The organism is Mariniflexile sp. TRM1-10 (assembly GCF_003425985.1).
GTDB lineage: Bacteria > Bacteroidota > Bacteroidia > Flavobacteriales > Flavobacteriaceae > Mariniflexile.
In genome coordinates this window covers 1,306,269-1,363,939 of the sequence record NZ_CP022985.1, presented here as the reverse complement: position 1 = coordinate 1,363,939, position 57,671 = coordinate 1,306,269, and the positions used below count along the sequence as shown (strand labels likewise).

Here is a 57,671-nt window from a genome sequence, read left to right as displayed (position 1 = left end):
ACCAAGACCTATTGCTTTTGCGAGTACTGTTGATGTTGATGGACGTGCCAATTTATCGCCATTTAGCTTTTTTAATGTGTTTAGTGCGAATCCGCCCATATTGATTTTTTCGCCATCACGTCGTGTAAGAGATAATACTGTTAAGCATACGCTTAAAAACGTATTGGTGACAAGGGAAGTGGTTATTAATGTGGTGAGTTTTGATATGGTTCATCAAACATCGTTAAGTAGCACCGAGTATCCCGAAGGGGTTAACGAGTTTGAAAAGGCAGGTTTTACCATGTTGAAATCTGATATAGTAAAACCATTTCGTGTCGCAGAATCGCCCGTACAGATAGAGTGTAAGGTGAACGATATCATAGAATTGGGAATTGAAGGTGGGGCAGGAAATTTAGTTATTTGTGAAGTGGTAAAGCTTCATATTGATGAAGATGTTTTGAATGAAGACGGCTCCATAAACCAAGAAAAATTAGATTTGGTAGCTAGAGCAGGAGGTAGTTACTACAGTCGCGCAAAGAAGGGCTTTTTTGAAATACCAAAACCCTTAACCACATTAGGTATTGGGATTGATAATTTTCCTGAAGACGTTAAAAATAGCATGGTGCTAACAGGAAACGATTTAGGGATGTTGGGCAACGTAGAAAGCTTGCCAACCGAAGCCGAAGTTGATGATTTTATTAAAGATATCAGTGAAAGATATCCAAAGATAAAAACCAAAACATACAGACAAAAACATAAACTGGCACGTAACTATTTAAGTTTTGGGGATGTTGAAAGTGCTTGGAAAATATTGTTATCTTAAATTTTAGGCAACAAATTAGTAGAGAATAAATAATAAGAATAAATACAGATTAAATGGAAGTTCAAGGAAGAATTAAAATGGTAGGAGAAACTCAAACTTTTGGAGGTAATGGGTTTAGAAAACGAGAAATTGTAGTTACTACGGAAGAGCAGTATCCACAACACATTATGGTGGAGTTTGTGCAAGATAAATGCGATTTACTTAACAGTTATAAAGAAGGACAACAAGTAAAAATAAGCATCAATTTACGTGGAAGGGAATGGGTAAACCCACAAGGTGAAACCAAATATTTCAACTCCATTCAAGGTTGGAGAATTGAAGCGTTACAAGCAGCAAGTTCTGATGGTAGTTTGCCACCGGTACCGCCTACGGATGCTTTTGAGCCAGCAGGCAATTTAAACGAAGACGATCACGACGATTTACCGTTTTAATCAATTCCTGCGAAGGCAGGAATCTCATAAAATCAACCTCTTTGTTAAATAAAACTAAGAGGTTTTTTACTTTTACAGAATAGCGATCCATGCACTACCTAACCCAAGACATAAAATTCCCCGATGTTACCGAAGCCTCCCCAGATGGTTTGTTGGCTATTGGAGGCGATTTATCGGAAGCACGTTTAATACAAGCCTATAAACAGGGTATATTTCCATGGTTTAATGAAGGAGAACCCCTTTTATGGTGGTCTCCCAACCCACGTTTTGTGCTGTTTCCCGAAAAGTTGAAAGTTTCAAAAAGCATGAAACAAGTATTAAAAAATAAAGGCTATGTGGTTACGGTAAATAAAGATTTTAGAGCGGTAATAACCGCATGTTCCAAAGCCAAGCGAGACGGACAAGCAGGCACTTGGATTACTAACGACATGATTGAGGCTTACGTAAAACTGCACGATTTAGGTTATGCAAAATCGGTTGAGGTTTGGGATAAAGACAAGCTAATTGGTGGTTTCTACGGAATCGATTTAAACAACGGCGTGTTTTGTGGCGAGAGCATGTTTGCCAAAATAAGTAATGCTAGTAAAGTAGCGTTTATTACATTCATTCAAAACACCCATTATAAACTGATTGATTGCCAAGTCTACACCAACCACCTGGAGAGTTTGGGAGCTGAAAATATTTCTAGAGACTTATTTTTGGAGTATTTAAGCCTTTAAATAGTATAGGTTTTGTGTTTGATTTCAGCTATCTTCGTTTGTTTGTGTTGAATTTATTTCAGTAATAGCCGATATAATCAATTAAAACAAACGATATCTTAAACGTTGGTAAAAATTAAATCCAGATGAACCAGATATATAAACTTATCATATTTACTTTTTTATCTTCTGTTGTTTACGGACAAAGTTCGTTAGTTTGGGATTTCCCAACAGAAGGTGGCGTTTATTCATCACCTGCAGTTGATGATAATACACTATACATTGGAAGCAATGATTCATGTTTATATGCTTTGGATAAGGAAAACGGCAGATTGAAATGGAAATTCAGAACAGGAGGGGAAATTAAATCTCAACCCTTACTGTACAATGGTTCTGTGATTTTTAACAGTACCGATGGATTCGTGTATTCTATTGACAAAAGAAATGCACAAGAGCAATGGAAATTTAAAACAAATGGAGAAAAAAGATTGGACATGTGGGATTATTATCTTTCATCGCCAGTATACTCAGATAATAAAGTGTTTGTTGGGAGTGGTGACGGAAATATTTATGCCATTGAACCGAGTAGTGGAACACTAATCTGGAAGTTTAAAACGGATGATATTGTGCACGCAACCCCATTGGTTTATAAGGACAAGGTTTATGTAGGTAGTTTTGATGGGCACTTTTATGCATTAAGTGCTAATAATGGCGATTTGGTTTGGAAATTTAGAACAGTTGGTGATGTTTATTTTCCTAAAGGAGAAATTCAAAAAGGAGCTGCTATTTATGAAAATGCCTTAATTTTTGGGAGTAGGGATTATAATATGTATGCTTTAAATATTGAGACAGGACGAGGACTATGGAATATGAAAGAAAAGGGAAGCTGGATTATTGCTACGCCTCTTATAGTTGATGATGTTGTTTATTTTGGAACCTCGGATTCCCACAGATTTTGTGGGTTATCTGCAAAAAATGGCTACGAAGCATATTCCTATCCTATAAATATGCGTGTGTATGGCAAAGCGGTATTGTTTGAAAATGATATCTATTTCGGGTGTTTCAATGGCAAATTGTATAGGCTTAATAAGTTAAAAGGAGCATTAGAACAAGTTTTTCAGACTCATGGCAGTAAAAGAAATTATCATACGGTTTACAATGAGAAAGATGAATTTAAAACCGGTTTTGAATTATACGGTAAGGATTCAGAAGCTTCAGAAAAGAAAATCCTTGATTTAGGAGCAATCCTATCAACCCCGATAGTGGATAAAGGGATTATGTATTTTGGCGATGCAAATGGATATGTTTATGCATGTAAACTTCAATAGAATAACTTTTGGCAACAAGTCGATGTAGTCAATTGAAGTTGATCATATCGTAAACGTTGACATGAATCCTCCATACTCCGAAGCATTGACTTCTAGGGCTAACGCCAAGGAGAAGGATCAGGCGAATGGGAGGAAAATAAAACTGCTGTAATGCCTATTTTTTAAAATGCCGTTTGTTTTTTGTAGGTGGATTTTTGTTATATTCGTAAACATACAAAGAATATAACTTTAATTTTATTACTATCTATTGTGGTTATATGGTTGTTGGCAACAACCTAAAAATACAGACAAATTACAAGGCACATGAAGAAAGGAATTATAATTCTTGGGAGCTCAAATAGCGACGGAGAAACAAGGAAAATAGTTTCTTATGTTAGTAAAAAAACGTATTATCCTATCATTGATTTAAAAACTAAGAACATATCGGAATTTGATTATGAATTCAAAAATATAGAGGATGATTTTCATCCATTAATAAAAGAAATCGTAAATAACTATGAGATTATAGTATTTGCAACACCTGTATATTGGTATTCAATGAGTGGAATTATGAAAACATTTTTTGATAGAATTTCAGATTGTTTGAAAATACAAAAGGAAACAGGCAGAAAATTGAGAGGTATGGAAATGGCAATTATAAGTTGCGGCTCAGATAAAAAATTAAAGAATGGATTTCATATGCCTTTTATTGAAACCGCTAAATACCTTGGAATGAATTATATATCAGATGTACATTGTTGGATTGAAAGCGAAACTATACCTATTTCTGTAAAAAATGAGTTGAATACATTCATCATTTCAATACAATAGCATAATGGAATTACAGGCTTATTTAAGTAGAATAAATTTTCACGACACACTTAGTCCCAATAAAGATGTTCTTTACAAACTTCAAAAACACCATCTGCTTAATATCCCTTTTGAAAACTTGGACATCCATTATGGCACAAAAATAAGCCTGTCAATAAACGACATTTATAGAAAAGTAGTCATCCGAAAACGAGGAGGATTCTGCTATGAACTAAATGGATTATTTCATCAACTTCTTATGGAAATCGGTTTTAATGCCAAACTAATTTCCGCACAAGTTCACACAAAAAACGGCGAATATAGTCCCGAATATGACCATATGGCGATTATTGTCAATTTGGAAAATCAAGATTTTTTAGTTGATGTAGGGTTTGGGAAATTTTCTTTAGAGCCTCTGAAATTGGAATTAAACCGAAAGATTATAGATAGTTATGGAGAATTTCAATTTGACAAATACAGCGTTGATTATTATTGCATAAATGAGCTAAAAAATAATGACTTAATTCCTCAATATATTTTTCAAAATGAAGAGCGAGAGCTATATGAATTCCAAGAAAGATGCGAATTTCATCAAACTAATGAAGATTCTCATTTTACCAAAAAGAAATTAATCTCAATTGCAAAACCTAATGGCAGACTTACGCTCAATAATTCACTATTAAAGATTACTCGATTTGGAATTGAGGAAGAAATAGAATTTAATGAAAGTGAGTTTGAGGAGAAATTGGGACAGTATTTTGACATAAAGTTATAAAAGGCAGTTGCCAACCGTATCCTAATTCACGCTTAAATTTAAACTAATATAAACTGGCAAGCATTCAATAATAATATTGCTACATCGGAAAAATCTCTGATTTTTACGTCGCACAAACCGTATATAACCCCGTTAGCGGTAATCCTCCATACTCCGAAGCATTGACTTCTTGGGTTAACGCAAAGGTGAAGGATCAGCCGAATGGGAGGAAAATAAAACCGCTGTAAGGCCTACATTTTTAAAATGTCATTTGTTTTTTGTAGGTGGTTTTTTATTATATTCGTAAACATATAAAGGATATAACTATAATTGTATTGCTATTTATTGTGGTTATATGGTTGTTGGCAAATATTTAGAAATTTTCGATAATTAATGAGCAACGAAACTTTAAAAGAAAAATTAGACGAGTTTATAAAGCTATTCGAATCTGAATCTGAGGAAATAAAAGGAAACGTAAATTACAATTCTACTCTGAATATTACTAATCAACTTCTTAAATTTCATCATAACAAGGAATCGGAAAAATATAAAACTCTGATTGCGGAATATATTGACGAATTAAAAACAACTGACTTACCAACTGGAACTAAAACTCAATTGGAATTATATAATAAATATATTCTGAAAACTGGACAATATTTAATCCACGAAAGAGACTTTAGACATAAAGGAACAAACAAAATAAAATATATCACATTCGGAATTGTATTGGACTTTTTGGCTTACTATTTTTTCAAATCAAAACTTCCATTCTATTTGCCGATTTTCACTCTGATTTTCACATTTTTGGGAATTAGGAGAACGAAAAAAATGGTAACAGACGGAAAAGCTTTTGGACGTGGATATTAAAAACGATTTGCCAACACCGCTGTAGCAACGAGATATTGTGTTTAATACTGCAACCAAACTTAGATTTTCCATAGGAAAATCCTCGTGGAAATACGTAGCTTTACAAACAAACACCGTTAATTTAATGAAATGATAGAAAAACCTAAAAATATTGATCCGAAATTATATTTTAGTCCGTTTCTTTTAATCGCAAAAGGTAATGATTTAATTGAATCGCTAACAATTTCAAAAAATGAGATCATTGATTTAATAAACGGAATTGATAATTCCATGTCCAATTATAAATACGAGGAAAATAAATGGACTATCAAACAAGCACTGAAACATATATGCGATTCCGAAAGAGTTCATTCATATAGAGCGCTTAGATTTAGCAAAAATGATAAAACGGATTTACCTGGTTTTGACGAAAATGAATATGCTAAAATTGACAACTCGGAAAACTTAAATCTTGAGCAAATAAAAAATGAATTTATTGCTGTACGAAATTCTACAATTGAACTTTTTAAATCTTTAAATTTAGATTCCCTTGATTATATAGGAACTGGGAACAAGCAAGAATTGACTCCGAGAATTGTGGGATGGAAAATCTCTGGACATTCAACCCACCATTGTAAAATAATTAAGGAAAGATATTTACAGTCAAAATAAAAATAAATGTCCGAAATAATCAAACTTGAATTATTTGAAGAAAAAGATTTCGATAGACTTATTAAATGGGCTTATGATGAGGAAACCTTAATTCAATTTGCGGGTCCTATTTTTATTTTTCCATTAACAAATGAGCAACTATATGGTTATATAGGCAACAAAGAAAGATTGCCTTTTAAGGTTATTGACTCGGTTACTAATATAGTCATTGGACATGCAGAAATTTCTTCATCGGAAGAGACAAATCCAATTAAAATTTGTAGAATTTTAATTGGAGACAAAACTAAAAGAGGAAAAGGCTACGGAGAGAAAATAATAAAATCGCTTTTAGAAATAGCATTTAATGAATTGAATAAAGAAAAAGCTGAATTGAATGTGTTTGATTGGAATACAGGTGCTATAAAATGCTATGAAAAAGTTGGATTTAAAATAAATAAAAATAAAACATCAACCTCAGTTGTCAAAGGAGCGCATTGGAAAGCTATAAATATGATTATTAATAGAAGTGACTGGGTATAACATTTATATAAAACCCGCTTTAAACCATTTCTAGAGACTTATTTTTGGAGTGTTTTTTGGTTTCGTCAACAAAAAATCAGCTATTTTTGTTGCTATAAAATGACATTCCTGAATAATATAAAAAATAGTTTGTGAGATTCAAACTTTTAGATTCCAAAAATGATTAAAAAAATAATTTTTCAACTTTTCTTATTATTATCTATACACCAATTAGGTGCGCAAAATTATCAACATCAAAGTAATGTATTATGGGTAACGACTCCTAGCAATACAGATTGGTTGTATAAGCTTAATGAAGAAGCCAAGGTAACGGTATCAGTTTACGAATATGGTGTTTTACAAGACAATGTAGATGTCAGTTATAGTATTGGTCCTGAAATGATGCCAGTTGATACTGAAGGAACGTTAACCATAAAAAACGGAAAAGCAGTTATTCCCATAGGCACGATGTCTCAGCCTGGTTTTAGAGATTGTAATCTTACAATAGAACTTCATGGTGTAGCATATAAACACCACATCAAAGTAGGTTTTGAACCTGAAAAGTTAGAGCCTTATACAAGATTTCCTGATGATTTTGTTAATTTTTGGAATAAAGCCAAAGAAGAAGCTGCAAAATGCCCTATGAAGATAGAAAGAAAATTTGTCCCAGAGTATTCAAGTGACAAAGTAGATTGCTATCTTGTTAAACTGCAGGTATATGAAAAAGGACAATATGTGTATGGATACTTAACATTACCAAAAAAGCAAGGTAAATATCCAGTAGTTTTTTCTCCCCCAGGCGCGGGTATTAAACCAATGAATCCTTCAAAAGATATTTTTTATGCAGAGAATGGCTGTATTCGTTTTGATATGGAAATACATGGCATACGGCCAGATTTAGATGCTGAAACATATCAGGAAGTAAGTAGGGCATTTGGTAGGGGTGATAACAGTTATTTAGTTAATGGATTGGATGATAGAGACTCTTATTATATGAAGAAAGTGTATCTAGCATGTGTAAGGGCATTAGATTATTTAACTTCTTTGCCTGAATGGGATGAAAAAAATTTAATAGCACAAGGTGGAAGTCAAGGTGGTGCGTTGGCATTAATGACTGCGGGGTTAGATTCTAGAATTACAGCATGTGCTGCCAATCATCCCGCATTAAGTGATATGGCAGGCTATAAAGCAAACAGAGCAGGCGGCTATCCACATTTATTTAAAAATTATTCGGGAATGGACACCCCTGAAAAACTAAAAACATTAGAATATTACGATGTGGTTAATTTTGCTAAATTGATCAAAGTTCCCGTTTTTATGACTTGGGGCTATAATGATAACGTGTGTCCACCTACAACAAGCTATATTGTTTACAACATTTTGAAAAGCAAAAAAGAAGCATTAATTACACCTGTAAATGAACATTGGATTAGTCTTGAAACACGTCATTCTATACTGGATTGGATAAAGAAAAATCTTAACTAAGCCACTGCCTAAAAAGGCTTATTAAACCTCTCTATACCTAAAACACCCAACCTCATGGTCGTTCACCATACCAGTTGCCTGCATGTGCGCATACATAACGGTACTGCCTACAAACTTAAAACCTCGTTTTTTTAAGTCTTTGCTTAAGGCATCGCTAATGGCAGTGGTAGGTGGCGCTTCTTTATAATTTTTCAGCTTGTTTTTTATCGGTTTACCATTTACAAAATCCCAAATGTATTTGCTGAAACTTCCAAATTCTTCTTGAATTTTCATAAATAATTGGGCATTGGTAACGGTGGCATTAACCTTTAGCTTGTTTCGTATAATGCCAGCATCTTGTAGGAGTTCATCAATTTTACTTTGATTATAAGTTGCTATTTTTTTGTAATCAAAATTATCAAAAGCAGCTCTAAAATTTTCACGCTTACGCAAAATGGTTATCCAACTCAAGCCTGCTTGAAAGGTTTCTAAAATTAAAAATTCAAAAATGGTGGCATCATCATATACGGGAACACCCCATTCCTGGTCATGGTACGCTTCATATAAAGCATCGCCAACACACCAACCGCATCTGTGTTTTTCAGTCATCATGGTTTTTGTAAATATTAAAGTAAAAGTATGACAATTATCATCTGATTTAAAATAACAAGACGCTAATTTTGTAGTGTTCAAAAATAATCAACATGAAATCCATTATAGCTCAAAGTATAAATCGTGGCATAAGTTATCAAGCTTATAGAGAGTTGGTGAAACAATTAGTGGAACAAAAAACAACAACAGGAAAGGATAAAACACGGGTTTTGGCGCACTATACAAAGCTAAACGATAAGCGCATGAACCGTTGGGATAAAACTTTAAAAATTCCGAAGGTGGCACAACAAAAAATCAGTGGATTTGAGCAACCTATTACTTGGTTGGTTATTGTTGAAAGTTGGTGTGGTGATGGCGCTCATGTACTTCCGGTATTGAATAAAATGACAGAATTAAATAATCTTATTAATTTGAAAATTGTGCTTCGCGATGAAAACCCTGAACTTATGGATTTGTTTTTAACCAATAAAAGCCGCTCGATACCTAAATTAATTATGATTGATACTAAAACAGGCGACGTTTTAAATAGTTATGGACCCAGGCCAAGCGAAGCAACAAGTCTTGTAAGCCGTTACATAGCTAAATACGGGATTTTAACACCAGAATTTAAAGAGGATTTGCAGCATTGGTACAATAATGATAAAGGACAAAATGTTATTGACGATGTGACCAATATGCTTTGCGAATTACGACCTAATGTTTGCCAATAAAACTAAAGGTAATAGAGCCTAACTGTGAGTTTTTGGAAGCATCAGCACTAAATTGTGAGTTTTTGGCGTACTCTAAAGCATGTTCAATTAAACATGCGTTTCTAGAGTTTGAAGCGTTGTTTACGTAGGCATCTATAACACTGCCATGGGCATCAACCTTAATATTAATAACAATTTTTCCGTCTACTTCACATAAATAAACAGGAATAGGGATATATACTTTTTTTCTGTTTATTAAGGAAAAACTAACGGTACTTTTAGTATTAACACCTGGGGTTTGTTGCTGTTTTAACAAATCGTTTACCTTACTATATGATGACAATTCTTCTTTATTAACCGCTGGTTTTAAAGGTTTGTTTTCTCCAAGGCTGTTAGATCCATCGTCTTCCCCATCGTTTTCTTCACTAGATTTTGGCACATAGTCTTCTGGAGGAGCAATTTGTTTGAAAGCTTGAGCAAAATGCTTGTTATTATCTGCTTCGTTAAAAGCTTTGTTGGTTTCGGCTTTACTATTATTTAGTTTATCTAAAGCCTCTATTATTTTTTTGTCCTCTTCGGTGAGTTCTTTTTCGGGTTCTAATTCGTAGTAGCTTTCAGAAATGACTTCGTCTTTGTCTTTTAAATTTAAATTAAAAATAGACAAAACGACCGTTCCTGAAATCAGGAAGGTTAGTAGTAGGGCTTTATGTTGATCTGTGAGGCGCAAATAGTTCTGTTTTATATTGATTGGCATAACTATATACGGCAAAATAACATAAAAAGTTTAAAATAACATCAATTCTAAGAAAATTGATATACTCGATAAACCTTCAAGGGTTCTATAACCAAAGCGTTTTCTGGTGAAATCCAGCCCAAAATGTATGGAATTGTTATTCTCAAGAATGCCTTGTATTCCTATGCCTAGTTTGTACATATTGCCTTTTTCAAACGATTTTCCCATGCCTAAAAGTGTTCCGTAGCCACCACGTACAAACATATTGGTATCATCAACAATAATATTGTGCTGAAGATTTAAATAGGTGGGGAAAAAATGAAGTCCTTGTTGCGAATGGTAATTGTATTCAAAATTAAGTCCTACCATAGTGCGTTTGTCAAATTGATAACCAACGGTATTATTTACAAATAAGGCACTTGGATTGATTAGTGGTCCAGAATCATCGTCTTGGTCTAAAGTATATTCTTTATTTATGGATAGTGTAGTGGCTAAAGAAATTTTATAGAAAACACCATGGGTTTTTTCTTCTTCAATTTGTGAAAATGAAGCAAAAGAGGTTGAAAATATGATGCTGAACAAGAAGTAAAATGGCTTCATATTATAGGTGTTATTTAAGAGACTGTTTAAATTTTGTTTTTGGAATGTTTTATAGGGTATTTTTTTGTCAGACAAAGGTATTTTGAGATTCATAGCATAGCTATGGACCGAAAAATAGCTGAAGTATGGCGAAAAAAGGCACATAAAAGAGCCAAAGGATAAAACTTAAACAGTCTCTAAATAATTGTATCAATAATTATTCCAAGGAAAGCCTATTGATAAAGGTTTCAATGGAAACACTATCATCCACATGGAATTTGCCAATTTTAGTGCGTCTTAAAGCCGATAAATGTCCGCCCGATTGCAATGCTTTTCCAAAATCGTTAGCCAAGGAGCGTATGTAGGTGCCTTTACTACAAACCACTCTAAAATCAATATCTATGGAGCCTGTACCGAGTGCGGTTGAAGTATCCATATTGGTGATTTCAAATTCTGAAATGTTTACGGTTCTTGGTTTAATGTCGACTTCTTCGCCAGCTCGGGCAAATTCATATAATCGTTTTCCGTCTTTTTTTATGGCTGAAAACACTGGTGGAAATTGCTGAATCTCACCAGTAAATTGCTTGGTAGTTTCCTTAATTAGAGCTTCGGTAATATGATGGGTGGGGAAAGTTTCGTTTATCTCAGTTTCTAAATCAAACGAAGGGGTTGTACTTCCTAAAACAATGGTGCCCGTGTATTCTTTTATTTGAGCTTGAAAAGAATCGATTTCTTTGGTCATTTTTCCTGTACAAATTACCAACAAGCCCGTGGCAAGCGGGTCTAAAGTGCCTGCATGACCAACTTTTATTTTCTTTAATTTGAAAGCTTGCCTAATTTCCCAACGTAATTTATTAACCACTTGAAAGGAGGTCCAATGCAGTGGTTTGTCAATTAAAAGTACTTGACCAGAAAGATAATCATCAACATTAAGCATTAAACAACAGTTAGTTTATAGATGAAAAAATGAATGATTAACAACGCAATGCCAAGAACAATGCGGTAGTAACCAAATAGTTTGAAGCCTTTTTTGCTTAAGTAATCTATAAACGACTTTATGGCAATTAATGCCACAATAAAGGCTAAAACATTCCCAATAATAAGATAGTTAATTTGATCACTACTTAACTCGAAACCAGCTTTGTAATAATCGTATAATTTTTTGGCAGTCGCACCAAACATGGTGGGGACGGCTAGAAAAAATGAAAATTCGGCAGCTGTTTTTCGGTTTAATTTTTGGGTCATACCACCAACAATACTGGCGCCACTACGTGAGGTTCCAGGAATCATGGCAAGACATTGGAAAAAGCCAATTTTTAAAGCTGTGGCATAACTTATTTTAGTATGGGCTTCGGGGTTCGCTTCATCGTAAACTTCGTTGGCTTTAAACCAATCGTCTACTTTTATTAATATAAATCCGCCTAAAATTAAAGTAATGGCAACGACTACGGGGCTTTCCAATAACTCATCAATCACATCATTTAAAAGCAATCCTAAAATAACAGCAGGAATAAAAGCAACCAGTAGTTTGTAATAAAAATCCAAGCTTTGAAAAAAGCGTTTCCAGTATAAAACGACTACCGATAAAATAGCACCAAGCTGAATAACGATGGTGAACAGTTTTGTAAAATCGTCTGAAGCTATCTTCATGAACGATGATGCAATAATCATATGACCTGTGGATGATATGGGTAAATATTCGGTAACGCCTTCTATGATGGCTAAAATAATGGCTTCAATATAATTCATGTGGCAAATGTATTAAAATACCTAAATGAAATTGCGAAATATTGTTTGAATTTATTGCAATTATTCATAGTTTAACGGTTGAAGAAGTTTATATCTTAACTAGAGTTTGATGTCATGTAATCTGATATATAAGTGTTTAAATGATTAAATAAAAAAACGATATCATTACAAAACCTAGTTCAGAGTGATAAACTTACTTAGTAACTTCTAACTGTTTAGCTGTTTAACCGTGTAATCGTTGAATTGTATATTAAAAACTTCATCGGCACATCAAACTTTAAACTCTGAACTTCTAATATTGTACTTTTAACATTGTATTTGCTATTTAATAATGAAAATTGTTCTCGCACCCGATAAATTTAAAGGTTCCCTAACAGGATTACAGTTTTGTAATGCAGTAGAAGAAGGCATTAAAGAAATTTTGCCTAAAGCCGACATTATTAAAATGCCATTGGCCGATGGGGGTGATGGTACTATTGATATTTTAGAATACCATTTAAAAGGAAATCATATTCATGCAAGCGTAAACGACCCGCTCTTTAGAGAAATTGAAGCGTCCTACCTTTATATGGATTCTAGTGAAACAGCTTTTATTGAAATGGCTGAAGCTTCCGGAATGCATCTTTTGAAAAAGGAAGAGCAGAATTGTTTTTATACCACCACGTTAGGTACTGGTGAACTGATTTTAGATGCCATCAATAAAGGGGCTAAAACCATTATTTTAGGTATTGGAGGTAGTGCTACAAACGATTGTGGCATGGGTATGGCAACCGCTTTAGGCTATAAATTTGAAGATGAGCACGCGAAAGCGTTACAACCAATCGGGAAGAATTTGTCAAAAGTTAAACAGATTAATACTAATAATGTCATTAACCATCTAAAATCAATAGATTTTAAGGTTGCCTGCGACGTAACAAATCCGTTATATGGAAAAGATGGTGCTGCGTATGTCTATGGATCACAAAAAGGCGCATCGGATGATGACATTAAACAGTTGGATGAAGGTTTAAAAAATATAGCAACTGTTTTTAAAAAGCAATTTAATATAGATGTTCAAAATGTAAAAGGTGCTGGTGCAGCAGGCGGTATGGGAGCGGGAACATTTGTGTTTTTAAATGCCGAATTAAAATCGGGAATTGATTTGGTTAAGGATTTAGTGGACTTTGATACTAAAATTAAAGATGCTGATTGGATCATTACAGGTGAAGGTAAATTGGATTCTCAAACCCTTTCAGGTAAAACCATTAATGGGGTGATAAAATCTGCTAAAAAACAACATATTGCTGTGGCAGCCTTATGTGGTAGTATATCACTATCTAATTATGAAGCTGAAAAATTTGGTATTCTTTATACCGATTCTATTATGGAGAAAGCAAAATCGTTAGATGACGCGATACAGAATGGATATGATTATGTAAAACAGATGGCTGTAAATTTCGCTAAAACGATGGTCTAGGACTTTTTATCTGGATTTAAAAGTATGGCATATATCTGTATTCCAAATCCAATAAGAACTAGCGTAGGAGCTAAGCGAATGCGTCTCCAACTAAAAATTTCTGGGTTAAAAACATTGGGATCGTCACTTCCGCCACCAGACATTAAAATAAAGCCCAAAGCAATAAAAGCCAAACCTATAAGCATGAATTTGTAGTTTTTCTTACCGAATACAAATACGGGTTTTGAGTCTTCTTTTTGTTTTTTTTCTCCCATGATTATCTTTCTCAGAATATTTTAGTGCAAAATAACAGTTTTATTTAAAACTATTGTGTTAATGAAAATCAAATTTTCAAACCCAGAGCCCACAACCCAACAACCATCACCCATCACCCATCAACCAACAACTAATAATACAACGCATCCGTTTTTAAATTCAAGAAACGTTGTGTAGCGATGTGTGTACTAACCCAAGTGATTATAACCCCTAAGGCGAATATAATTGTAAAAAGCAGCACAATTAAAATAGGTGTGTTAAGCAAGCCTAATTCCGGGAATGTTTTGTTGATGTAATACAATACAATGGCCATACCTATTAGCGCTAATACAGCACCAATAATGCCCAATCGCACACTTTTCCAAACAAACGGGCGACGTATAAATTGTTTGGTTGCACCCACCATTTGCATGGTTTTTATGGTAAATCGTTTGGAATAAACGGCCAATCGTATAGAACTGTTAATTAACAAAACGGCAATGAGCGTGAAAATACCACTGATAACCAATACCCAGAAACTTATTTTTTTAACGTTTTCGTTCATGAGGTTCACCAAATCATTATCGTAGGTTACTTCGTCAACAAAGTTTTTTGAAGTCGCTTCTTCCGATATTTTTTCAAGGTGTTCAGAGGTTACAAAATCGGCTTTTAAATGGACATCAATCGAGTTTTGTAATGGGTTGTAGCCTACAAAATCCATAAAATCCTCGCCATTTTCAGCTTTTAAAAATTCGGCAGCCTGTTCTTTTGATACGTATTCAATACTCTTTACGTAATCTGCCATAGCCAAACTTTTTTCGAGTTGTTTGATTTCAACTTCTTTGGCGGTTTCTTTTAAGTAGATGGTAACAACCACTTGTTCTTTAAAATGATCGGATACTTTTTTGGCATTTAAAACCAACATGCCCAACAAGCCCAATAAAAATAATACCAGAGCAATACTCAACACGACTGAAAAGTATGAGGAAATTAGTCGACGTTTTTGGTCTTTTCAAAAGAGGAACTCATAATTATAGGATTAACAGTGTAAAAATAGTAAAGTATTCTATTCCACTAAGTATTACAACGCTTAAAGTTTTAAGATTGTTTTATAAATGGTGATTATAAACTTATTTTTTTTGTGGTTTACTTATTATATACACGCCGACTGCCACAAGTATGCAACTTAATATTTTAACGATATTGATGTCTTGCGCATATTGGTCTTGTATAAAAACATAGGCCAATATGCTGACTAATAGAAAACTAACCACAGGTTGTAAATATATATAACTACTTGTGACAGAAGGCGTCAAGTGATTAAGCGCATAAATATTAAATAAGTAGGCAAAAAAGGTGGTAAATAAAACCACATAGCCAATGGTTAAATAGGTGCTGGTAGTAAAGGCTTCAAAATCGGTATTCAAAAATTCTGAAACCCCAAACGGAAACACATAGATAAACCCAAACAAAAACACCCAACTAATGACGGTAACCGCATGGTATTTTTTCATTAAAGTTTTTGCTAAAACCAGGTAGAGTCCGTAGCTACAGGCATTTAATAAAACAAATAAATTGCCTAGAAACGAACTCGTGCCAACCGCTTTACTGCCATATATAATTAAAAAGATGGCGCCAATAGCTCCCAATGTGATGCCTAGTACTTTATTTTGGGTAATGCGTTCTTTTAAAATAAGAGCACTAAAGATTAAAACTAAAACGGGTGTCGCCGTTTGAATGATTGAAGCGTCAATAGGTGAGGTTAAATTAATGCCATGAAAAAATAACAGTTGGTTAGCGGCGGCACCAAACAGACCACAAAGCGCTAGTATCAATAAATCTTTTTTTTCAATCTTTTCTTTAATAAATAAAAATTTTATGGCCCAAAAAAGGAGGACACAGCAAGAAAGCCTAATAAAAACAAAAGCGGTAGGACCAATTTTATTTGGCATAATGCCCTTAGCAATGATGTAGTTTGCGCCATATATGACATTAGCACCCAATAAGGCCAAATGGGCTTTGGTAGTATCTTTTATCAAACCAAAATGATGTTTAAGCGGCGAAATTACAAATTGCATTTTAAACAAAACCTTAAATCTAAAGAATTCCTCGGGGCTGGCCCCGGGGTTTCCGCTTCTACCTCTCCTTGAGGAGAGGTCAAAACTGTCTGACAGTTTTGGGTGAGGTGTAATAAACAAATTTCGTTTTTTGTGCCTTTAAGACAAATGAAACAAGCAAAATGCTCCTATGGCTCTGCCTCATGGATTGTTCGTTTCAAGAAATTTGTTTATTTAGTTGTTATATTTAGACAGTCACTAATGATATAAAAAGCTAAATGCTTTTAGTTTTCTGTAGAAAGCGTAAATTTGTGCTTTCAAAAAGCAGAAATACAAGAACATGACGTACGATTTCAATAAAATCGAGAAAAAGTGGCAAGACTATTGGGCAAAAAACCAAACGTTTAAAGCTGAAAATAAATCGGATAAACCTAAATTTTATGTACTGGATATGTTTCCATACCCCAGTGGTGCGGGTTTGCACGTTGGGCATCCATTAGGATACATCGCTTCCGATATTTATGCACGTTATAAACGCCATCAAGGGTTTAATGTATTGCATCCGCAAGGATACGATAGTTTTGGTTTGCCTGCGGAACAGTATGCCATCCAAACGGGGCAACATCCTGCGATTACAACTGCTGAAAACATTAAAACCTACCGCCGTCAGTTAGATCAAATTGGTTTTTCATTCGATTGGTCTCGTGAAGTTAGAACGTCCGATCCAAGCTATTACAAATGGACGCAGTGGATTTTCATTCAACTGTTCAACTCTTGGTATAATAAGGATAGCGATAAAGCTGAAGACATTTCAGAACTCATAAAGATTTTTGCTTCGGAAGGCAATTCAAAAGTAAATGCTGTTTGCGATGATACTGTTGAAGCCTTTTCTGCGGAAGATTGGAATGCTTTTGATGCCGTGAAGCAACAACAAATTTTATTACAATACCGATTAACATATTTAGCTGAAATCGAAGTCAACTGGTGTCCTGCATTGGGAACGGTGTTGGCAAATGATGAGATTGTAAATGGTGTTTCCGAACGTGGTGGCCATCCAGTAATAAGAAAAAAAATGACACAATGGAGTATGCGAATTTCTGCTTATGCGGAACGTTTGCTTCAAGGATTGGATAAAATAGATTGGACCGATTCACTTAAAGAAAGTCAGCGTAACTGGATTGGGAAATCGGTTGGTGCGAGTGTGTTTTTCCCCATCCTATCCTTCCCCGAAGGGGAAGAGAAAGCAGGGTTGCTTACTCGTGCAGGGTATATGACAGGTGGAAATAATTCGCATTTACTACTTAAACATGCTAAAGACATGCGCGCTAATCCTACTCTGGCTGAAGCTGCATTATGGGAACAACTTAGGAATAAAAATTTGGGCGCCAAATTTAGACAACAACATCTAATAGGAGATTACATTGTTGACTTTGTTTGCTTAGATAAAAAATTGATTATCGAAGTAGATGGTGAAATTCATGATTCTCAAATTGAAGAAGATGCTGAACGAACCGAAATCCTAGAAAATAATTACTTTAAAGTTATTCGATTTAAAAATGAAGAAGTTTTAGGTAATATTGAAGGTGTTTTAAAAACAATCAAAGAAGAATTATCACAAAGAGAATCAGTTAAAAGTGATTCACATATAAGTGAGCAAATTCCCCCTTCGGGGGTTAGGGGGATTGAAGTCTTCACGACCCGTCCCGACACCATTTTCGGCGTTTCTTTTATGACGCTGGCTCCAGAACACGAACTGGTTTCACAAATCACAACACCAGAGCAAAAAGCGGAGGTTGAGGCTTATATTTTAGCCACAGCCAAACGTAGTGAGCGCGATCGCATGGCGGATGTAAAAACCATTTCTGGTGTGTTTACAGGTGCGTATGCAGAACACCCATTTACCAAAGAACCGATTCCCGTGTGGATTGGTGATTATGTGCTTGCAGGTTATGGAACAGGTGCAGTGATGTCGGTGCCATGTGGCGACCAACGTGATTATGATTTCGCAAAACACTTTAATATCCCTATTCCTAATATTTTTGAAGGTGTCGATATTTCTGAAGAAGCGTTTGCAGATAAGGATAAAACTATTATTGCGAATTCCGATTTCTTAAACGGTTTAGGTTATAAAGAAGCGACCAAAAAAGTTGTTGATGAATTAGAAAAACTAGGTCAAGGTCAAGGAAAAACCAATTACCGCTTGCGTGATGCGGTGTTTAGTCGCCAACGGTATTGGGGCGAACCCTTCCCGGTGTATTATGTTGATGGCATGCCACAAATGATTGATGCCAAACATTTACCGATTAAATTACCCGAAGTTGAAAAATATTTACCAACCGAAACCGGCGAACCACCTTTAGGAAATGCCACCGTTTGGGCGTGGGACACTAAGAACAACAAGGTGGTGCCTAATGAGATGCTGAAACAAGTTCAGCATGACGAAACGAAGGAAGGTGTCACCCTGAGCGCAGTCGAAGGATCCCACAATGGCATATATCCTCTCGAACTCAACACCATGCCAGGTTGGGCAGGCAGTTCTTGGTATTTTAACCGCTATATGGATGCGCATAACGAAAACGAATTTGCCAGTAAAGAAGCTCTTAATTACTGGAAAGATGTCGATTTGTACATTGGTGGCAGCGAACACGCCACAGGGCATTTATTGTACTCCCGTTTTTGGCAAAAATTCTTGTTTGACAAAGGCTTGGTGCCTGTGGATGAATATGCCAAAAAGCTGATTAACCAAGGGATGATTTTGGGAATGAGTGCTTTTGTTTATAAAGTTTTAGGGACTATTGGGATTCCTCCTGTTTTTATTTCATATAATTTTTATCAGTCAAAGGATTTAAATGCAATTTATTCGTTTTTAGATATTATTCATAGAAAATATAATGTTAAAGAATGGAATGATCAGATGACAATTGATTTTGCGCCTATTCATGTAGATTTGTCAGTTATTAACGACGTATCTAATGAGTTAGATATTGAAAAATTCAAAAATCATACATTAAATCAAGATTATATAAATGCTGAATTCTTGTTAATGGATGGAAGTATTTATGATATTAATGAACCTCTTTCTGGTAAACAAGGGAGGGCATATTTAGTAGGCCGCGAAGTCGAAAAAATGTCCAAATCCAAATACAACGTCGTCAATCCAGACCAAATTTGTGAGGAGTATGGTGCCGACAGCTTACGTCTTTACGAAATGTTTTTAGGCCCCTTGGAGCAATACAAACCTTGGAACACGGCTGGTATTACAGGTGTTCATGGTTTCCTAAAAAAACTTTGGAGATTATATCATCAAGGAGAAGATATTAATCTTAGAGACAATCCTAATTATTATCTTCATGACCCAAAAACAGAAGGTCTTTATGGAGGAGGTAAAGTTGTTGTAAGAGGCTTTGGTGTAACTGATACTGAACCAACAAAAGATAACCTAAAAACATTGCATAAAACCATTAAAAAAGTTCAGGAAGACATCGAGAATTTCTCGTTTAATACTTCGGTATCAACCTTTATGATTGCGGTAAATGAATTGACGGCTCAAAAATGCACTTCAAAAGAGATACTGGAACCGTTATTGATTCTATTATCGCCTTATGCACCGCATATCGCTGAAGAATTATGGGGTCAGTTAGGGCATGCCGAATCGATTTCAACAGCTCCATTCCCAAAATTTGATGCCAGTTATTTGGTAGAAAGCAGTAAAAACTACCCGATTTCATTCAATGGAAAAACGCGTTTTACTTTAGAATTGCCAATGGACTTTAATGCACAACAAATTGAAGAAGTGGTGATGGCGCACGAAAAAACCCAAGAACAATTACAGGGGCGTACTCCTAAAAAAGTAATTATTGTACCTGGTAAAATTGTCAATATTGTAGGTTAAAGCTAAAGCCATTGCTTTGCCATGTTGACGCTAGGAGACATCACATAACAAGAACCGTTTTTAGTCTGTATGTGATGTCTCAATCATACCTGCTTAAAATCGGGACTTCGACAGGATGTTGACGGTGAAGCCTATAGGTAGCATTTTGTCAAGCTGAGACTTTTGTTAAAGTTTTTAACTAGCGAATGCGATGACGTATTTTGTGCAAGTTTAACAAAAAGTCACAATATTTCCGAGGCACAGCGTAGTGTTTATATACCTGTGGTTGAGTATGGTTTTCAGAAAATAGGGGTAGCGATTATGGTGCTTATTTATAATAATGCCCGAATGGTAGTCTAGCAAGCATAAAAATTTTCTGGGTGTGATTTTAAAAAATAATGTAGGATGAAAAAAATCAGGAAAAACGCAGGAGGGATCGATATCGGAGCCAAAAAAATCTTCATAGGTCTTGAAGATAAGGAGGTTCGCAGTTTTGATACCTTCACATCAGATCTGGAACAGGCGGTATCTTACTTAGAGGAAAACAATGTAACCTCAGTGGCCATGGAAGCCACGGGAGTGTATTGGGTCATCCTCTATGATATATTGAAGGCAAGAGGCATCGATGTATGGTTGGTGGATGGCAGGAGCACAAAACAAGTTCCAGGCAGAAAGACCGATGTAAAGGACTGTCAATGGATACAGCAATTGCACAGCTATGGTTTGTTGAACCGTTGTTTTGTTGCAGATGAACTGGTACATGAACTAAGGAGCTATCAACGCCTGCGCGAAGATCACATCCGTAGTGCTGCTATGCATATTAACCATATGCAAAAAGCACTGACCCTGATGAACGTTCGGCTAAAAGAAGTTCTGGACCAAGTTCACGGGGTAAGTGGATTGAAAATAATCAGGGCGATCTTAAAGGGCGAAAGGGATCCCGGGGTTTTGGTAAAGCTATGCCATGGGAGTGTGTTGAAAACAAAAAAGGAACTGATCCTTAAATCCTTGAAAGGGCACTACAATGAAGCAGGGCTATTTGCTTTGGGCCAAGCAGTGGTGTGCTATGATTTTTATCAACAACAAATTGCCGGTTGTGATCTGAAAATGGAAGAAGTCCTTAAAAAGATGGGGGCAAACCGGCCTAAAGTATCAAATAAGGCAACTCCACGAAAAAACGTGAGGCACCACAAACCAAATATAGAAGGAATGGACCGTTATCTATTGCAAATATTTGAAGGCAAAGATGCTACGGTCCTACCCGGTATAACAGATTATAATTGGATGCAGCTCCTATCGGAAATAGGGACTGATTTACATAAATGGAAAACAGAAAAGCATTTTACTTCCTGGTTGGGACTGGCGCCAAAACAGCACCATTCGGGCAAGATGAAAAAAAACTATAAGGCTAAAGGACAACCAAAGGCCGGCCTGATATTTAAGCAAGCGGCCACGAGCCTGCTCAACAGCAAGAAAATTGCATTGGGTGCTTTTGGCAGAAAGATAAGGGCAAAGAAAGGGGCATCACCGGCAATAAAGGCAATGGCAAGAAAACTGGCAGAGCTCTATTGGAAGCTATTTGTTAAAGGACTGTCATATGTAGAGAAGGGAATCAAAGATTATGAGGAGAAGATCTTGTTTAATAAACAAAAGAACATTATGAAAATGGCAAGAGAACTTGGTTTGTCAATTAGCTATAAAACAGCGGTTTAGCAAATACGTCAATGGTAGCCTGTCGAAGCTATATGGAAGAAGTGGTAGTAATGGACTTCGACAAGCTCAGTCTGACAAACTAAATGTCATTTTATATTGCTTTTTTAGAATAAAAATGATAGCTAATGTCGATATGGTCACTATTAGCGTTTCAACTAAAAATAATCACTTTGAATGAATGATACAGAAATCATCGGTTTTTCAGCAGCTATTTTAACAACGGCTGCCTTCTTACCTCAAGTTTACAAAACATGGAAAACCAAAGATGTTTCGGGTTTGTCTTTACCCATGTTAATCATGTTTTTTATTGGCGTTTTTTTATGGCTGGTTTACGGCGTTTATAAACAAAGTCCGTCTATGGTTTCGGCAAATGCCGTAACACTTATTTCGGCGTTTTTATTGGTTTATTTTAAAATTAGGTACAGCAAAAATTAGTTGCTTCAAACTTCTTTTTAGGGGTCTTTTTTGTATATCCGTAATCAATCATTTAGAGAGAATGTCGTTGTCGGGTCGAGCGCAGTCGAGACCTACTTTTGAAGTCGTTAAGTCAATAACCTCTCGACTGCGCTCGAGGAGACGCTCATTATGATTAATCACGGACAATCAGTTTCTTTTTTGTCTTTTCTTCCGAGTTAAATAGTCTCTTAATATTTCCTATTAAATTGATGTGTTTTATGTAATTACTAAAAAAAAGTTAAATTTGTTAAATATTATTCATCAAAAATAGCTTTTTTGAATTTTTTTTCAATTGTTTGTTTTAATATTGCATAGGTTTTTGACTAACTTAAAATATTAAACTATGAAATCGCCATGATTTGTAAACCCAAACACCAATGAAAATAAAGCGATTGCTTCGCCAGTTCGCTATCGCTCGTGTCCATATAACCATTAAAAAACAATAAATATTTACATATGAAAATAGGGGTTCCAATAGAAATTAAAAACAATGAAAACAGAGTAGGTATGACACCCTCGGGTGTGTTTGAATTAACCAAAAGAAACCACACGGTGTATGTACAGAAAAATGCTGGATTTGGAAGTGGTTTTTTTGATAAGGATTATGTTGGAGCTGGCGCCACTATTCTTGATACGATTGAAGATGTTTATGCCGCCGCAGAAATGATTGTTAAGGTTAAAGAACCAATAGAACAGGAGTATAGTTTGATAAAACCACATCATGTAGTATTTACCTATTTTCATTTTGCGTCTAGTGAGGAGCTTACAAATGCCATGATTAAGAGTAAAGCGGTTTGTATTGCTTATGAAACTGTTGAGGATGAAAATGGCACTTTGCCTTTGTTAATCCCTATGTCTGAAGTAGCAGGTAGGATGTCTATTCAACAAGGTGCTAAATATTTAGAAAAACCAATTAAAGGTCGCGGTATTTTATTAGGAGGTGTTCCTGGGGTGCCGCCAGCAAAAGTGTTGGTACTAGGTGCTGGTGTTGTGGGCTATCAGGCGGCTAAAATGGCAGCAGGATTGGGTGCTTTGGTCATTATTATGGATATTAACATGAAAGCATTACGTTATGTAAGTGACTCCATGCCAAATAATGTGATTAGCGAATTTTCGAGTGAATACAATATTAGAAAACATATCAAGGATTCAGATTTAATCATTGGTGGTGTGTTATTAAAAGGCGCAAAAGCACCAAAATTGATTACCAAAGACATGTTAAAAGACATGCGTCCAGGGACTGTAATTGTGGATGTGGCGGTAGATCAAGGCGGATGTTTTGAAACGACCAGAGCTACAACGCATCAAGATCCTACTTATATTATTGATGATGTCGTACATTACTGTGTTGCCAATATGCCTGGAGCTGTTCCATATACATCGACTGTAGCATTAACCAATGTCACTTTACCTTATGTTATTAAATTGGCAAATGAAGGATGGAAGAAAGCCTGTAAAAAGAATGCGTCTTTAGCCAAAGGATTAAATATTGTAAAAGGAGAGATTGTTTATAAAGAAATAGCTGAAGCATTCGATTTAGAGTTTGCAAAAGCTTGAATCACTTTCAATAGTTTAAAAATAGATAACTTTAAACCTCAAGATATTTCTTGGGGTTTTTTAGTTTTGAACTCATTTTAGCCATTTTTTAGGAAATAGAGAAAGTCAAGATAAATTCTTTTACTGACATAATATCATCCAGACTAATTTGGCGTTATTTTTGTTATATTTAATTAGTAAAAATAAAATTTAAAACAATGATTGGATATTATATATTATTAGGAGCTATTGCGCTGGTAAGCTGGTTGGTAAGCAGTACGTTGAAGCGTAAGTTTGATAAATACTCTAAAGTGCAATTGCGTAATGGTATGAGTGGTGCCGAAATAGCCGAAAAAATGTTGGCAGACCACGGTATTACCAATGTTGAGGTTATTTCTACACCTGGACAATTAACAGACCATTACAATCCAAAAAATAGAACCGTGAATTTAAGTGAATCGGTTTATACCCAACGCAACGCTGCGGCTGCGGCTGTTGCTGCTCACGAATGTGGACATGCGGTACAGCACGCACAAGCTTACGAGTGGTTGAAAATGCGTTCGGCATTAGTACCTGTGGTTAGTGTCACCTCTGGGATGTCGCAATGGGTCGTTCTTGGTGGTTTAATATTAGGAGCGGCAGCTGGTGTTGGTCTTGGCTATTATATAGCTGTTGCCGGTTTGGTAATGATGGGGTTCGCCACCTTATTTAGTTTTATAACATTGCCTGTTGAATATGATGCCAGTAACCGTGCCTTGGCTTGGTTAAAAAGTAAAAACATGGTGTCCCAACAAGAATATGCAGGCTCTGAAGATGCGCTTAAATGGGCAGCCAGAACGTATTTGGTAGCTGCTATTGGTGCTTTGGCTTCATTAGTATATTGGGCGCTTCAGGTATTTGGTGGGTCTAGAGATTAATATTAAAAGAAAATAGACAATAGACAAGAGAAAGATAAATTGACAACAAATCAGTAATCTTTTTAAAAAGCCATTATCACTGTGTTTGAGAGCCTGTTTAAAATTGTATGATTGGATCTTCTATAGGTCATTTTTGATGCAAAATGAGGCGAAATCGAAGATAATGGCAGGGCCATTTGATGAGGTTTCAACGAAATTAGGCGCAAAAAGGGACATAGAAAAACAATTGATATAAATTTAAACAGGCTCTGAAGGGAATTTTCAAAGTTTTATCAGACAACAAAGGTTTTAAATAATTGAAAAGAACAGAATTCTTACATTAAATTAAGAATTCTGTTCTTTTTTTATATCTTTAATTTTGAAACCTTAACTAATTAAGTATTTATGGAAAACCTAGTTGAAAACAAATTAATGGTAAGCGAACTTTCAGAAGTTGATAAAGTTGCTTTTTATAAAAAAACCTATTCGCATGTTGCCGGTGGTGTTTTAGTATTCGTTCTTTTTGAATATTTATTACTTCAAAGCGAAGCTATTGTGAGTTTTGCCTTGTCTATGACAGAGGGTTATCGTTGGCTAATCATGCTGGGCGGTTTTATGTTTATAACCAATTATGCCGAAAGAATGACCTTGAAAACGCCCGATAAGAACAAACAATATTTGGCTTACGGTGTTTATATTCTGGCTGAAGCTTTTATTTTTGTGCCGCTTATTTACATTGCTGCCTTTTATATGGAATCGGGTCCAGAAATTCTAAATCAAGCAGCGATAGTGACTTTAGCATTATTCACAGGGTTGTCGGCAATCGTTTTTGTAACTAAAAAAGATTTTTCCTTTTTAAAAGCGGGCTTAACCGTTGGATTTTTTATCGCCATCGGATTAATTTTAGCAGGCACCTTATTCGGGTTTAATTTAGGACTTTGGTTCTCGGTAGGTATGTGTGTATTGGCGGCAGGTTCTATCTTATACCAAACATCAAATTTGGTGAATAAATATTCCAATGATGAATATATTCCAGCAGCATTGGGCTTATTTGCTTCGTTAATGCTACTATTTTGGTATGTGCTTAGTATTTTTATGTCTAGAGACTAAAGCCAATTAGAAAAAGTTTAAACTACTTCAAAATATAAAATAAAAGCTCTGACGTGTTTCAGGGCTTTTTTTGTTTCTTTACTTTTTCAATAAAAATCAATAATGAATAATCCGTTAGCATATTATCAAAAGCATTTAAAAACATATAAAAAACGAGCGCAAAAGCTGTATGGACACATGACGATGTTAAGTGTATATCGCCTCTCGGTTTTTGCATTAACGGGCATTGGTATATATGTTGGGTTTAAAAACTGGCAAGTAGCAGTGGTTATTGGCATAGTCGGTATTGCTGTTTTTCTGTATTTATTGTCAAAGTATAATGATATTAAATCGCAAAAGCAGTTCAAGGAAGCTTTAGTAGCTATTAATCAAGACGAAATTGAAATTGCTTCGGGAGATTTTCACCACAGGGATTCTGGTTTGCAGTTTCAGGATCCCCATCACTTTTATAGCTTGGATATCGATTTGTTTGGTCGTGGTTCTTTTTTTCAATTTATAAATAGAACCACTATAAATGAAGGGACCCAAAAATTAGCCGATGCTTTGAAGGCAAATGATATTACTGGTATTGTTTCGCGTCAACAGGCTATTAAAGAGCTAAGTTCGAAACCGAAATGGCGTCAGTTTTATTCAGCAACATCTCGTTTGGTTGTTGTTGAAACACCTGCAAAGCAAATTATACATTGGTTGCAACAGTATCAGGCGTTTTTACCAAAAATACTCAAATGGCTCCCTTTAGGGTTTACACTTATTTCAATACTCGTTTTTGCTTTGGGACTTTTTAATGTCATTGATGCTATTTTTATAGGATATTGGTTGCTTGTAGGTTTAGGAATTTCAGGGATTTATGTAAAAAAAATCAATGTGTTATCAGCGAATACCGATAAGGTGAAAGAAACCTTTCGCCAATACGCCTCGCTTTTGGATTTAATTGAAAAAGAATCGTTTTCTTCGGAATTATTAAAACAAAAACAGCAGCAAATTCAACAGCAAGGAAAAAAAGCGTCTGATATTTTTAGAGAGCTTTCTAAGGCGTTAGATGCTTTAGACAACCGGAATAATTTTCTCTCTGCCATTTTTGGAAATGGATTCTTTCTGTCTGATATAAAAAACAGCTATCACATCGAGCAATGGATCTCACATCACGCCGATAAAGTCACCGACTGGTTTGAAGTGGTATCGTTTTTTGATGCTTATAATTCCTTAGGGAATTTTGTGTTTAACCATCCAGATTTTGTGTTTCCGAACATCGAAGAAAAAGGAGCTGTCATAAAAGCGACAGATTTAGGACATCCTTTATTAAATAAGAATAAACGTGTGGATAGCAATTTAACTATAGAAAACGAACAGTTTTTTATAGTTACGGGCGCTAATATGGCTGGGAAAAGCACGTTTTTAAGAACCGTATCTTTGCATATTGTGATGGCGAATGTTGGCTTGCCTGTTTGTGCACAATCAAGCAGCTATTCCCCTGTAAAACTCATTACAAGCATGCGAACTACTGATTCTTTAACCGACGATAGTTCGTATTTCTTTTCAGAATTAACCCGTTTAAAATATATTGTTGATGCCATTCAGGAAGAACCCTATTTTATTGTTCTAGATGAAATTTTAAAAGGCACCAATAGCACCGATAAAGCCATAGGTTCCAGGAAATTTGTTGAAAAATTAGTCGCTTCAAACGCCACTGGAATTATTGCAACGCACGATTTAAGTTTATGCGAGATTGAAAAAGAGCTTCATCAGGTTAAAAATTATTATTTTGATGCTGAAATTATAAACGACGAACTTCATTTTGATTACACGTTGAAAACAGGTGTTTGTAAAAACATGAATGCCTCTTTTTTGTTGAAGAAAATGAATATTGTTTGAAAATCGTGAGTCGTGAGTCGTGAATCGTGAATCGTGAATCGTGAAAAGGACGTGAAAAGGGAAAGGTGAATCGTGAGTCGTTGTGTCGTGAAAAAGGGGAGGGAAACTAGAATTCAGAATTCAGAATTGACAGCTCAACAACCAACAACCTACAACTAACAACTAACAACCAACAACCTACAACCAACACCCAACACCCAACACCCAACAACCAACAACCAACATGCAACATACATCTAAACTACCAAACGTTGGAACTACCATTTTTTCGGTAATGAGTGCCTTGGCGACTGAGCATGGTGCTATTAATTTATCTCAGGGTTTTCCAAACTTTAAAAGCGACCAAAAACTAATCGATTTGGTTAGTAAGGCTATGAATTCTGGTTACAACCAATATGCACCAATGCTTGGGGATTTAGAACTTCGCCAAGCCATTGCTAAAAAATACGAATTGCTTTATAACACCAGTTACCATCCTGAAAGCGAAATTGTCGTAACCGCAGGAGCAACGCAAGCTATTTTTACCATTATTACAACTTTTATAAAACCCAACGACGAGGTTATTATTTTTAAACCAGCCTACGATAGTTATGAGCCTAATGTCGAGTTAAATGGCGGAAAAGCAGTGCCTATTCAATTGCAAGCGTCTAATGGTTTTAAAGTCAATTGGCATGAGGTGAAGGAAAAGATTAATAGTCAAACCAAAATGATTATTATCAATTCGCCACACAATCCAACAGGGTCTGTGTTTTCAAAAGACGATATGCTTCAATTGGAAAACCTGACCAGAAATACCAATATCATGGTGTTAAGTGATGAGGTTTATGAGCACATGATTTATGATGGCGAAAATCACCAAAGTGCCTGTTTGTTTCCTGATTTAAAAACGAGGAGTTTTGTGGTGGCATCCTTTTGTAAAACCTTTCATAACACGGGTTGGCGTATTGGGTATTGTTGTGCGCCCAAAGAATTGATGCAGGAATTTCTAAAAGTGCATCAGTTTACTGTCTTTTGCATTCATCATCCTACCCAAAAAGGCATTGCCGATTATATGCAGGAGCCAAAACATTATTTAGAATTATCAGATTTTTATCAAAAGAAACGGGATTTATTTTTAACTTTAATCAAAGATTCCAAGTTTAAATTTGCAGCATCAAAAGGCACGTATTTTCAAGTGCTGGATTATTCAGGGATAACCCAAGAACATGATGTTGATTTTGCTAAACGATTAACTATAGAATCCGGTATTGCTTCCATTCCTTTGTCGGTTTTCAATAGTAATAATTTAGACAATAAAGTGCTTCGTTTTTGTTTTGCAAAAACAGATGACACCTTAAAGCAAGCAGCAGATATTTTAAACAGAATTATTTAGATTAAAGAAGATATTGAAAAACAAAGTGAAAGTTTTAATGTAAATGGATGATATGCAAGATCAACTTAAAGTAGCCTTAATACAATCTGATTTGGTTTGGGAAAACCCTAAACAAAATCGTAAAAACTTTTCAGAGAAAATTGAAAGTATTTTAAAAGCAGTAGATGTTATTGTACTCCCCGAAATGTTTTCTACAGGGTTTACCATGAAAGTCGAAACTGTTGCCGAAACCATGGACGGAAAAACAGTGGCTTGGATGCAAGAACAAGCTCAAAAAACAGGGGCAGCCATCGTTGGAAGCCTTATTATTTCTGAAAATAAAACCTATTATAATCGCCTGCTTTTTGTGGATCCATCGGGCAGCATTACAATATATGATAAAAGACACACCTTTACACTTGCGGGTGAGGATAAAATCTATTCAGCAGGCAAGGAAAAAGTAATAATAAACTATAAAGGATGGAAAATTTGCCCTTTGGTTTGTTACGATTTGCGATTCCCGGTTTGGGCAAGAAACATTGAAAATTATGATGTATTGCTGTATGTTGCTAACTGGCCCAAACCAAGAATTTTTGCTTGGGATACCCTGTTAAAAGCACGGGCTATTGAGAATATGAGTTATGTTGTGGGCGTAAACCGTGTGGGTTTAGACGGGGCGCAAAACGAGTACTCCGGAAACTCGGCAGTTTATGATGTGTTGGGTAATGCCATAACTGCCATAAAACCAAATAGGGAGCAGGTTGAGGTAGCTATTTTAGAACGCAGCCATATTAATTTTTACCGTAATAAACTTAAGTTTTTAGCTGATAAAGATGAATTTATTCTGAAGTAAACTCCAAAGTTTCAGGATAACCCCAATCGGCGCGTATTTCTATTTCTTTAAAATGACTGACCCGTTCAGGCTGTATTTTTTTAAGATAATTACCCGTATCGAATTTACCATTGCCATTAGTATCATGAATCACTCTAATGTAATAGGTGCTTGGTTGTAGATCTAAAAAGTCGATGGTTTCGGGTTTGGTCACATATCTTTCTGCTCTTACGTTACCTTTATCGGTAGTTAGTTGAATAATCAATGGATATTTTGCGTTTACCAATGTGAAACGTGCAAAGCCAAAATCGGATGCCTTTCGTGTCGTTAGATTAAAGTTTAAGGTGTCGTTTTTAGTGTCGAAAAAATCGGTAAAAGCTTCAGGTAACACCAGTATTTTGTAACTATTTTCGTATGTTTTTTTAAAGTTAAGCGCATATGTATTGCTAATAGAATCAAATTCTGAAGTGATATCAATTTTTGTTGAATCTTTATCAATTAGGTTGATTTTAGAAGCATCGAAATGAACAAATGGAATATTTCCAGTAATTTTAAAAGGCTGATCTATGCCAATAGCACCGGAATTTCCTTTTATAATTAATGAATCTTTTTTCTGTTTTCTGATTTTTACGGTAAAGTCTTTATCAAAATCGGTATGGGAGATATTTAAAATAAGCGAATCCACTTCTAGTTTGGGTTTGTACCAATAATAAAGTGTATCTGTTTTTTCGTCTTTTGTGATGCGGGATTCAAAGTCGCTAGGAGTTTCAGATTTCATACGAACCTTCATTTTACTGTAATCGCCTTCATATCCAATAGCTATTTTTTGGGTAGCAGCTATTTGTGGTCTGTTGGCTTTAAAATCGAGTTCTTCATTAAACAACCTAAGTGTATAACTAGAATCTGTAGGCACCGTAATAAAGCTTTTGTAAAAGGCTATTTGGTCGGTTTTTTGTTGAAATTTATTATCGCCATTGCCATCTTTTAAAGCCATGAGCATATACTTTCCAGCTTTAATGTTTTCAATAGAAAACGTGGTAACGCTGTCTAATGTATTGGTAATGTATTTAGGTGTTTCTTTATAGACAATAGAATCGGTAAACGTAGAATCTACCTCATAAAGCGCCACATTTACAAAGGTTTCGGGCTGTCTTTTTAAAGCATCAACAATATTACCTTTTACACTTAGCGAATCGATGTAACTGCCCGTTGAAAACACATATCTATAATACGGATAGGGATTCCCTTCATTATTGTCGGTAATGCTGTTTCCAAAGTTAAACGCATAGGTCGTATTGGGTTGTAGTGTGTCAAAAATTTTAATGGTTATGTATTTGCTGGCGCCACCAAGCGGCGTAATTTCTGGTTGGGTGTTCATTGGTGGCGAAATAATGAGCTGTTTTTGTATGTCTTTAATCTTGATATACTCATTAAAATAAATCTTAATGACTTTACCCTTAAAATCAGTGCTGTAATTTTTAGGAAGCTCTTCCACGATCTTAGGTGGAGTGTCATCTTTAGGGCCGCCATCGGGAGTGCCTCTATTGGCGCAGTTTACAAAAACAAGGCCTAAAAAAATCAATAAAATAAAACTTGAAAGGGTTTTGTTCATCGCCAATTTTAAATTTTGTACAAACCTACATAATTTTAAAGATATAACGGTTAACTCTTTAGGCTATTGCTATGGTAGCGATACTTATTTTTATGTTTTTGGCTTTGTTTAAAACACTGATGCAAGCCTCTAAAGTAGCACCGGTAGTAATAATGTCATCAACCAAAAGAATGTGTTTGTTGTTTATGAAATCACTATTCGTTATCTCAAAAAATGCATCATTTTTATTCCATCTTTCAAATTGCTTTTTTGAGACTTGCGATTGCGTGTTGGTAACTTTTATAAGGACATCATCTACATAATCGACATCCAAAGCTTCGGCAATTTGTTGTCCAAATTTTGCAACCTGATTATAACCTCGCTTTTTAAGCTTCTTTTTATGCAAAGGCACAGGAATAACCATGTCAACTGTTTTATAAGTATCTAAAGTTTTTAATTCGCCTCCTAGCCAGTTTCCTAAGGAATATCCAATAGTTTCATAGCCTTTATACTTCAATCCATGAACAAGTTGTTGTACCAGCCCCTTTTTTTCAAATCTAAAAAGTGCCGTGCCATTTTCAATGTTTGCACGTCCGTAAAGTACCTTTTTTATCGCATCGTCATCATCAAAATGAAAATTGGTTACAGGCAAATCGTGCCTGCAATCTACACAAATAGTATCCTCGTTATCTTGCAGCAAGTTCAGGCAAGCGTGGCATACTTTTGGGAATAATAAATTAACTAAGGGTTTAAGCATAACATACACTACTAATTATTTGGGCGTTACCACACCCTTCGACTCCGCCCAGGGCAGGTGGTCGGGCTTTACGCACTCGCTTTTTTACTCCTTCCGTCGCAAAAAGAGCTCAAACAAATGCTTCAATCCCTAACGCATTTAAAAATAAGCAAATTCACGCTTAATTTTTAGTAAAGAACGCATTTAGTTTGGTGCGGTTTTTTATTTTTGCACCATGGCAAATAACGACGATCAATTTAAAAAGGTAATCTCTCATGCAAAGGAGTATGGTTACGTGTTTCAAAGTAGTGAAATCTACGATGGATTAAGTGCAGTTTACGACTACGCACAAAACGGTGCAGAACTAAAGAAAAACATTCGGGACTACTGGTGGAAAGCCATGGTGCAGATGAATGATAATATTGTGGGTATTGACGCCGCCATTTTTATGCATCCAACCACGTGGAAAGCGTCTGGACACGTTGATGCATTTAACGACCCTTTAATTGATAATAAAGATTCGAAAAAGCGTTATAGAGCCGATGTGCTCATTGAAGACTATTGCGCTAAAATTGAAGCAAAAATTGATAAAGAAGTTGAAAAAGCAGCCAAACGTTTTGGTGATGCTTTTGATAAAAAAGAATTTATTACCACCAATGTACGTGTTGTAGAATATCAAGAAAAAATAAATGCAACACTTTCACGTATGGCAAAATCTTTAGAAAATGAAGATTTAGCCGATGTAAAAGCGCTCATTGAAGAATTAGAAATTGCCGATCCTTTAACGGGAAGCAGAAACTGGACCGATGTTAAGCAATTTAACTTAATGTTCGGAACAAAATTGGGTGCTTCGGCTGAAAATGCCATGGATTTATACTTGCGTCCCGAAACGGCACAAGGTATTTTTGTGAACTTTTTAAATGTTCAGAAAACAAGCCGTTTGAAAATTCCTTTCGGAATAGCACAAACAGGTAAAGCGTTTAGAAATGAAATTGTGGCAAGACAGTTTATTTTTAGAATGCGTGAGTTTGAACAAATGGAAATGCAGTTTTTTATTAAACCAGGCACACAAAAAGAATGGTTTGAACACTGGAAAGAAACCAGAATGAAATGGCATTTATCTTTAGGTATGGGAACGGACAATTACCGTTTTCACGACCATGAAAAATTAGCACATTATGCAGATGCTGCTACCGATATTGAGTTTAAATTCCCATTCGGATTTAAAGAGTTGGAAGGTATTCACTCGCGTACAGATTTTGATTTGTCACAGCATGAAAAATTCTCTGGTAAAAAATTACAGTATTTTGACCATGAAGATAATGCCAGTTATACACCTTATGTTTTGGAAACATCCATTGGTTTGGACCGTATGTTTTTAGCCGTGTTCTCAAATTCTTTGGTTGAAGAAGAATTAGAAAACAATACCACAAGAACCGTTTTAAAATTACCAGCAGTATTAGCGCCAATAAAAGCGGCAGTATTGCCATTGGTTAAAAAAGATGGTTTACCAGAAATCGCCAAACAGATTGTAGACGATTTAAAATGGGATTTTAATGTGGATTATGACGAAAAGGATGCTGTTGGTCGCCGTTACAGAAGGCAAGATGCTAACGGAACGCCATTTTGTATTACTGTAGACCATGATACTTTAAAAGATAACACAGTGACCATTCGTCACAGAGATTCCATGGAACAAGAACGTGTAAAAATTGAAGACTTAAGAGAAATTATTAAGCAAGCAGTAGATGTACGTACTTGGTTAATGAAAATGTAACATGCCTGCGAAGGTGGGGATCTCATAATAAATTAAGGGGCTGTAAAAAAAGTCTAGTTCTATGTTCATATTTAACTTGTCGAAATATTTTAGCTTACTGGTAATCAATATCGGTTTCGACAAGCTCAACCTGACAAATTAATTTAAAGGACTTTTTAGGCAGCCTCGTTTTGTTAAATACTAATTTGCCTATCAATCTGTTGGTCTAAAGAAATAAGCGATTCGGTTCGTAAAACGCCATTAATAGTTTGGATGTCGTTATTTAATAACTGCATCAAATGGGCATTATCGCGCGAAAGCAGTTTAATGAATATGTTATAGTTGCCTGTGGTGTAATGGCATTCTAAAACTTCGGGAATGCGTTTTAAAGCCTTAACAACATCTTCGTTATTAATGGCTTTGTCTAGATAAATACCAATAAAAGCTAATGTTGAATAACCTAGCACTTTTGGGTTTATTATAAATTTTGACCCATTAAGCAATTTAGACTTCTCTAGTTTTTTTAATCGTTGGTGGATGGCAGCTCCAGAAATACCAACGTTTCGGGCAATTTCCAAAATGGGTGTTCGGGCATCTTGGGTCAAGGCGCGAAGTATTTTTTTGTCGATACCGTCTATGGTGATGGTTATGATTTTGTTTTTGGATTTCATTTAGGTTGAAATTTAAAACATAAATGTACTAATATAGTTTTAGATTGAAATTAAAATTGTGTTAGCAATTACTCATACACCCTATCATTGAATTTAAAATCATGAATGTTTTTCTTTTGAAATGGGAAGCCCATAGTTGATTTCGATAGGTAATGCTTAAATATAAAAATATTAATTACTTAGGGAGTTGTAGCCCAGATAAGGCACATGCTTTTCTTTAAACTGAATACCAAAACTTTCTAATTCCTTTAAAATAGGTTCATAAACTTCTCTAGCAATTGGAATTTGTACTCCCGGGGTTTTTATTTTTCCATTTAAAATAGCAAGTGTAGCAATGGCAACGGGTAAACCCACGGTTTTTGCCATGGCGGTAAAGGTTTGGTCATCGCCAAGAACTACCATATTGGCATCAATTTGGTATGTTTTACCATCCTTTTCGTAGCCAAATTTATGATACATCACTATCATATCCTTGTCGTTTAGGTCAAGTGCCCAACTATCCATTAATATTTTTTGAAGTATTTGTGCCGGGGTTGCTTTTTTTAAACCCACAGGCTTTTTGTCATTAAAAATATCGAGTTCTACAAGTTTTTCCCAAACAATATCGTCTTGGTCAATTTTAAGTTGATGCCTTAGTTTAAGTTCCACAGAATCGGAAGGGCTGTAAGGTAAAAAAGCATTTACAAAATCGCGATAGCTCATGTTTTCACTATCGTCTAAGGTGTAACTATCGTCAGTCATTCCTAGGGTTACAAAAATATGCCATGCTCTGCAAAACCCAACGCGCCTAATGGTGCCTCTATATAATGTTTTTACAGTATCTAAGCCATAAACGTTTTGGTATTTAAGCGAATCTCTATTGGCATAGACTTCAAAACGTCCAAAATTATCAATATCTAAAAACTCGGTGCGTCTAAACAAGCGGTGGTATGGAATATATTTATAGGTACCTTCTTGTAAAAATTTAGCAGCGCCACCTTGTCCTGCGATAACCACATTTCTGGGGTTCCATGTGAATTTGTAATTCCAAAGATTGTTATCGCTTTCAGGAGCAATCAATCCACCTGTAAACGACTCAAACAATATAACATTGCCGCCGTTGTCTCGAATGCGATCTAAAACCTGCATAGCACTCATGTGGTCTATACCTGGATCTACGCCAATTTCGTTCATAAAAATCAGATCCTTAGCTTTGACATCGGCATCCAGTGCTTGCATTTCAGGACTGATGTATGATGCCGTGACCATGTTTTTTCCAAATAAAACACAGTCTTTAGCAACTTCAATATGTAAACTTGCTGGTAGCATGGAAATGACTATGTCAGCATTTTTTATGGCATTTTTTCTTGAGGTTTCATTAAAAATATCCAATAGCATAGCTTCAGCATTTTGATGATTATCAATAAGCTTTTCAACGGCAGTGATATTTAAGTCACCTACCGTGATAAACAGATTTTCGGAAACCGATTTATCCAATAAATATTTTAACAGATAGGAAGTGGATTTTCCAGAACCAATAACCAAAATCTTTCGCATAGTGATATTTGTTAAGTAATTTTGTGATTGAACTCGTCTTGACTTTTTTCAATTGGCTAAAAAAATGTCCTTTTACACTCGTTTTTTTCTTTTCTTCGTTCCGTAGCCTTGCTATGCAACTCAAAAAAGCCTTTAACCGAGCTTAAAATAACTAATTTTCACTTCAATTAAAAAAGTACAAACGAGTTCACTAATTTAGTAAATACAATAGCATTTATTATAAAACAACATACATATGAACAAGACACTATTAATTACAGCTTCTATTTTAGGAATAACAGGCATTATTTTAGGTGCTTTTGGCGCACACGGTTTAAAAGAGTTGGTTTCTGTAGAAGCGCAACAAACTTTTGAAACTGGGGTACGCTACCAAATATATCATGCTTTTTTCCTGCTATTTATTGGAAGCCTTTCTTCAATACAACAAAAATTTAAAAAAATCATTTTTTATCTAACCATAACGGGCGTCATTCTATTTTCAGGGTCTATTTATGGATTGGCAACAAATGCTTTGACCACTTTCGATTTTAAAATAATTGGTTTTATTACACCAGTTGGTGGGCTGCTTTTAATACTGTCTTGGGTATTTTTATTTATTAATTTCTTAAAAATGAAACGCTAAAATAAGAAAAATATAAAAATAATATCTTAATTTTGCATAATATATAATTTAGACTCGTATTATGACAAACTATGACCAGATTACGAAGACGATTTCGTTGGAAAAATATGGAATAAAAAATGCAAAAATTAAGTATCAATTGTCCCCAGAACGACTTCATCAAATTGCTATTGAAAAAGGTCAAGGCGTGGAGACTTCTTCGGGAGCTTTAGCGGTAAACACAGGAGAATTTACAGGGCGTTCACCAAATGACCGATTTATTGTTGAAGACGCTATGACCCGCGACCGTGTTTGGTGGGGCAAAATTAATATGCCGTTTGATGCGGCAAAGTTTGATGCTTTATACGATAAGGTTGCCGATTATTTATCAAATAAAGAAGTTTTTGTTAGGGATTGTTATGCTTGTGCTGATGCCGATTACAGATTGAATATTCGGGTTATTAATGAATATCCATGGAGTAATCAGTTTGCATACAATATGTTTTTACGTCCGACCGATGACGAATTAAAGAATTTTGAATCGGAATGGATCGTAGTCAATGCACCTGGATTTATGGCTGATCCCGAGGTTGATGGTACCCGTCAGCATAATTTTGCTATTTTAAACTTTACTAAAAAGATAGTGCTTATTGGCGGTACAGGTTATACAGGGGAAATTAAAAAAGGTATTTTTTCAGCATTGAATTTTATTCTTCCGGTATATAAAAATACGTTGCCGATGCATTGTAGTGCCAATATAGGGAAAGATGGCGATACTGCTATTTTCTTTGGTTTATCAGGAACCGGAAAAACAACCCTTTCTACCGATCCCAATAGAAGTTTAATTGGTGATGACGAACATGGCTGGACTGCTGAAAACACGGTATTTAACTTTGAAGGTGGTTGTTATGCTAAAGTTATAAATCTTTCAAGAGATAACGAACCGGAAATTTATGATGCCATAAGAAAAGGAGCGATTCTTGAAAATGTGATTTTAGATGCCAATGGACATGTGAAATTTGAAGACACGTCTATTACACAAAATACCCGTGTAAGCTATCCTATTAATCATATTGAGAACATTCAAGTGCCTTCAATAGGGAAGAATCCTAAAAACATTTTCTTTTTAACAGCAGATGCTTTTGGGGTACTGCCACCAATTTCTAAATTAACGCCAAGTCAGGCAGCGTATCATTTTATATCGGGTTATACCGCTAAAGTAGCAGGAACCGAGGCGGGTGTTTTAGAACCAACACCTAATTTTTCGGCTTGTTTTGGTGCGCCTTTTATGCCCTTGCATCCTACAAAATATGCTGAAATGCTAAGTCAGAAAATGATAGATTCCGGTGTAAATGTCTGGTTGGTAAATACGGGGTGGACAGGTGGCCCTTATGGCGTTGGAACCCGAATGAAATTGAAATATACCCGCGCCATGATTAATGCGGTTTTAAATGGCGATTTAGGCTTGTATAATTATGATAATTACCACATACATTCTGTATTTGGAGTGGCACAACCCAGAGAATGCCCAGGTGTTCCAACCAGTGTTTTAAGTCCAAGAACTACGTGGAACAATGATGAGGCATACTATACAACAGCCTTTAAATTAACCAATGCATTTCGTGAAAATTTCAAAAAATTTGAGGCTTATGCTAGTGAAGAAATTAGGCGAGGTGGTCCGCAGCGTTATGCGTTTTAAAGAGGAGTTTAATAAAACAAAAGGGATGATTTTTTAAAAATCATCCCTTTTTTATTTGGTTAAAAAAAGCCTATTTTGCTTTATTTACTTTTTCAATATATTTTTCTAAAGCCATGGTCATAGAAGGTGTTTCGGGTGTTGGTGCAGCAATATCCACACGCAATCCTCTTTCTTCAACAGCTTTAATGGTTGTATCTCCAAATACGGCAATACGGGTTTCATTTTGTTTAAAATCCGGGAAATTATGAAATAAAGAATCAATTCCAGAAGGACTGAAGAATACTAAAATATCGTAGTAAACATCAGCTAAATCAGAAAGGTCGCTAATTACGGTTTTGTAAAAAATAGCCTGTTTCCAATCTACACCCAAGGCATTTAAAGTATCTGGCACTTCATCTTTTACTTTATCCGTGTTAGGCATTAAAAACTTCTCGTCTTTATATTTTTTAATTAAAGGCGACAATTCAGAAAAAGTACGTTTTCCAACATAAATTTTACGTTTTCTGTACACTACATATTTTTGAAGATAAAAAGCAACAGCTTCCGACTGACAAAAATATTTCATGGTGTCCGGCACTTTAAATCGCATTTCTTCGGCTACTCTAAAAAAGTGGTCAATAGCATTTCTACTGGTTAAAATAATAGCAGTATAATTGTTTAGGTCAACTTTTTGTTGTCTAATTTCTTTTGCAGAAACACCTTCAACGTGAATGAAAGGCCTAAAATCTATTTTTACTTTTTGTTTTTCAATTAAGTCAAAGTAAGGCGAGTTGTCAATTTTAGGTTCTGGTTGAGATACTAAAATGGTTTTCACTTTCATAGGCACAGGTAGTTAATTCTTCTATTTTGAAATGATTACTTTGTACAAAATGATGCACGGTGCGATTTCAAGTGCGCAAAGATATAAAATAAAATAAAAAAAATTATGTTTTATTAAACTTTGATGCGCTTTAAAAGATGTAACTAGCCCGATTAAGATTACAATAAACAATAATATAACAGTTACGTAAAAAAAGGTTAATGTTGGCTTGAAACTAAACAGTAATAGGGCGTTAATGGGTATAAGCACAAGACCCAAGTAGTTTTTGTAACTTATCTTTTGAAAAAGATATTGGTCTATAATGGCATCCATTTCGAAAAGGCTGCCTATAAGGCGTTCAATAAACACTTTTATTAAAATAAACACGCTAATGCCAAAAGAAATTTTAAACATGGTATCTGGCGAAATGGTATTGGTCTTTGTGAAAAATTTATAGCTTATAAAGCAAAAAAGAGATACTGAAATTATAAGATTGGCGAACAGTAAAGCATCGAACTTGTCGAAAAATTTTTGATCGCGTGAATAAATTTTAAGATATTTTGAGTTTCCTAAAACAGAAATAAAATCATTAAAGCGTTTGGGAGATGTTAATTTAGCCGTGGCAATTAGAATCATTCCCACGACAAGCATGATAGTAAAGAAATCGTTTGATATAATATCCCTAAGCATACCGTAAAATTATTATAAATATTTTAGAAGATGGTTTAATTATTAAGGAATATTTGGGATGAACTCGTTTAAACTTTTTATAATTGGCTAAAAAATTGTCCTTTTGTACTCGCTTTTTGTTCTTTTTTCCTTCCGTAGCGCTGCTATGCAACTCAAAAAAGCCTTCAATCGAGAGCAAAATGACTAATTTTCGCTTCAATCAAAAAAGTTTAAACGAGTTCAATAAATAAACTGCTAATAATGTACATTTGCTAAAAATTAAATTATTTTCATTAAAATAAAAGAATGACTGATACGATTGTTATCATTCCCACATACAATGAAATAGAGAATATTGAGGCTATAATAAAGGCGGTATTTTCTCAATCGGATACTATTCATGTTCTTGTTGTTGACGACAATTCGCCAGATTTAACAGGTTTAAAAGTAAAGGAACTCCAAAAAGAATTTCCTGATAGGTTATTTTTAGAAGTTAGAAAGTTGAAATCTGGGTTGGGAACAGCTTATATTCATGGGTTTAAATGGTGCTTGAAAAAAAATTATCAGTATATTTTTGAAATGGATGCCGATTTTTCGCATGATCCAAAAGACTTGGTGAAGTTGTATCATGCATGCCACGTTGGAGATGCCGATTTAGCCATTGGTTCGCGCTACATCACTGGTGTTAATGTGGTTAACTGGCCTATGAGTCGGGTGCTCATGTCGTATTTTGCATCTCGATATGTGCGTATTATTACTGGTATGAAAATACACGACACCACGGCAGGTTTTGTATGTTACAGACGGAAAGTTTTGGAGACGATCGATTTAGAAGCTGTTAAATTTGTAGGTTACGCTTTTCAAATTGAAATGAAATTTAAAGCCTATTTAAAAGAGTTCAAAATAACTGAAGTACCTGTAATTTTTACAGATAGAACATTAGGAGAATCAAAATTAAGTTCAGGAATAATCTCTGAAGCTATTTTTGGGGTTATTTCCATGAAATTAAAAAGTCTATTCAAAAAGTAGATGAGACTTGAAACGCCTATGAAAACCACATTCATATACACGAAGATGATTATAAAGGATGTTCCATCTGGTCAAATTAAAACAATAAATATAAACAGATGAAACCAAATAAAATACTTATTAAAAACGCTCACATTGTAAATGAAGGAGTTATTTTTAATGGTGATATATTAATTGAAGGCGAATATATTAAAGAAGTGAGCGATTCTATAAGTGCGAAGTCTTCGGATGTGTTCGTTATTGATGCAGAAGGGAAGTATTTGTTACCGGGAGCGATTGATGATCAAGTGCATTTTAGAGAGCCCGGGTTAACAAAAAAGGCTACCATTGAAACCGAAAGTAAAGCCGCTATTGCAGGTGGTATTACCTCGTTTATTGAAATGCCCAATACCAATCCGCAAACGACAACCATTGAAAAATTAGAAGAGAAATTTGAAATAGCTTCTCAAACATCATCGGCAAACTATTCTTTTATGTTTGGTGGAACGAACGATAATTTGGATGAAGTTTTAAAAGTTGATGCCAATAACGTTGCGGGATTAAAATTGTTTTTAGGGTCTTCAACAGGGAATATGTTGGTTGATGATAGTAAAGTACTAGAGAAAATTTTTAAAAGCACGAAGTTGCTTATTTCAGTGCATTGCGAAGACGAAGCGACCGTAACAAAGAACTTTCAAGAGCATTTAGATAAATTTGGAGAGGATATTCCTGTAAAATACCATCCCATCATTCGAAGTGAGGAAGCATGTTATTTATCATCTTCAAAAGCTATTAAATTAGCCCAAAAAACAGGGGCAAGATTGCATGTATTCCATCTTTCAACAGGAAAAGAAACGAGTTTGTTCAGCAATAAAATCCCATTAAAAGATAAAAAGATTACATCTGAAGTTTGCATACATCATTTATGGTTTTCAGATAAAGATTATGATAAAAAAGGAACGCTTATAAAGTGGAACCCTGCGGTAAAAACAGAGGAAGACAGAGCACAATTATGGGAAGCTTTGCTAGATGACCGTATTGACGTTATTGCAACAGACCATGCGCCACATACTTTAGAGGAAAAGAAAAACGTTTATACTAAAGCACCTTCGGGTGGCCCCTTGGTGCAGCACGCTTTACCAGCCATGTTGGAAATGCATCATAAAGGTAAAATATCGATAGAGAAAATTGTTGAGAAAATGTGCCACAACCCTGCTATTTTATTTCAGGTTGAAAAGCGAGGGTATATAAAAGAAGGCTATTTTGCCGATTTGGTTTTGGTGGATTTGAACAATCCATGGACAGTAAAAAAGGAAAATATTTTATATAAATGTGGCTGGTCTCCATTTGAAGGTACCACGTTTAGATCAAGAATTACCCATACCTTTGTAAATGGTAGTTTGGTATATCAAAATTCTAAATTTAATGATGTGAAAGCTGCAAAAAGATTAACTTTTAACAGATCATGACAAAACGATTTTTGCCCTATTTAAGTGTTGCTTTGCTTGTTATAGCTTGTAATGGTTTTGGCGGTCCTAAAAAACCAAGCAATTTGATTTCAAAAAAAACCATGGCTAACATTTTAATGGATGCTAGACTAATAGGTTCGGCTACCCATATCAACAAGCAAAAAATGCAAGAACATGGTATTAAGTTAGATAGCTACGTTTTTGAAAAATATGGAATAGATAGCTTGCAATTTGCATTGAGTAATGCGTATTATGCGTACCATATCGAAGATTATGAAGAAATTTATAATATTATGACAGATAGTTTGGAAAAGCTGAAAGAAGTTTTAAACGAACAGAAATTAAAAGAAGAAAAGGAACAGGAAAAACGCGAAAAAGATTCTATAAATGCCTTGAAAGTTAAAGATTCATTAGGTGTGACCATAAAAAAGGATTCCTTAACCGAAGATGTATTGAAAAAGAAAATTAAAGAAGATGCAGGTGTTTTAATTAACCCTGTTTCAGATAAGAATCACCAATTTCAAAAATAGTTTCTTTCATATCTTTAAAATTGTAATTTAAAGCCGTTTTAAGTTTATCACTGCTGTAATTTGTTTCAGACATTAATGAGCCGGAAAGGTGTTTTGTTAATTGCCTTCTTTTTCCAGTTAATTTGTGTTTTAGCCAATCTAATTTCCAACCCATATTTAATAAAAAAGCACTCGCCAGTTTCTTTGGAGGGCTTGCTTGTACCGATTGAGCCAAAGTTTGCAAAAACTGTTTATAAGTCCAGCTTTCGGCAACCAATACGAAGCGTTCGTTTGTAATGTCATTTTTCATTAAACGAGTCATAATAGACACGACATCGTTAACGGCAATAAGTCCAATAGTACCAGATGTGTAATATTTGAAGCCTTTATGTGCTTTTTTAAACAAACTGCCTGTGCCAAAGTGCCAAATACCGGCACCCAAAATGACTCCAGGATTTACAATTACAGCATGTAAGCCTTCTTGTGTACCGCGCCAAACTTCCATTTCGGCACCGTATTTTGTAATGGCGTAAACGTTGTTGTCATCTTCCGGGTTCCAAACGGTTTCTTCCGTAATAGGTTCATTATTAGTCGTTTTTCCTAATGTAGCAATCGAGCTCACATGGCAAAGTTTTTTAATATTATTTGAAATACAAAAGTTTACAATATTGGCAGTGCCCTCAATATTTGTTTTTCTTAAAAGGTGGTATTTATCGGGTTCAAAAGACACAAAAGCAGCGCAGTGGTACACATAAGTGACGCCTTTAAAGGCTTCAGTTAACGCAGGAATATCTAAAATATCGGCTTGTACCCATTCAATAGCTTCAAAAAGCGATGCGTAGTTGCTCGTATAGGTAGCAAAAACACTTTTAACCTGTTCTAGTTTTCGTTCGCTTCTATAAATAGCTCGAACATTTTCGTTATTACTTACAAGGCTGTAAAGCAAATGTGAACCTACCAAACCTGTGCTTCCTGTTACTAAAATCATGCGACTAAAATAGTGAATATTTGGTCTAGGCAATGGTTTTTGGTTGTCGTTTCTTCAAAACTTTAAAAGTTTCAACTTTAAAACTAAGGAATTATACATTGATTTTTATCTTTGCCATAGTTTTATAAAAATTAAAAAATAATGATTAAAAATTTTGTTGAAGAATTAACTTGGAGAGGTATGATTCATACCGTTATGCCAGGAGCAGAGGCGCATTTAATGGAAGGCATGCGAAGTGCTTATGTGGGGTTCGATCCTACTGCAGATTCTTTACATATTGGTAATTTAGTGCCTATCATGTTGTTGGCGCATTACCAGCGTTGCGGACATAAACCAGTCGCTTTGGTTGGTGGAGCTACAGGGATGATTGGTGACCCTTCAGGGAAGTCTAGTGAACGTAATTTGTTGGATGAAAAAACCTTGAGACATAACCAAGAAGCCATAAAAAAGCAATTAGCACATTTTTTGGACTTTGAAAGTAATGAAGCCAATGCAGCATTTTTGGTGAATAATTACGATTGGATGAAGCGTTTTTCTTTCCTTGAGTTTATCCGCGATGTAGGTAAGCACATTACTGTCAATTATATGATGGCAAAAGATTCGGTTAAAAACAGAATTTCATCAGATGCTTCCGAAGGGATGAGTTTTACCGAATTCACTTATCAACTTGTTCAAGGTTACGATTTTCTTCATTTATACAAAGAAAAAGATTGCACCATTCAAATGGGTGGCAGCGACCAATGGGGTAATATAACGACCGGAACGGAATTAATTAGACGTATTTCTGGCGGAAAAGGTTTTGCAATCACCTGTCCGTTAATCACAAAATCCGACGGTTCAAAATTTGGGAAATCCGAAGGAGGGAATGTGTGGTTGGACGCCAACAGAACGTCGCCTTATAAATTCTACCAATATTGGTTAAATTCTAGTGATGAAGATGCCGAAAAGTACATTAAGATATTTACGTTTTTAACAGAACAAGAAATAAAGGGTTTAATTGAAGAACACAAAGAAGCACCACATTTGCGTGTGTTGCAAAAGCGTTTAGCAGAAGAAATAACAACGATGGTACATTCTAAAGACGATTTAGAAAATGCCATTAAAGCGAGTGAAATTCTTTTTGGAAACTCAACGGGTGATGATTTAAAGAAACTTAATGAACAAACGTTTCTAGATGTGTTTGATGGTGTTCCTTTAACTGAAATAACCCGAGCAGATATTGAAGGAGGGTTAGACATTATAGCAGCTTTAGCCGAAAAAGGTGGGTTTTTAAAATCTAACGGTGAGGCGCGTCGTGCTTTAAAAGAAAATTCCATTTCGGTAAATAAAGAAAAAGTACAGGACGATTATAGCATTACATCAAAAGACTTAATAAATGATAAATTCGTATTGCTACAACGTGGTAAAAAGAACTATTTCATTTTAAGAATGGTATAAAAAAACGAAAAGCCTGATTTCTCAATCAGGCTTTTCGCTACTAACCAACCAAACTATAAAAATTAATTATTCTTTTTATTAGTCTATTTATTGGTCGTAATAGGGTGTTTAAGTTTACAAAACAAATTATTATTTTTTAAATTTTATTTGTGCTCGGCTTTTTTTTTACTTCCGTTGCCCTGTTATGTAGCTCAAAAAAAAACTTCAACCGAGCGCCAAATAATTAATTTCGAATCAATCAAGAGAGTTTAAATGAGTTCAATAAGTCGGAATGTAGTATAACTTACAGTACCATCAGGTTGCAACCACGGATGTCTGAATTATCAAAACGTCCGATAATTTCAAAAGAACCATTTTCATAAACCCTTCCTAAATCCTGCGTTGCAATAAAAGAACAGGAGTTGATGTTTGCCAAGTCAATCACATTAATACCTCCCGCTTTTCCTTTGGATTGAATGCTTAAAGCATCTTCGGTGTCTCGGGTTAAAATACGCATCCAATTTGGGGTGTTAAAAATACCATGGCCTTTAGAATAGGCTTGACTCAGTAATTCAGTCATGCCATATTCGCTATGGATAAATTCTACATTAAAGCCTTGTTTTAACTGTTGATGCAGTTCTTCTCTAATTAATTCTTTTCTACGTCCTTTCATACCACCAGTTTCCATTATAATGGTATGCTTTAGGTTGAATGGATAGGTTTCAACTAAATCTAGCAAAGCAAAGGAAACACCAATAAGTAACACTTTTTGTCCTTTGGAATCTATCTGTGTTAATTTGTTTTTTAAATCGGAAAGATCATTTAAATAAAACCCACTTTCTGGATGATTGGATTGTTTAATCAAGGCATCTACCATATAGATTAAAGAAGACCCTTTGCGCTCTAAATATGATGGAAGCAATGCTAAAACCACATAATCTTCAATATTACCATAAAATTGCTGAAATCCTTTATTGAAACTTTCTTCATAGATTTCTAAATCGGTAACCAAATGTTTACTCGTCATGCTTCCAGTCGTTCCAGAACTTGTAAACGTAGATTGAATGGGATCTTTTGAACTTAAAATATCATGGGTTTTAAAAAATTGAATAGGCAAAAACGGAATGTCTTGTATTATTTTTACATCACTAGGATGTTTGTATAGCAAATCGCAAAACGACCTATAAACACGATTGTTTTCAAACTGAAATTTAAAGATTTTTAATGCGGTATCTTCAAATTCTTCTTCGGTTTGTATGTTGAAAATAGCGTTTGTATTTATCATATGGCAAAAGTAGATAAAGAAGTGATTTAAACGTTTTCTTTTACCTGCAAAATTCGCATTTAGCTCCCTAATTTTGACTTTTTTAAGTCCCGTAGCGCTGCTATGCGACATAAAAAAGACTTCATTATGAAACAGGGTGGAGCGAAAAAATAACCCAGTGGGTTATTTTAGCGAACGAGCCAGCTTGCGTAAAGGGTATTTTCGCTTACAAACAAAACGTTTAAATCACTTCAAAATAAAAAAGCGTTACCAAACAGTAACGCTTTAAAAATTGATGAAGTGAATTAATTTATTCTACCACTACTTTTTTAGTAATGGTAGCATCGTCTTGAGATACTTTCATGAGATAAATACCAGAATTTAATTTTGAAACATTCAGTATATGGTCATTAACTGTTTTTCTAATAACTTGTTTCCCTAGAACATCAAAAACAAAAACATCCATTTTAGAATTGCTTTTGCTGGAAATGTTTAGATAGCCTAAACTTGTTGGATTTGGGTATATGCTAACTGATTCAATATGTTTATTTTGGGTAGATAAAACATTATTGACTGCACCAGCGCTTGGAGCGGCGGTATAATAAGAGCCATCATCTGCTCGGTTAAGGGATTCAGTGGTGGTCTCATTATATTGAATGGTCTCTCCTAAACCCGTTAATAAACCGGTATCGTCTTCATCATTTGTTCCATAAACAATCGCATCTATTAAATTGGTTGTTGTTGTACCAGTGTCAGAAGGGAAATTGGTAGCTAAATCTTGGTAAATCGCAGCAGCATCTGCACCGTTTTGTATGCTACCACTCGGGAAAATTACATAAAGACCATTAGCATCTGTAGTTGCAGTAGCTAAGTCAATGGTATCATAACTTGTGTCTGATGAGCCATTAAATAGAACAACTATATATCCATTTAAAGACGTATTTGGAGTCCATTTAATTTCAATGAATTCAGCTGTATCCGTTCCAGTTTGATCTGAATCAATTTCATTTATAGTCTGTCCAAAACAAGCTAAAGAAATAAGAAAAGTAAAAAATAATGTGTAAGTTTTTTTCATAATAATATAATATTAATTAATATATATCTTACAAACTTATGAATATTTTTTAAATTAAAGCAAAAAAAAAACAGCTATTTAGCTGTTTTTTACTACAATATGATGTTTTCTTTATTTTATTACTAATTTTCTGGTTTCGCTTATGTTGCTTTCCGTAATCTTTAAAACATAAACACCTTTACTTAAATTTGAAATATTCAACTCTTTGCCAGTTAAAACGGTACTGAAAATTAACTTACCTAAAACATCGTAAAATTCAATGCTCTTGGTTAAATTAAGCTTAGATGTTATGTATATAAACGTTTTGCCGTTACTAACAGGATTAGGATAAATAGACAAGTTTTCTATATTTTGTGGAATAGAATTATTGCTGGCATAGTTTTGACCAAACCCTGAAAAGGCTGTAAAAAATGCCAAAGCAAAAAATAAAGTTAATAAGTATTTTTTTTCCATAGGTTCTGTTCAACGCTGTAAATATACATAATTAGAGCAAATTTGATGCCAAAAAAGTGTTAAAGATACATGTGTTTGAACGAAAGTTTAAATTACTGTAACTTGTTTGTTATCTTAATGTTATTTATTTTAGAATCGTGATAAATTTCAATAAAGTCTTGTTATTAATTTTATCTTTACTTCAAGAAAAAAACGTTTATTGTTTTAAACAAAAAAAAAGAGAAGAGAAGTAAGAACTCTAAAACTTAGAAACTCTGAAACTTTGCAGCTTTGAAACTTAAAAAACATATGAAAAAGAAGGATATCAAAATACTATTAGTAGACGACGAACCAGATATTTTAGAAATAGTTAGTTACAATTTATCTAGTGAAGGTTATCAAGTAATTACTGCCGAAAATGGTAGTGAGGCCGTTAAAAAAGCAAAAAAGGAACTTCCCAATTTAATTATTTTAGATGTGATGATGCCGGAAATGGATGGCATTGAAGCTTGTGAACTCATTAGGAAAATTCCAGATTTACAAAATACACTTATCGTGTTCCTAACTGCTAGAGGTGAAGACTATTCGCAAGTAGCAGGTTTTGATGCGGGTGCCGATGATTATATAACCAAGCCAATTAAGCCAAAAGTATTGGTTAGTAAAGTTAAAGCCTTATTAAGACGCTTTAAAGAAGAGGATGTAGTAGATTCATTTAAAATAGGAAGCTTAGAAATAAATAGAGACGAGTATAAGATTACTTCAAAAGGAAAAGAAATTATTTTGCCGAGAAAAGAATTTGAATTACTATCTTTATTAGCATCAAAGCCAGGTAAAGTTTTTAAACGCGATGAGATTCTTGATACCGTTTGGGGTAACGAAGTTATAGTTGGAGGTAGAACCATAGATGTACACATTCGTAAACTACGTGAAAAAATAGGAGATGATAGCTTTAAAACCATCAAAGGCGTTGGCTATAAGTTTGTAGATTAATGCAACCAAAATTTAAAAAATCATATAAGTTCGCGATTAATACATCGCTCTATATAACTCTTTATGTAACGCTCTTAACGAGTGTTTTTTTATATGCATTCTATTCTTTTAATATAAAGTATATATTGCTACTTGCTCTTAGTACCTACATATTTTCTTTTATTGTTACTCAATTTAGAGTGGAGCGGTTCATTTATAAACGCGTAAAAAAAATATACGACGATTTAACACTTTTAGAATCAACAAGTATAACAAAAGGTACCATAACAACCGACATGAAAACGCTCACTGAAGAAATTGATAAGTTTGCGCGCGATAAAAAAATAGAAATAGAATCTTTAAAAGTTAGAGAGCAATACAGAAAAGAGTTTTTGGGCAATGTATCGCATGAATTAAAAACACCTTTGTTTACAGTACAGGGTTACATCTTAACGTTGCTTGATGGTGCTATGGAAGATAAAAACCTTAGAGAGAAATACTTGGAAAGAGCGAGTAAAGGTGTAGAAAGATTGGGTTATATCGTGAAAGATTTAGATATGATAACCAAGCTGGAAGTTGGCGATTTAAGTTTAAATACTGAAGTTTTTAATATAGTAGAATTAGTAAAAGGCGTATTTGATATGCTTGAAATGAAAGCTTCAAAAAAACGAATTACACTTACTTTTGATGCTGATTACTTCACGCCTGTTTTAGTAAATGCGGATAAAGAACGGATACAGCAAGTATTGGCAAATCTTATTGTAAACTCTATAAAGTATGGAAGGGAAAAAGGCACAACAGAGGTAAGCATAGAAAATCTTATAAAGAACAAAGTTATTGTAAGGGTTACCGATAATGGTGAAGGTATAGAGAAAAAAGATTTATCGCGTATATTCGAACGGTTTTATAGAGTCGATAAAAGTGGCTCGCGTAAAGAAGGTGGTTCTGGTTTAGGGCTTTCTATAGTGAAACATATTATTGAAGCGCACCGAGAGAAGATATATGTGGAAAGCGAATTTGGTGTTGGCAGCGAGTTTTCATTTACGCTCGAAAAGGCTAAATAGTTCTTTAAAATCGGGTTCATAATCAAAAGATTTCAGTCCATCAAAATCATCCAATCCGTTCAGCTTATCTAAAGTAAAAACTTGCTGACTGCAACTGGGTACTAAGTTTAACTCAGTAAGTCGTGTCGCTAAATATTCTTGTTCAAACTGTCCGGGAGTTGGTATAAAAAAAGCCTTTTTATTAAGTTTAGCCAAATCCATAACCGTTGTGTAACCGGATCGCGATATAATAAGAGCACTTTCGTTAATGGTTTTTTCCAATAAGCTCGACGTCATAAAATTATAAACGGTTATGTTACCAATTATTTGTATGGTTTGTTCTTTTTCCATAACCCCATTTACAAAAACCACTTTGCCTGAATAGTTTTTTAACTCGCTTAATAATTTGGTTTCAAGTAATGTGCGTTGTGGTTCAGGACCAGACAGTAAAACCATAATATCATTTACAATTTTTACATATCGTTTTTCAAACCGACTTAAAGGCCCTATATAGGTTGTTGGAATTTCAAAAGTATCCGGATGGCCTAATCTTCCGCTTAAGTTAATGGTAGCTTCAACATCGGGAATCCAACATGCATCAAACTTTTTAATGAATTTCTCATGTATTTTTGTGCTCAACCAAGTCGTGTTTCCGCTTAAAACATTCAATTGGTGTGTAATAAATACCGAAGGCACTTTTTTGCTATAAACGCCCAATCTATTATCAGAAATAATTCCCGAAATATGGTTGTTTTCAACAATCTGCTTTATGGCTCTTTTTTCAGCTTTGATAGCCTTCAATAGTTTGGGCGAATCTGTAAGAAGTTTTAATTTAAAGAATTTGCCATTTTTAGCATAGGTAATGTTATAGGCAGGCAATTCAACCGAAGAGAGTCTAGGGAACTCTTTTTGCAACAAGGCAAGTGCCACACCGTCACTAGCTATTACAGGTTCAAAACCATGCGTTAACAATGCATTTATAATAGGAATGCACCGGGTAGCATGTCCCAAACCCCAATTTAAAGGCGCAACTAAAATGCGTTTTTTCAAAAGTATGTATATTTATTTGAGCATGACCTCGAATTTAGTTCGGGGTCGGGCTTTTTTACCAAATTCAAAGATAAGCATATAAATGCTTAGGTATATTTCCTTAATTTTACCAAATTATTATATAAAGAGAGTCTGTGGGAAGTAAAAATAAACTAAGAAGATTTAAAGAAAACGAAACATTTGGTAATGTTTACCAACCAACAAGAGATGCATTGGTTAATAATGGCTTTGTTCTAAAAGGAAATTGGAACCAATCGATATTTAAAAACAACAATCCACTGGTGTTGGAACTGGGCTGCGGCAAAGGGGAGTATTCGGTGGCATTGGCAAAAAAATATCCCAATAAAAACTTTATTGGTATTGATATAAAAGGTGCTCGTTTTTGGCGCGGTGCTAAAACAGCGGTAGAAGAAAATATTTCAAATGTCGCATTTTTACGCACGCAAATTGAACTTATAGACTATGCTTTTGGAACTAATGAGGTTGATGAAATTTGGATTACATTCCCAGACCCACAGATAAAATACAAACGTACCAAACACCGCATGACAAATGCTGAGTTTTTAAAACGTTACAAAACCATTTTAAAAGAAGATGGTGTTGTAAACCTTAAAACAGATAGCGAATTTATGCATGGTTATACACTCGGGCTGTTGCATGGCGCAGGACACGAGGTGTTGTATGCCAACCATAATGTGTACAAACAAGAAGGTAGCCCTGAAGAAGTTACAAGCATTCAAACCTTTTACGAATCGCAATATTTAGAACAAAACAAACCAATTACGTATATTCGGTTTAAAATTAAATAGTTGTGAATATAACCATTATCTTTTTTTTAGGTTTAATTATAGCTTTAGTAGGAGTTGTTCCACCAGGTTTGCTAAACATGACTGCGGCTAAAATAAGCTTAAAGGAAGGACATACAAGAGGTGTTGTATTCTCTATTGGTGTTAGTACCATTGTATTAATTCAAACGTATGTAGCTGCTATTTTTGCAAGTTATTTAAGTCATCATCCCGAAATCGTGAATATACTGCAGCGTGTGGCGTTTGTTGTTTTTGTACTTATAACTATCTACTTTTTATTTATAGCTAAAATAGAACCTAAAGAAGTTGCAGAGCCTGAAGTACGTAGTAAAAAAAGCCGCTTTTTTCAAGGTGTTTTTATGTCTGGGATTAATGTATTCCCCATTCCGTATCAGGCTTATATGACCATTACTATAGCCTCGTTTGGGTGGTTGGATTTTAATCAAATTAGTATTATTTCGTATGTGGCAGGAGCTGCTATGGGTACTTTTGTGATGCTTTATGTGTATATGTTCTTTTTTGACAAAATAAAAAATAAATCAATTACGTCCCAAAAAAGCATGAACTACCTTATAGGTACTGTGACTGGCGTGATTTCAATCATCACCTTAATTAATATCATCAAAGAAGTGTAGGTATGCAGCCAGAAACATGGAGTTTTTTTGATAAAGTTTATGAAGTTGCGAAGCAAATCCCTTATGGTAGAGTTACTAGCTATGGCGCTATTGCAACGTATCTTGGTGCTGCAAGAAGTGCACGTATGGTTGGGTATGCCATGAATGGTTCGGTAGGAAAGGATGTGCCAGCACATCGTGTGGTTAATAGAAAAGGTTTGTTAACGGGCAAACATCATTTTGATGGCACTAATTTAATGCAGCAGCTTTTAGAAAGCGAAGGGATTAAAGTAGTTGATAACCAAATACAGGATTTTGAAAACGTGTTTTGGGAGCCTTCAAAGGAATTGTGAATTAGATTTTAACCACTTTTTTTATAATTTCATTTTGATTGGTTTTTACTTTTAAAAAATAAGTTCCATTTAATAAATGTTTAATTGATAATTCCAATTTATTTTTGGAATTCAAATAAGAAATTTGATTTACTAATCTGCCAGAAATATCATAGATAGAAATAGCGTTTATAGCCTCGTTACTTTCGATTATTAAATTATCTTCTACAGGATTCGGGTATATGCTTATTAGCTTGTTGTTGGCTTCTGTTTTGTTAATTGATAGAGATTTTTCAATACTAGTTTTGGCTGTATTTGTTATAATAGGTTTGTTGTAGTCAAAGTAAATTTCAGCTTCATTTTCAAAAACATCTCCAATTAATAGTGTTGGTAACGTTTTTATTTTGAATGCAACATAACCATCGTTATTGGCATCATCAAATGGAAGGTTGATATTTTCAAAAATGAACTCAACAACATTATCGGTAATTTTAGTTGTCATACCATGGCTAGAATCTGTAATAATAAGTGAAGTAATGTCAAATTTTGTGATATCAATAAAATCTTTAATTACAATGTTAACAGCTTCAGCAGTTCCAGTATTTTCACAACGAATCAAATAGTGCACATATTCTCCAATTAAATCTGGCGTTACAGTGTTTCCTTCCAAACAAGTTTTGTCGTTGGGGTCAAATGAGTTAACCACGGTTTGGTTTAAGGTAAAAGTATTGTCAATCTTTGTTTCGTCACCAGTAATAGGATAGATAGTGGTTGAAAAGTTTAATATGTCACCACCATTCACTGAAGGGGTTTCTAATGGGGTGTTTATATTAAATGTTATTAAGATTTCTTTAGATTCAAAAGGTTGTAGGTTATTATAATTCCAGCTTAATAGATTTGTTGATTGTGCATCTACTACTGGATTTGAAGTAATTAAATCCAGTAAATCATCTTGAAAATTCATTTGAATTGAGCCAGATAACGATTGGTTTCCTTTGTTTTTGTATTTTATTTTGTAATTAACATTAAAGCCAGGACGTGCAACTTTAATAGGTATTATAGATATATCCAAATCGTTATGTATGCCATTAGGAGTAATACAAAAATCTTGGTAAACTATGTTTCCGTCTACTAGAAAACTAGCTGTAATTGAACTAGGGGATATTGTAAAGTAGCCTGGGTTTTCTAAAATAGGTGTTATGGTATGATTTCCTGCTTTCACATAGGCTTTATATAGGCCAGTGTTGCCAGAAATAAATATACCGTTTGAAACAGTATTATTAACTTTGCATTTTACATGGTCATAAAAAGGAATGGCATCATTACAAGCGTTACCATTTTCATTAAATATGAATTGGCCTTCAATTGCCGAACAACCTCCACCAGGTTGAAACGTGCAATATGAGTTAATTTCGCAGTCCGTATAGCCATAACCATCTATTAAATCTTGAACAGTATCAATTTCAAATTCATCACAACATATATAGCTTAAATTTGGGCTAAAAGTGAAATAGAGTTTTGTTTCTGGACTCCCATTTTTAATTATTAAGGTTGTCAAGTTAGGAGTGGATCCGCAAACTAACTGTTCAAGTTTCGGCGAGTTACTAACATCAATAACCGAAAGGTTGCTAAATCCACAAGTTAAATATTTCATTTCTGGAAGCATACTAAAATCCAAGGATGTGAATGCATTGTCCTGACAATTAAAGTTTTCCAATTTTGAAAGGTTATCGAGATTTAAGGATGTTAATTGGTTTGTATTACATGCTAACCGAGTTAAATTTGGTAAACCCTTAATATCCAATTCAGTTAGTTCATTATGGCCACATATTAAAGTGTTAAGGTTATTTAAATTACCTATGCTCAAAGAAGTTAGGTTTCCAGAGCTACAATTTACATTTACCAAGTTTACTAGCTTGCTGACATCTAAAATCTTTAATGGATTGTAGCTACAATCAATTTGTTTTAAGTTGGTCAAAGCATCTACATTTAAAGATGTAAGACTGTTGTTGTTAAGATATAAATACTCTAAATTAGTTAACAATGATACGTCTAAGGAGGTTAAGGAATTATTTGCTAAGTCTAAAGATTTAAGTTTTGTTAAAGCACTTAAGTTAACTGAAGTTATTAAATTATCATGTGCAGATAATGTTGTAAGGTTAATAAAATATTGAATTCCTTCTAGAGATTCTATACTTTGATTGGAAATGGAAAGTAAGGTTTTGTTTTCCGCTTCGATCACTTGAATTTCCCCATCATTATTTGAATCAGTGCCGTTAGCTAAAAGTATATTTTTAAAATTAACATCAGGGATATTGACAATCTGTTCTTCTATAGCTGAGCATATGGAATTTACAACTGTGTTTGGGCCTATTAAGTCAGAAAACATATCATATTCTTCTAGAATATCATCTAAACAAATAAAATTAGGGAAAGGATAAGCAGGGCCAGAACCTATGTAATTGTGAGTGATATTATTTAAAATAGACCCATTTTTAAGGATTAATTTATCTATAAAGTTTTCAGAAATATCTAAAACTTCAAGTTTGCTTAAACAACTGAAATCAAATATTTCTGGTTCGCCTCCTTCTAAATAACTACAATTTAAATTTTTAAGGTTGGGGATTTGACAAAAATCGATGTTTAAAAAGCTGTTATAATAACTAAAATTTTCTAAGTTGATGCATCCGGATAAATTTACATTGGTAAATCTATCTGACTCACTGTAAAAATCGTTAGGTCTAATATTTACTAATTCTAAAGTTCTTAAATTTTCTAAACCAGATATATTTATGTTTTTCAGTTTAATAGATTCAGCATGATTTAAAATTAGAGATTCAAGTTTAGTTAAAGAAGTAAAATCAAAATTTGTTGGAGCCGTACTAAGATCGGTATGGTCGAAAAAATAAGTATTGCCAAAGTTTAGTTTTGTTAAATTGATAAATGATTCTAACCCTGTAATATCAAGAATATTAGGATTTCCTTGAAAAATTAGATTTGTAACCGCTTCCGCTTCGATTAATTGAATTTCTCCATCATTATTAATGTCAATATAAGTATCAGGAATGTCATCACCATTTGTATCAATCGTATTTGTACTTATGAGAATATTTTTAAGATTAGTATCAGGAATGGTTATGGTCTGAGAATAAACCATATGAGAAGTAAGAAGAACAATGAGAGAAAGGTAAAGGTGTTTCATAAGTTTGATTTGAGGTAAATGTATTATAATTTGTAATATTTTGTTGATTTTATGTGTTAATTTAGATTAATGGAATAATAAATTTGACAAAGTACTTGTGGGAGCCTTCTAAAGGGTTCCAACTATTTCCTAATCACCCCAAAATTCACAAAAAAGCAAACAAAAATCATATTTATAAACAAACTAAATATCTCCATAAATCATTTCAATTCAATAGCTTTAAATTTTAAATAATTCACAGTATCTTTGCGTTTTAGAATAAATCTAAGTATACAATGAAGCTGAACAAACAAGATATACTCAAAGCCTTAGAATCTATTACAGTAGTTGGTGAAGGACAAAACATGGTTGAAAGTGGTGCTGTAACGAATGTAGTGACTTTTGGTGATGAGGTTATTGTAGATATTACTATAAAAAACCCAAGTTTACAAGCTAAAAAACGTACCGAAGTCGATATTTTAAAGACCATCCACGAACAGGTTTACGAAAAAGCTAAAATTACCATTAACGTAAAAGTTGATGCGCCAGCAAAACCAAAAGTAAATGTTGTTAAAGGAAAGCCCATTCCAGGGATTCAAAATATTGTAGCAATAGCATCAGGTAAAGGCGGTGTAGGGAAATCTACCGTAACGGCAAATTTAGCGGTAACTTTAGCTAAAATGGGCTTTAAAGTAGGCGTGCTGGATGCCGATATTTACGGACCATCCATCCCCATTATGTTTGATGTAGAAGCTGAAAAACCTTTAGCGGTTAATATCGGTGGAAAATCTAAAATGAAACCCGTTGAGAATTACGGTGTAAAAGTATTGTCTATTGGCTTTTTTACCCAACCAAATCAAGCGGTAGTTTGGAGAGGGCCTATGGCAGCCAAAGCTTTAAACCAAATGATTTTTGATGCCCATTGGGGAGAGCTGGATTTTATGCTAATTGATTTACCTCCAGGTACTGGTGATATTCATTTAAGTATCATGCAATCACTTCCAATAACAGGTGCTGTGGTAGTTAGTACACCACAAAATGTGGCATTGGCAGATGCTAAAAAAGGTGTTGCCATGTTTCAACAAGAAAGTATTGATGTGCCAGTATTAGGAATTATAGAAAATATGGCATACTTTACACCAGAAGAATTGCCAAACAATAAATATTATATCTTTGGAAAAGAGGGTGCTAAAAATTTAGCAGACGATTTACAAGTGCCATTTTTAGGTGAAATACCGTTGGTGCAAAGTATTAGAGAAGCGGGAGATGTGGGCAGGCCAGCAGCATTACAAACGGCTACTGAGTTAGAGCAAGCATTTGAAAAACTAGCACAGAATGTTGTACAAGAAGTTGTGAGACGAAATGATAGTTTACCGCCTACCGAGGCTATAAAAATTACAACTATGGCTGGATGTTCAGCAGTTAA

General features: G+C 34.7%; 53 protein-coding genes and 1 pseudogene (2 of these 54 cut by a window edge). 34 read left to right on the top strand and 20 right to left on the bottom strand.

Annotation, left to right across the window (positions count from 1 at the left end; translation table 11 throughout):
* From CJ739_RS05840 to CJ739_RS05795, 10 genes are all read left to right on the top strand, one after another.
* A protein-coding gene (locus tag CJ739_RS05840; protein ID WP_117173329.1) for a flavin reductase family protein crosses the window boundary here: on the top strand, nt 1-802 show its 3' portion. Its footprint begins 68 nt before the window's first position; only the last 802 of its 870 coding nucleotides appear in the window; the start codon falls outside the window, past its left edge; the stop codon is at nt 800-802.
* Nucleotides 803-855: 53 nt separating this feature from the next.
* The gene (locus CJ739_RS05835) at nt 856-1,233 is read left to right on the top strand and encodes a DUF3127 domain-containing protein (protein ID WP_117173327.1); all 378 of its coding nucleotides are present in this window, start codon (nt 856-858) and stop codon (nt 1,231-1,233) included.
* A gap of 89 nt (nt 1,234-1,322) precedes the next feature.
* Nucleotides 1,323-1,952 carry a leucyl/phenylalanyl-tRNA--protein transferase gene (gene aat / locus CJ739_RS05830; protein ID WP_117173325.1) on the top strand — a complete coding sequence of 210 codons (630 nt, stop codon included), beginning with the start codon at nt 1,323-1,325 and terminating at the stop codon, nt 1,950-1,952.
* Nucleotides 1,953-2,077: 125 nt separating this feature from the next.
* Nucleotides 2,078-3,259: an outer membrane protein assembly factor BamB family protein gene (locus CJ739_RS05825; protein WP_117173323.1), complete on the top strand. Its 1,182-nt coding sequence runs from the start codon at nt 2,078-2,080 to the stop codon at nt 3,257-3,259.
* A gap of 303 nt (nt 3,260-3,562) precedes the next feature.
* A complete protein-coding gene (locus tag CJ739_RS05820; RefSeq protein WP_117173321.1) occupies nt 3,563-4,069 on the top strand; it encodes a flavodoxin family protein in 507 nt (168 codons plus the stop codon).
* Nucleotides 4,070-4,073: 4 nt separating this feature from the next.
* Complete coding sequence (locus tag CJ739_RS05815; RefSeq protein ID WP_117173319.1) at nt 4,074-4,823, top strand: arylamine N-acetyltransferase family protein; 750 nt, start codon at nt 4,074-4,076, stop codon at nt 4,821-4,823.
* 372 nt (nt 4,824-5,195) lie between these two features.
* A complete protein-coding gene (locus tag CJ739_RS05810) occupies nt 5,196-5,672 on the top strand; it encodes a hypothetical protein (RefSeq protein WP_117173317.1) in 477 nt (158 codons plus the stop codon).
* Nucleotides 5,673-5,801: 129 nt separating this feature from the next.
* Nucleotides 5,802-6,323, top strand: coding sequence for a DinB family protein (locus CJ739_RS05805; RefSeq protein ID WP_117173316.1), 522 nt, complete (start codon nt 5,802-5,804; stop codon nt 6,321-6,323).
* Between the two features lie 6 nt (nt 6,324-6,329).
* Entirely contained in the window at nt 6,330-6,842 is a 513-nt protein-coding gene (locus CJ739_RS05800; RefSeq protein ID WP_205419393.1) for a GNAT family N-acetyltransferase, read from the top strand.
* A gap of 159 nt (nt 6,843-7,001) precedes the next feature.
* Nucleotides 7,002-8,306 (top strand): acetylxylan esterase, encoded by a 1,305-nt coding sequence (locus CJ739_RS05795; protein WP_117173314.1) that lies wholly within the window; start codon nt 7,002-7,004, stop codon nt 8,304-8,306.
* Nucleotides 8,307-8,327: 21 nt separating this feature from the next.
* Here the strand turns inward: CJ739_RS05795 and CJ739_RS05790 are convergent, their stop codons facing one another.
* Nucleotides 8,328-8,894, bottom strand: a complete 567-nt coding sequence (locus tag CJ739_RS05790; protein ID WP_117173312.1) for a DNA-3-methyladenine glycosylase I — start codon at nt 8,892-8,894, stop codon at nt 8,328-8,330.
* A 95-nt stretch (nt 8,895-8,989) separates the two neighbouring features.
* Between CJ739_RS05790 and CJ739_RS05785 the strand changes: the two genes are divergently transcribed.
* Nucleotides 8,990-9,607 (top strand): thioredoxin family protein, encoded by a 618-nt coding sequence (locus tag CJ739_RS05785; RefSeq protein WP_117173310.1) that lies wholly within the window; start codon nt 8,990-8,992, stop codon nt 9,605-9,607.
* On the opposite strand, the gene CJ739_RS05780 is transcribed toward CJ739_RS05785, so the two are convergent.
* From CJ739_RS05780 to CJ739_RS05765, 4 genes are all read right to left on the bottom strand, one after another.
* Nucleotides 9,591-10,313 carry a hypothetical protein gene (locus CJ739_RS05780; RefSeq protein WP_236951615.1) on the bottom strand — a complete coding sequence of 241 codons (723 nt, stop codon included), beginning with the start codon at nt 10,311-10,313 and terminating at the stop codon, nt 9,591-9,593. The two genes, CJ739_RS05785 and CJ739_RS05780, sit on opposite strands and share 17 nt — an antisense overlap.
* A gap of 57 nt (nt 10,314-10,370) precedes the next feature.
* Complete coding sequence (locus tag CJ739_RS05775) at nt 10,371-10,919, bottom strand: hypothetical protein (RefSeq protein ID WP_162880140.1); 549 nt, start codon at nt 10,917-10,919, stop codon at nt 10,371-10,373.
* A 196-nt stretch (nt 10,920-11,115) separates the two neighbouring features.
* A complete protein-coding gene (gene truB, locus CJ739_RS05770; protein ID WP_117173306.1) occupies nt 11,116-11,835 on the bottom strand; it encodes a tRNA pseudouridine(55) synthase TruB in 720 nt (239 codons plus the stop codon).
* A complete protein-coding gene (locus tag CJ739_RS05765; protein ID WP_117173304.1) occupies nt 11,835-12,647 on the bottom strand; it encodes an undecaprenyl-diphosphate phosphatase in 813 nt (270 codons plus the stop codon). The genes truB and CJ739_RS05765 overlap by 1 nt, the downstream gene beginning before the upstream one ends.
* 331 nt (nt 12,648-12,978) lie before the next feature.
* Between CJ739_RS05765 and CJ739_RS05760 the strand changes: the two genes are divergently transcribed.
* A complete protein-coding gene (locus tag CJ739_RS05760; RefSeq protein ID WP_117173303.1) occupies nt 12,979-14,103 on the top strand; it encodes a glycerate kinase in 1,125 nt (374 codons plus the stop codon).
* Here the strand turns inward: CJ739_RS05760 and CJ739_RS05755 are convergent.
* The 3 genes and pseudogenes from CJ739_RS05755 to CJ739_RS05745 all read right to left on the bottom strand — a co-directional run bounded on the left by CJ739_RS05755 (nt 14,100) and on the right by CJ739_RS05745 (nt 16,415).
* A complete protein-coding gene (locus CJ739_RS05755; protein WP_117173301.1) occupies nt 14,100-14,357 on the bottom strand; it encodes a DUF3098 domain-containing protein in 258 nt (85 codons plus the stop codon). The genes CJ739_RS05760 and CJ739_RS05755 overlap by 4 nt on opposite strands.
* A gap of 131 nt (nt 14,358-14,488) precedes the next feature.
* A pseudogene (locus CJ739_RS05750) lies at nt 14,489-15,366 on the bottom strand (cell division protein FtsX).
* Between the two features lie 101 nt (nt 15,367-15,467).
* Complete coding sequence (locus tag CJ739_RS05745) at nt 15,468-16,415, bottom strand: DMT family transporter (protein ID WP_117173299.1); 948 nt, start codon at nt 16,413-16,415, stop codon at nt 15,468-15,470.
* A gap of 319 nt (nt 16,416-16,734) precedes the next feature.
* On the opposite strand from CJ739_RS05745, the gene CJ739_RS05740 reads away from it, so the two are divergent.
* The 9 genes from CJ739_RS05740 to CJ739_RS05700 all read left to right on the top strand — a co-directional run bounded on the left by CJ739_RS05740 (nt 16,735) and on the right by CJ739_RS05700 (nt 30,052).
* The gene (locus CJ739_RS05740; RefSeq protein WP_117173297.1) at nt 16,735-20,286 is read left to right on the top strand and encodes a leucine--tRNA ligase; all 3,552 of its coding nucleotides are present in this window, start codon (nt 16,735-16,737) and stop codon (nt 20,284-20,286) included.
* A 384-nt stretch (nt 20,287-20,670) separates the two neighbouring features.
* Nucleotides 20,671-21,978: an IS110 family RNA-guided transposase gene (locus tag CJ739_RS05735; protein ID WP_117172209.1), complete on the top strand. Its 1,308-nt coding sequence runs from the start codon at nt 20,671-20,673 to the stop codon at nt 21,976-21,978.
* A 174-nt stretch (nt 21,979-22,152) separates the two neighbouring features.
* Nucleotides 22,153-22,413 (top strand): SemiSWEET family sugar transporter, encoded by a 261-nt coding sequence (locus CJ739_RS05730; RefSeq protein ID WP_117173295.1) that lies wholly within the window; start codon nt 22,153-22,155, stop codon nt 22,411-22,413.
* A 477-nt stretch (nt 22,414-22,890) separates the two neighbouring features.
* The gene (gene ald, locus CJ739_RS05725) at nt 22,891-23,991 is read left to right on the top strand and encodes an alanine dehydrogenase (protein ID WP_117173293.1); all 1,101 of its coding nucleotides are present in this window, start codon (nt 22,891-22,893) and stop codon (nt 23,989-23,991) included.
* A gap of 197 nt (nt 23,992-24,188) precedes the next feature.
* Complete coding sequence (locus tag CJ739_RS05720) at nt 24,189-24,887, top strand: zinc metallopeptidase (protein WP_117173291.1); 699 nt, start codon at nt 24,189-24,191, stop codon at nt 24,885-24,887.
* A 384-nt stretch (nt 24,888-25,271) separates the two neighbouring features.
* Entirely contained in the window at nt 25,272-25,976 is a 705-nt protein-coding gene (locus CJ739_RS05715; RefSeq protein WP_117173289.1) for a Bax inhibitor-1/YccA family protein, read from the top strand.
* Nucleotides 25,977-26,078: 102 nt separating this feature from the next.
* On the top strand, nt 26,079-27,848 hold the full coding sequence (locus CJ739_RS05710; RefSeq protein ID WP_117173287.1) for a MutS-related protein: 1,770 nt from the start codon (nt 26,079-26,081) through the stop codon (nt 27,846-27,848).
* A gap of 223 nt (nt 27,849-28,071) precedes the next feature.
* Entirely contained in the window at nt 28,072-29,220 is a 1,149-nt protein-coding gene (locus CJ739_RS05705) for a methionine aminotransferase (RefSeq protein ID WP_117173285.1), read from the top strand.
* Between the two features lie 52 nt (nt 29,221-29,272).
* Complete coding sequence (locus CJ739_RS05700) at nt 29,273-30,052, top strand: amidohydrolase (RefSeq protein WP_117178769.1); 780 nt, start codon at nt 29,273-29,275, stop codon at nt 30,050-30,052.
* On the opposite strand, the gene CJ739_RS05695 is transcribed toward CJ739_RS05700, so the two are convergent.
* Both CJ739_RS05695 and CJ739_RS05690 read right to left on the bottom strand, forming a co-directional pair.
* Nucleotides 30,039-31,643 carry an Ig-like domain-containing protein gene (locus tag CJ739_RS05695; RefSeq protein ID WP_117173283.1) on the bottom strand — a complete coding sequence of 535 codons (1,605 nt, stop codon included), beginning with the start codon at nt 31,641-31,643 and terminating at the stop codon, nt 30,039-30,041. The two genes, CJ739_RS05700 and CJ739_RS05695, sit on opposite strands and share 14 nt — an antisense overlap.
* Nucleotides 31,644-31,701: 58 nt before the next feature.
* On the bottom strand, nt 31,702-32,379 hold the full coding sequence (locus CJ739_RS05690) for a ComF family protein (RefSeq protein ID WP_117173281.1): 678 nt from the start codon (nt 32,377-32,379) through the stop codon (nt 31,702-31,704).
* Between the two features lie 214 nt (nt 32,380-32,593).
* Here CJ739_RS05690 and CJ739_RS05685 point away from each other — a divergent pair, with 214 nt between their 5' ends.
* Nucleotides 32,594-34,135, top strand: a complete 1,542-nt coding sequence (locus CJ739_RS05685; RefSeq protein ID WP_117173279.1) for a glycine--tRNA ligase — start codon at nt 32,594-32,596, stop codon at nt 34,133-34,135.
* 173 nt (nt 34,136-34,308) lie between these two features.
* Here CJ739_RS05685 and CJ739_RS05680 read toward each other — a convergent pair whose 3' ends face one another.
* Both CJ739_RS05680 and CJ739_RS05675 read right to left on the bottom strand, forming a co-directional pair.
* On the bottom strand, nt 34,309-34,785 hold the full coding sequence (locus CJ739_RS05680) for an Lrp/AsnC ligand binding domain-containing protein (RefSeq protein WP_117173277.1): 477 nt from the start codon (nt 34,783-34,785) through the stop codon (nt 34,309-34,311).
* Nucleotides 34,786-34,956: 171 nt separating this feature from the next.
* Entirely contained in the window at nt 34,957-36,321 is a 1,365-nt protein-coding gene (locus CJ739_RS05675) for a saccharopine dehydrogenase family protein (protein ID WP_117173275.1), read from the bottom strand.
* Between the two features lie 235 nt (nt 36,322-36,556).
* Between CJ739_RS05675 and CJ739_RS05670 the strand changes: the two genes are divergently transcribed.
* Nucleotides 36,557-36,943 (top strand): DUF423 domain-containing protein, encoded by a 387-nt coding sequence (locus CJ739_RS05670; protein WP_117173273.1) that lies wholly within the window; start codon nt 36,557-36,559, stop codon nt 36,941-36,943.
* 61 nt (nt 36,944-37,004) lie between these two features.
* A complete protein-coding gene (pckA, locus tag CJ739_RS05665) occupies nt 37,005-38,621 on the top strand; it encodes a phosphoenolpyruvate carboxykinase (ATP) (RefSeq protein WP_117173271.1) in 1,617 nt (538 codons plus the stop codon).
* Between the two features lie 70 nt (nt 38,622-38,691).
* Here pckA and CJ739_RS05660 read toward each other — a convergent pair whose 3' ends face one another.
* The gene (locus CJ739_RS05660) at nt 38,692-39,441 is read right to left on the bottom strand and encodes a uroporphyrinogen-III synthase (protein WP_117173269.1); all 750 of its coding nucleotides are present in this window, start codon (nt 39,439-39,441) and stop codon (nt 38,692-38,694) included.
* 21 nt (nt 39,442-39,462) lie between these two features.
* Nucleotides 39,463-40,110, bottom strand: a complete 648-nt coding sequence (locus CJ739_RS05655) for a DUF4271 domain-containing protein (RefSeq protein ID WP_117173267.1) — start codon at nt 40,108-40,110, stop codon at nt 39,463-39,465.
* A gap of 285 nt (nt 40,111-40,395) precedes the next feature.
* Between CJ739_RS05655 and CJ739_RS05650 the strand changes: the two genes are divergently transcribed.
* The 3 genes from CJ739_RS05650 to CJ739_RS05640 all read left to right on the top strand — a co-directional run bounded on the left by CJ739_RS05650 (nt 40,396) and on the right by CJ739_RS05640 (nt 43,096).
* Entirely contained in the window at nt 40,396-41,118 is a 723-nt protein-coding gene (locus CJ739_RS05650; protein ID WP_117173265.1) for a polyprenol monophosphomannose synthase, read from the top strand.
* 98 nt (nt 41,119-41,216) lie between these two features.
* Nucleotides 41,217-42,566, top strand: coding sequence for a dihydroorotase (locus tag CJ739_RS05645; protein WP_117173263.1), 1,350 nt, complete (start codon nt 41,217-41,219; stop codon nt 42,564-42,566).
* Nucleotides 42,563-43,096, top strand: coding sequence for a DUF4296 domain-containing protein (locus tag CJ739_RS05640; RefSeq protein ID WP_117173261.1), 534 nt, complete (start codon nt 42,563-42,565; stop codon nt 43,094-43,096). Before CJ739_RS05645 ends, CJ739_RS05640 begins: the two co-directional genes overlap by 4 nt.
* Here the strand turns inward: CJ739_RS05640 and CJ739_RS05635 are convergent.
* Nucleotides 43,056-44,063, bottom strand: coding sequence for an NAD-dependent epimerase/dehydratase family protein (locus tag CJ739_RS05635; RefSeq protein WP_117173259.1), 1,008 nt, complete (start codon nt 44,061-44,063; stop codon nt 43,056-43,058). The two genes, CJ739_RS05640 and CJ739_RS05635, sit on opposite strands and share 41 nt — an antisense overlap.
* Before the next feature lie 141 nt (nt 44,064-44,204).
* Here CJ739_RS05635 and tyrS point away from each other — a divergent pair, with 141 nt between their 5' ends.
* Nucleotides 44,205-45,500 carry a tyrosine--tRNA ligase gene (gene tyrS / locus CJ739_RS05630; protein WP_117173257.1) on the top strand — a complete coding sequence of 432 codons (1,296 nt, stop codon included), beginning with the start codon at nt 44,205-44,207 and terminating at the stop codon, nt 45,498-45,500.
* 283 nt (nt 45,501-45,783) lie between these two features.
* Here the strand turns inward: tyrS and CJ739_RS05625 are convergent, their stop codons facing one another.
* The 3 genes from CJ739_RS05625 to CJ739_RS05615 all read right to left on the bottom strand — a co-directional run bounded on the left by CJ739_RS05625 (nt 45,784) and on the right by CJ739_RS05615 (nt 48,271).
* Nucleotides 45,784-46,764, bottom strand: coding sequence for a LuxE/PaaK family acyltransferase (locus CJ739_RS05625; RefSeq protein WP_117178767.1), 981 nt, complete (start codon nt 46,762-46,764; stop codon nt 45,784-45,786).
* 289 nt (nt 46,765-47,053) lie between these two features.
* Nucleotides 47,054-47,818: a T9SS type A sorting domain-containing protein gene (locus CJ739_RS05620; RefSeq protein WP_117173255.1), complete on the bottom strand. Its 765-nt coding sequence runs from the start codon at nt 47,816-47,818 to the stop codon at nt 47,054-47,056.
* A 111-nt stretch (nt 47,819-47,929) separates the two neighbouring features.
* Complete coding sequence (locus CJ739_RS05615; protein ID WP_117173253.1) at nt 47,930-48,271, bottom strand: T9SS type A sorting domain-containing protein; 342 nt, start codon at nt 48,269-48,271, stop codon at nt 47,930-47,932.
* Between the two features lie 288 nt (nt 48,272-48,559).
* Between CJ739_RS05615 and CJ739_RS05610 the strand changes: the two genes are divergently transcribed.
* Nucleotides 48,560-49,240, top strand: a complete 681-nt coding sequence (locus tag CJ739_RS05610) for a response regulator transcription factor (protein ID WP_117173252.1) — start codon at nt 48,560-48,562, stop codon at nt 49,238-49,240.
* Nucleotides 49,240-50,283, top strand: a complete 1,044-nt coding sequence (locus CJ739_RS05605; protein ID WP_117173250.1) for a sensor histidine kinase — start codon at nt 49,240-49,242, stop codon at nt 50,281-50,283. Before CJ739_RS05610 ends, CJ739_RS05605 begins: the two co-directional genes overlap by 1 nt.
* On the opposite strand, the gene CJ739_RS05600 is transcribed toward CJ739_RS05605, so the two are convergent.
* On the bottom strand, nt 50,257-51,312 hold the full coding sequence (locus tag CJ739_RS05600; protein ID WP_117173248.1) for a glycosyltransferase: 1,056 nt from the start codon (nt 51,310-51,312) through the stop codon (nt 50,257-50,259). The two genes, CJ739_RS05605 and CJ739_RS05600, sit on opposite strands and share 27 nt — an antisense overlap.
* A 134-nt stretch (nt 51,313-51,446) precedes the next feature.
* Between CJ739_RS05600 and trmB the strand changes: the two genes are divergently transcribed.
* Genes trmB through CJ739_RS05585 form a run of 3 tightly spaced genes read left to right on the top strand, consistent with a single transcriptional unit; the run spans nt 51,447 to nt 53,085 of the window.
* Nucleotides 51,447-52,121: a tRNA (guanosine(46)-N7)-methyltransferase TrmB gene (trmB, locus tag CJ739_RS05595; protein WP_117173246.1), complete on the top strand. Its 675-nt coding sequence runs from the start codon at nt 51,447-51,449 to the stop codon at nt 52,119-52,121.
* A gap of 2 nt (nt 52,122-52,123) precedes the next feature.
* Entirely contained in the window at nt 52,124-52,753 is a 630-nt protein-coding gene (locus CJ739_RS05590) for a LysE family transporter (RefSeq protein WP_117173244.1), read from the top strand.
* A gap of 2 nt (nt 52,754-52,755) precedes the next feature.
* Complete coding sequence (locus CJ739_RS05585; RefSeq protein ID WP_117173242.1) at nt 52,756-53,085, top strand: MGMT family protein; 330 nt, start codon at nt 52,756-52,758, stop codon at nt 53,083-53,085.
* Between the two features lies 1 nt (nt 53,086).
* Here CJ739_RS05585 and CJ739_RS05580 read toward each other — a convergent pair whose 3' ends face one another.
* Entirely contained in the window at nt 53,087-56,266 is a 3,180-nt protein-coding gene (locus CJ739_RS05580; RefSeq protein ID WP_117173240.1) for a T9SS type A sorting domain-containing protein, read from the bottom strand.
* Between the two features lie 275 nt (nt 56,267-56,541).
* Between CJ739_RS05580 and CJ739_RS05575 the strand changes: the two genes are divergently transcribed.
* A protein-coding gene (locus CJ739_RS05575; protein ID WP_117173238.1) for an Mrp/NBP35 family ATP-binding protein crosses the window boundary here: on the top strand, nt 56,542-57,671 show its 5' portion. Its footprint extends 10 nt past the window's final position; the window shows 1,130 of its 1,140 coding nt (coding positions 1-1,130); its start codon is at nt 56,542-56,544; its stop codon lies beyond the right edge, outside the window.

What these genes read in the sequence shown, in the direction of transcription:
- CJ739_RS05730 (WP_117173295.1), top strand. Translation starts at nt 22,153, where the DNA reads ATGAATGATACAGAAATCATCGGTTTTTCAGCAGCTATTTTAACAACG.
- CJ739_RS05795 (WP_117173314.1), top strand. Translation starts at nt 7,002, where the DNA reads ATGATTAAAAAAATAATTTTTCAACTTTTCTTATTATTATCTATACAC.
- CJ739_RS05605 (WP_117173250.1), top strand. Translation starts at nt 49,240, where the DNA reads ATGCAACCAAAATTTAAAAAATCATATAAGTTCGCGATTAATACATCG.
- CJ739_RS05705 (WP_117173285.1), top strand. Translation starts at nt 28,072, where the DNA reads ATGCAACATACATCTAAACTACCAAACGTTGGAACTACCATTTTTTCG.
- CJ739_RS05625 (WP_117178767.1), bottom strand. Translation starts at nt 46,764, where the DNA reads ATGATAAATACAAACGCTATTTTCAACATACAAACCGAAGAAGAATTT.
- CJ739_RS05810 (WP_117173317.1), top strand. Translation starts at nt 5,196, where the DNA reads ATGAGCAACGAAACTTTAAAAGAAAAATTAGACGAGTTTATAAAGCTA.
- CJ739_RS05620 (WP_117173255.1), bottom strand. Translation starts at nt 47,818, where the DNA reads ATGAAAAAAACTTACACATTATTTTTTACTTTTCTTATTTCTTTAGCT.
- CJ739_RS05745 (WP_117173299.1), bottom strand. Translation starts at nt 16,415, where the DNA reads ATGCAATTTGTAATTTCGCCGCTTAAACATCATTTTGGTTTGATAAAA.
- pckA (WP_117173271.1), top strand. Translation starts at nt 37,005, where the DNA reads ATGACAAACTATGACCAGATTACGAAGACGATTTCGTTGGAAAAATAT.
- CJ739_RS05675 (WP_117173275.1), bottom strand. Translation starts at nt 36,321, where the DNA reads ATGCGAAAGATTTTGGTTATTGGTTCTGGAAAATCCACTTCCTATCTG.
- CJ739_RS05585 (WP_117173242.1), top strand. Translation starts at nt 52,756, where the DNA reads ATGCAGCCAGAAACATGGAGTTTTTTTGATAAAGTTTATGAAGTTGCG.
- CJ739_RS05715 (WP_117173289.1), top strand. Translation starts at nt 25,272, where the DNA reads ATGGAAAACCTAGTTGAAAACAAATTAATGGTAAGCGAACTTTCAGAA.
- CJ739_RS05735 (WP_117172209.1), top strand. Translation starts at nt 20,671, where the DNA reads ATGAAAAAAATCAGGAAAAACGCAGGAGGGATCGATATCGGAGCCAAA.
- CJ739_RS05710 (WP_117173287.1), top strand. Translation starts at nt 26,079, where the DNA reads ATGAATAATCCGTTAGCATATTATCAAAAGCATTTAAAAACATATAAA.
- CJ739_RS05785 (WP_117173310.1), top strand. Translation starts at nt 8,990, where the DNA reads ATGAAATCCATTATAGCTCAAAGTATAAATCGTGGCATAAGTTATCAA.
- CJ739_RS05755 (WP_117173301.1), bottom strand. Translation starts at nt 14,357, where the DNA reads ATGGGAGAAAAAAAACAAAAAGAAGACTCAAAACCCGTATTTGTATTC.
- CJ739_RS05760 (WP_117173303.1), top strand. Translation starts at nt 12,979, where the DNA reads ATGAAAATTGTTCTCGCACCCGATAAATTTAAAGGTTCCCTAACAGGA.
- CJ739_RS05655 (WP_117173267.1), bottom strand. Translation starts at nt 40,110, where the DNA reads ATGCTTAGGGATATTATATCAAACGATTTCTTTACTATCATGCTTGTC.
- CJ739_RS05695 (WP_117173283.1), bottom strand. Translation starts at nt 31,643, where the DNA reads ATGAACAAAACCCTTTCAAGTTTTATTTTATTGATTTTTTTAGGCCTT.
- CJ739_RS05660 (WP_117173269.1), bottom strand. Translation starts at nt 39,441, where the DNA reads ATGAAAGTGAAAACCATTTTAGTATCTCAACCAGAACCTAAAATTGAC.
- CJ739_RS05645 (WP_117173263.1), top strand. Translation starts at nt 41,217, where the DNA reads ATGAAACCAAATAAAATACTTATTAAAAACGCTCACATTGTAAATGAA.
- CJ739_RS05790 (WP_117173312.1), bottom strand. Translation starts at nt 8,894, where the DNA reads ATGACTGAAAAACACAGATGCGGTTGGTGTGTTGGCGATGCTTTATAT.
- CJ739_RS05800 (WP_205419393.1), top strand. Translation starts at nt 6,330, where the DNA reads ATGTCCGAAATAATCAAACTTGAATTATTTGAAGAAAAAGATTTCGAT.
- CJ739_RS05835 (WP_117173327.1), top strand. Translation starts at nt 856, where the DNA reads ATGGAAGTTCAAGGAAGAATTAAAATGGTAGGAGAAACTCAAACTTTT.
- CJ739_RS05740 (WP_117173297.1), top strand. Translation starts at nt 16,735, where the DNA reads ATGACGTACGATTTCAATAAAATCGAGAAAAAGTGGCAAGACTATTGG.
- ald (WP_117173293.1), top strand. Translation starts at nt 22,891, where the DNA reads ATGAAAATAGGGGTTCCAATAGAAATTAAAAACAATGAAAACAGAGTA.
- aat (WP_117173325.1), top strand. Translation starts at nt 1,323, where the DNA reads ATGCACTACCTAACCCAAGACATAAAATTCCCCGATGTTACCGAAGCC.
- CJ739_RS05680 (WP_117173277.1), bottom strand. Translation starts at nt 34,785, where the DNA reads ATGAAATCCAAAAACAAAATCATAACCATCACCATAGACGGTATCGAC.
- truB (WP_117173306.1), bottom strand. Translation starts at nt 11,835, where the DNA reads ATGCTTAATGTTGATGATTATCTTTCTGGTCAAGTACTTTTAATTGAC.
- CJ739_RS05700 (WP_117178769.1), top strand. Translation starts at nt 29,273, where the DNA reads ATGCAAGATCAACTTAAAGTAGCCTTAATACAATCTGATTTGGTTTGG.
- CJ739_RS05820 (WP_117173321.1), top strand. Translation starts at nt 3,563, where the DNA reads ATGAAGAAAGGAATTATAATTCTTGGGAGCTCAAATAGCGACGGAGAA.
- CJ739_RS05815 (WP_117173319.1), top strand. Translation starts at nt 4,074, where the DNA reads ATGGAATTACAGGCTTATTTAAGTAGAATAAATTTTCACGACACACTT.
- CJ739_RS05650 (WP_117173265.1), top strand. Translation starts at nt 40,396, where the DNA reads ATGACTGATACGATTGTTATCATTCCCACATACAATGAAATAGAGAAT.
- CJ739_RS05670 (WP_117173273.1), top strand. Translation starts at nt 36,557, where the DNA reads ATGAACAAGACACTATTAATTACAGCTTCTATTTTAGGAATAACAGGC.
- CJ739_RS05580 (WP_117173240.1), bottom strand. Translation starts at nt 56,266, where the DNA reads ATGAAACACCTTTACCTTTCTCTCATTGTTCTTCTTACTTCTCATATG.
- tyrS (WP_117173257.1), top strand. Translation starts at nt 44,205, where the DNA reads ATGATTAAAAATTTTGTTGAAGAATTAACTTGGAGAGGTATGATTCAT.
- CJ739_RS05685 (WP_117173279.1), top strand. Translation starts at nt 32,594, where the DNA reads ATGGCAAATAACGACGATCAATTTAAAAAGGTAATCTCTCATGCAAAG.
- CJ739_RS05775 (WP_162880140.1), bottom strand. Translation starts at nt 10,919, where the DNA reads ATGAAGCCATTTTACTTCTTGTTCAGCATCATATTTTCAACCTCTTTT.
- CJ739_RS05720 (WP_117173291.1), top strand. Translation starts at nt 24,189, where the DNA reads ATGATTGGATATTATATATTATTAGGAGCTATTGCGCTGGTAAGCTGG.
- CJ739_RS05690 (WP_117173281.1), bottom strand. Translation starts at nt 32,379, where the DNA reads ATGCTTAAACCCTTAGTTAATTTATTATTCCCAAAAGTATGCCACGCT.
- CJ739_RS05615 (WP_117173253.1), bottom strand. Translation starts at nt 48,271, where the DNA reads ATGGAAAAAAAATACTTATTAACTTTATTTTTTGCTTTGGCATTTTTT.
- CJ739_RS05765 (WP_117173304.1), bottom strand. Translation starts at nt 12,647, where the DNA reads ATGAATTATATTGAAGCCATTATTTTAGCCATCATAGAAGGCGTTACC.
- CJ739_RS05635 (WP_117173259.1), bottom strand. Translation starts at nt 44,063, where the DNA reads ATGATTTTAGTAACAGGAAGCACAGGTTTGGTAGGTTCACATTTGCTT.
- CJ739_RS05640 (WP_117173261.1), top strand. Translation starts at nt 42,563, where the DNA reads ATGACAAAACGATTTTTGCCCTATTTAAGTGTTGCTTTGCTTGTTATA.
- CJ739_RS05805 (WP_117173316.1), top strand. Translation starts at nt 5,802, where the DNA reads ATGATAGAAAAACCTAAAAATATTGATCCGAAATTATATTTTAGTCCG.
- CJ739_RS05610 (WP_117173252.1), top strand. Translation starts at nt 48,560, where the DNA reads ATGAAAAAGAAGGATATCAAAATACTATTAGTAGACGACGAACCAGAT.
- CJ739_RS05825 (WP_117173323.1), top strand. Translation starts at nt 2,078, where the DNA reads ATGAACCAGATATATAAACTTATCATATTTACTTTTTTATCTTCTGTT.